At 47.2% G+C, this 57,671-nt stretch carries 42 protein-coding genes (1 of these 42 running past the window's edge); 20 read left to right on the top strand and 22 right to left on the bottom strand.

What is annotated here, in order from left to right; all coding sequences use genetic code 11:
• Positions 1-273 carry the 3' portion of an amino acid aminotransferase gene (locus tag BM082_RS05165; RefSeq protein ID WP_017017328.1) on the top strand. 912 nt of this gene lie to the left of the window's left edge, so 273 of the gene's 1,185 nt are visible here — the last part of the coding sequence; its start codon lies beyond the left edge, outside the window; the stop codon is at positions 271-273.
• Positions 274-1,073: 800 nt separating this feature from the next.
• Complete coding sequence (locus BM082_RS05155) at positions 1,074-3,851, top strand: immune inhibitor A domain-containing protein (RefSeq protein ID WP_074925600.1); 2,778 nt, start codon at positions 1,074-1,076, stop codon at positions 3,849-3,851.
• A 149-nt stretch (positions 3,852-4,000) separates the two neighbouring features.
• Here the strand turns inward: BM082_RS05155 and BM082_RS05150 are convergent, their stop codons facing one another.
• Positions 4,001-4,567: a YceI family protein gene (locus BM082_RS05150; RefSeq protein WP_017017331.1), complete on the bottom strand. Its 567-nt coding sequence runs from the start codon at positions 4,565-4,567 to the stop codon at positions 4,001-4,003.
• Between the two features lie 422 nt (positions 4,568-4,989).
• Here BM082_RS05150 and BM082_RS05145 point away from each other — a divergent pair, with 422 nt between their 5' ends.
• The 3 genes from BM082_RS05145 to BM082_RS05135 all read left to right on the top strand — a co-directional run bounded on the left by BM082_RS05145 (position 4,990) and on the right by BM082_RS05135 (position 6,509).
• Positions 4,990-5,352: a RidA family protein gene (locus BM082_RS05145; RefSeq protein ID WP_017017332.1), complete on the top strand. Its 363-nt coding sequence runs from the start codon at positions 4,990-4,992 to the stop codon at positions 5,350-5,352.
• A gap of 77 nt (positions 5,353-5,429) precedes the next feature.
• On the top strand, positions 5,430-5,894 hold the full coding sequence (locus tag BM082_RS05140) for an OsmC family protein (protein WP_017017333.1): 465 nt from the start codon (positions 5,430-5,432) through the stop codon (positions 5,892-5,894).
• A gap of 174 nt (positions 5,895-6,068) precedes the next feature.
• On the top strand, positions 6,069-6,509 hold the full coding sequence (locus BM082_RS05135) for a hypothetical protein (RefSeq protein WP_017012415.1): 441 nt from the start codon (positions 6,069-6,071) through the stop codon (positions 6,507-6,509).
• A 76-nt stretch (positions 6,510-6,585) separates the two neighbouring features.
• Here BM082_RS05135 and ylqF read toward each other — a convergent pair whose 3' ends face one another.
• The 9 genes from ylqF to BM082_RS05090 form a co-directional block, all read right to left on the bottom strand.
• A complete protein-coding gene (ylqF, locus tag BM082_RS05130) occupies positions 6,586-7,530 on the bottom strand; it encodes a ribosome biogenesis GTPase YlqF (RefSeq protein ID WP_017017334.1) in 945 nt (314 codons plus the stop codon).
• 251 nt (positions 7,531-7,781) lie between these two features.
• Positions 7,782-8,651 carry a universal stress protein gene (locus tag BM082_RS05125; RefSeq protein ID WP_017012417.1) on the bottom strand — a complete coding sequence of 290 codons (870 nt, stop codon included), beginning with the start codon at positions 8,649-8,651 and terminating at the stop codon, positions 7,782-7,784.
• Positions 8,652-8,664: 13 nt separating this feature from the next.
• Positions 8,665-10,662: a tripartite tricarboxylate transporter permease gene (locus tag BM082_RS05120; RefSeq protein WP_017012418.1), complete on the bottom strand. Its 1,998-nt coding sequence runs from the start codon at positions 10,660-10,662 to the stop codon at positions 8,665-8,667.
• Between the two features lie 71 nt (positions 10,663-10,733).
• Positions 10,734-11,861, bottom strand: a complete 1,128-nt coding sequence (locus BM082_RS05115; protein ID WP_017017335.1) for a Bug family tripartite tricarboxylate transporter substrate binding protein — start codon at positions 11,859-11,861, stop codon at positions 10,734-10,736.
• Positions 11,862-12,283: 422 nt separating this feature from the next.
• Positions 12,284-13,348 carry a 4-oxalomesaconate tautomerase gene (locus BM082_RS05110; protein ID WP_017012420.1) on the bottom strand — a complete coding sequence of 355 codons (1,065 nt, stop codon included), beginning with the start codon at positions 13,346-13,348 and terminating at the stop codon, positions 12,284-12,286.
• An 87-nt stretch (positions 13,349-13,435) separates the two neighbouring features.
• Positions 13,436-14,518, bottom strand: a complete 1,083-nt coding sequence (locus tag BM082_RS05105; protein ID WP_017012421.1) for an ABC transporter substrate-binding protein — start codon at positions 14,516-14,518, stop codon at positions 13,436-13,438.
• Positions 14,515-15,975, bottom strand: a complete 1,461-nt coding sequence (locus tag BM082_RS05100) for a sensor histidine kinase (protein WP_074925597.1) — start codon at positions 15,973-15,975, stop codon at positions 14,515-14,517. Before BM082_RS05100 ends, BM082_RS05105 begins: the two co-directional genes overlap by 4 nt.
• A 2-nt stretch (positions 15,976-15,977) precedes the next feature.
• Complete coding sequence (locus tag BM082_RS05095; RefSeq protein WP_017012423.1) at positions 15,978-16,643, bottom strand: response regulator transcription factor; 666 nt, start codon at positions 16,641-16,643, stop codon at positions 15,978-15,980.
• 341 nt (positions 16,644-16,984) lie between these two features.
• Positions 16,985-17,815, bottom strand: a complete 831-nt coding sequence (locus tag BM082_RS05090) for an EAL domain-containing protein (protein WP_017012424.1) — start codon at positions 17,813-17,815, stop codon at positions 16,985-16,987.
• Positions 17,816-18,118: 303 nt separating this feature from the next.
• Between BM082_RS05090 and phhA the strand changes: the two genes are divergently transcribed.
• The 3 genes from phhA to BM082_RS05075 all read left to right on the top strand — a co-directional run bounded on the left by phhA (position 18,119) and on the right by BM082_RS05075 (position 22,219).
• Entirely contained in the window at positions 18,119-18,910 is a 792-nt protein-coding gene (gene phhA, locus BM082_RS05085; RefSeq protein WP_017017337.1) for a phenylalanine 4-monooxygenase, read from the top strand.
• Positions 18,911-18,921: 11 nt separating this feature from the next.
• Positions 18,922-19,260, top strand: a complete 339-nt coding sequence (locus BM082_RS05080; RefSeq protein ID WP_017017338.1) for a 4a-hydroxytetrahydrobiopterin dehydratase — start codon at positions 18,922-18,924, stop codon at positions 19,258-19,260.
• Positions 19,261-19,453: 193 nt separating this feature from the next.
• Entirely contained in the window at positions 19,454-22,219 is a 2,766-nt protein-coding gene (locus BM082_RS05075; protein ID WP_074925594.1) for a M16 family metallopeptidase, read from the top strand.
• Positions 22,220-22,353: 134 nt separating this feature from the next.
• Here BM082_RS05075 and BM082_RS05070 read toward each other — a convergent pair whose 3' ends face one another.
• Positions 22,354-22,527, bottom strand: coding sequence for a restriction endonuclease subunit S domain-containing protein (locus BM082_RS05070; RefSeq protein ID WP_026024767.1), 174 nt, complete (start codon positions 22,525-22,527; stop codon positions 22,354-22,356).
• 267 nt (positions 22,528-22,794) lie between these two features.
• Here BM082_RS05070 and BM082_RS05065 point away from each other — a divergent pair, with 267 nt between their 5' ends.
• From BM082_RS05065 to BM082_RS05040, 6 genes are all read left to right on the top strand, one after another.
• Complete coding sequence (locus BM082_RS05065) at positions 22,795-23,676, top strand: PhzF family phenazine biosynthesis protein (RefSeq protein WP_017012429.1); 882 nt, start codon at positions 22,795-22,797, stop codon at positions 23,674-23,676.
• Between the two features lie 195 nt (positions 23,677-23,871).
• Entirely contained in the window at positions 23,872-25,080 is a 1,209-nt protein-coding gene (locus BM082_RS05060; protein ID WP_017012430.1) for an EAL and HDOD domain-containing protein, read from the top strand.
• A gap of 19 nt (positions 25,081-25,099) precedes the next feature.
• Complete coding sequence (locus tag BM082_RS05055; RefSeq protein ID WP_074925591.1) at positions 25,100-28,429, top strand: ATP-binding protein; 3,330 nt, start codon at positions 25,100-25,102, stop codon at positions 28,427-28,429.
• A gap of 374 nt (positions 28,430-28,803) precedes the next feature.
• Complete coding sequence (locus BM082_RS05050; protein WP_017015632.1) at positions 28,804-29,838, top strand: efflux RND transporter periplasmic adaptor subunit; 1,035 nt, start codon at positions 28,804-28,806, stop codon at positions 29,836-29,838.
• A gap of 2 nt (positions 29,839-29,840) precedes the next feature.
• Complete coding sequence (locus tag BM082_RS05045) at positions 29,841-30,950, top strand: efflux RND transporter periplasmic adaptor subunit (protein ID WP_017015631.1); 1,110 nt, start codon at positions 29,841-29,843, stop codon at positions 30,948-30,950.
• Positions 30,947-34,012 carry an efflux RND transporter permease subunit gene (locus BM082_RS05040; RefSeq protein ID WP_074925588.1) on the top strand — a complete coding sequence of 1,022 codons (3,066 nt, stop codon included), beginning with the start codon at positions 30,947-30,949 and terminating at the stop codon, positions 34,010-34,012. Before BM082_RS05045 ends, BM082_RS05040 begins: the two co-directional genes overlap by 4 nt.
• A 554-nt stretch (positions 34,013-34,566) precedes the next feature.
• Here BM082_RS05040 and nhaA read toward each other — a convergent pair.
• The 3 genes from nhaA to BM082_RS05025 form a co-directional block, all read right to left on the bottom strand.
• Positions 34,567-35,784, bottom strand: coding sequence for a Na+/H+ antiporter NhaA (nhaA, locus tag BM082_RS05035; protein ID WP_017015629.1), 1,218 nt, complete (start codon positions 35,782-35,784; stop codon positions 34,567-34,569).
• Between the two features lie 224 nt (positions 35,785-36,008).
• Positions 36,009-36,494, bottom strand: a complete 486-nt coding sequence (locus tag BM082_RS05030) for a DUF4442 domain-containing protein (protein WP_074925585.1) — start codon at positions 36,492-36,494, stop codon at positions 36,009-36,011.
• 85 nt (positions 36,495-36,579) lie between these two features.
• Positions 36,580-37,101 carry an NUDIX hydrolase gene (locus tag BM082_RS05025; protein ID WP_017012437.1) on the bottom strand — a complete coding sequence of 174 codons (522 nt, stop codon included), beginning with the start codon at positions 37,099-37,101 and terminating at the stop codon, positions 36,580-36,582.
• 239 nt (positions 37,102-37,340) lie between these two features.
• Here BM082_RS05025 and BM082_RS05020 point away from each other — a divergent pair, with 239 nt between their 5' ends.
• Positions 37,341-38,666, top strand: coding sequence for a DEAD/DEAH box helicase (locus BM082_RS05020; RefSeq protein ID WP_017012438.1), 1,326 nt, complete (start codon positions 37,341-37,343; stop codon positions 38,664-38,666).
• Positions 38,667-38,999: 333 nt separating this feature from the next.
• A complete protein-coding gene (locus BM082_RS05015; RefSeq protein WP_074925582.1) occupies positions 39,000-42,365 on the top strand; it encodes a glycosyl hydrolase in 3,366 nt (1,121 codons plus the stop codon).
• An 85-nt stretch (positions 42,366-42,450) separates the two neighbouring features.
• Here BM082_RS05015 and guaD read toward each other — a convergent pair whose 3' ends face one another.
• The 7 genes from guaD to aceB all read right to left on the bottom strand — a co-directional run bounded on the left by guaD (position 42,451) and on the right by aceB (position 52,348).
• A complete protein-coding gene (gene guaD, locus BM082_RS05010) occupies positions 42,451-43,773 on the bottom strand; it encodes a guanine deaminase (RefSeq protein WP_074925579.1) in 1,323 nt (440 codons plus the stop codon).
• Entirely contained in the window at positions 43,770-44,660 is an 891-nt protein-coding gene (gene xdhC / locus BM082_RS05005) for a xanthine dehydrogenase accessory protein XdhC (RefSeq protein WP_074925576.1), read from the bottom strand. The genes guaD and xdhC overlap by 4 nt, the downstream gene beginning before the upstream one ends.
• Positions 44,661-44,669: 9 nt before the next feature.
• Positions 44,670-47,075: a xanthine dehydrogenase molybdopterin binding subunit gene (xdhB, locus tag BM082_RS05000; protein ID WP_074925562.1), complete on the bottom strand. Its 2,406-nt coding sequence runs from the start codon at positions 47,073-47,075 to the stop codon at positions 44,670-44,672.
• Positions 47,065-48,552 (bottom strand): xanthine dehydrogenase small subunit, encoded by a 1,488-nt coding sequence (gene xdhA, locus BM082_RS04995; RefSeq protein ID WP_017015623.1) that lies wholly within the window; start codon positions 48,550-48,552, stop codon positions 47,065-47,067. Before xdhA ends, xdhB begins: the two co-directional genes overlap by 11 nt.
• Positions 48,553-49,031: 479 nt before the next feature.
• On the bottom strand, positions 49,032-49,766 hold the full coding sequence (locus BM082_RS04990; RefSeq protein ID WP_017015622.1) for a GntR family transcriptional regulator: 735 nt from the start codon (positions 49,764-49,766) through the stop codon (positions 49,032-49,034).
• Positions 49,767-50,148: 382 nt separating this feature from the next.
• Positions 50,149-50,589: a GlcG/HbpS family heme-binding protein gene (locus BM082_RS04985; RefSeq protein ID WP_017012445.1), complete on the bottom strand. Its 441-nt coding sequence runs from the start codon at positions 50,587-50,589 to the stop codon at positions 50,149-50,151.
• A gap of 121 nt (positions 50,590-50,710) precedes the next feature.
• Entirely contained in the window at positions 50,711-52,348 is a 1,638-nt protein-coding gene (aceB, locus tag BM082_RS04980) for a malate synthase A (RefSeq protein ID WP_371734710.1), read from the bottom strand.
• Between the two features lie 334 nt (positions 52,349-52,682).
• On the opposite strand from aceB, the gene gcl reads away from it, so the two are divergent.
• The 4 genes from gcl (at position 52,683) to BM082_RS04960 (ending at position 57,093) form a co-directional block, all read left to right on the top strand.
• Entirely contained in the window at positions 52,683-54,458 is a 1,776-nt protein-coding gene (gene gcl, locus BM082_RS04975; protein ID WP_074925559.1) for a glyoxylate carboligase, read from the top strand.
• Between the two features lie 84 nt (positions 54,459-54,542).
• Positions 54,543-55,334, top strand: coding sequence for a hydroxypyruvate isomerase (hyi, locus tag BM082_RS04970; protein ID WP_074925556.1), 792 nt, complete (start codon positions 54,543-54,545; stop codon positions 55,332-55,334).
• A 1-nt stretch (position 55,335) separates the two neighbouring features.
• On the top strand, positions 55,336-56,220 hold the full coding sequence (locus BM082_RS04965; RefSeq protein ID WP_074925553.1) for a 2-hydroxy-3-oxopropionate reductase: 885 nt from the start codon (positions 55,336-55,338) through the stop codon (positions 56,218-56,220).
• 258 nt (positions 56,221-56,478) lie between these two features.
• Positions 56,479-57,093: a TetR/AcrR family transcriptional regulator gene (locus BM082_RS04960; protein WP_074925550.1), complete on the top strand. Its 615-nt coding sequence runs from the start codon at positions 56,479-56,481 to the stop codon at positions 57,091-57,093.
• 284 nt (positions 57,094-57,377) lie between these two features.
• Here BM082_RS04960 and BM082_RS04955 read toward each other — a convergent pair.
• Positions 57,378-57,671, bottom strand: a 294-nt coding sequence (locus BM082_RS04955; protein ID WP_139218772.1) for an integrase core domain-containing protein, incomplete at its 5' end; no start/stop codon positions are given.

The following is a 57,671-nucleotide window of genomic DNA, read 5'->3' as shown; positions in this document are numbered from 1 at the left end:
CGTTCTGAACTCGACGCAATGCGTGGTCGAATTTTGTCGCTGCGTGAAGCGTTGTGTACGTCTTTGGTTGAGCGTTGTGGTGATAATCGTTTTGATTTCATCAAGCAGCACCAAGGCATGTTCTCTATGCTGGGTCTGTCTCCAGAGCAAATTGGCAAACTGCGTGATGAGTTTGGTATCTATGCGGTGGGTGATAGCCGCATTAATGTGGCGGGGCTGACTGAATCGCGCATTGATTACCTTGCAGATGCATTGGTGAAAGTGTCTTCGTAAACGTTTTTACTCATTGCCTCTTCGTGATGCTATTGCGTGTTTGAATGCACGCCATACCAATGTAAAAGCCAGCTTCGTGCTGGCTTTTTTGCCTTTGAAGGTTAAAAAAAGTGTGTGCCAAAACAAGGAATGTCAGCAAAGGCGGGGATTCTCATCATGCGATCACTGCTGATTTAACCGTGCACATATTTTGGTAAAAGATCCCAGTTCTCATTTTTGACCTACAACCCTGACAGTGCGTTGTGACTATATTTCCATATATCCTGTTAAGTAATCCATATGGTCACTATGTCAGCTCGCTCCTGCTGGTTTTCAGCTTCTTTCCTTTTTCGATGCATGCTTGTGGGCGTGTGTTACTTCTCTGTCCTGTTTAATATTTCTAATGCCCAGCTGACCGCGAATACAGAGCTTCACGAGACAAAACCACGTAACTCAATGGTAAAAAAAGAAAACGAAGAGACGGTTGTTCTTTCCACTGCCAATGAAGAAAAGGTGCTGATTTATTTAGAAAGTATCGGATTGATAACCCCTCAAATGAGTCTCCAAGAGAAACAACATATTCTCCAAGACTATCTACGTCCATCTCATGAGTTTGACCTTAGAAAGCACAAACCTCCGACGGTGAATGTGACGTCTCAATGAAAAGTACTAAAGGAACCATGACTTCGTTTCGACATATTTCAGTGAGGTTGGGTGTTTGCTGCTGAAATAGCTAAATGCCTAAGTTGGCAATGTGAATCGGTGGCGGTTACCGCGACCTATTCATGGCAACCGGTTCAGAAAAGAGGACGCCTTGGCATATGAACATTGTAAAAAGCCTCGCACTTGTTGTCTTATCCTGTGCATGTACGTTATCGGTAAACGCGCACACGCCGTTTGACCGCTCTATCGTTAACGAAGAAAAAGTGATCGCCTATCTTAAACGAAGTGGTGTGCTGCCGGACAATGCGTCGCCAGAAGACATTCGAAAAGCACTCGATGCCTATTTGAGTGGTGATCAGCCTTTCGATGACGGTGTGTTCACCAAGAAAAACTTAGAAAACCGTCAACAAATACTAAAACGAAAAACGCAGCTAGATGCCCCAAAAGAGAAGACAAAGCGGTTTTCGTTTCTCCGTTCAGTGCCGAATACACGGACCGACCGCGTGTTGGCCATCCTGATTGATTTCCCCGATCTGCCTTACGACGATAACCGCTTAGAACCGCAGCACACCGACATGTTCTATGACAGTTATCCAGCTGTTCATTATCAGGATCTCCTGTTTGGTGATGAATATGCAGGGCCGAACGGTGAAACCTTGATCACCATGCGTCAGTATTATGAACAAGAATCCGGTGGTAGCTACAGTGTTGCTGGGGCCGTTGCGGGTTGGTATCGCGCGAAGCATTCTTCTGCATATTATGGCGCGCATACTGACTCAGGCGCTAAAGATGCCAACGCCAGAGACTTGGTAAAAGAAGCGCTCGATGCGCTCGTTCAAGATGGCTCGATAAACCTTGCCGATTACGATAACGAAGATCGGTATGACGTTGATGGTGATGGAGACTATTTTGAACCTGACGGTATTATCGACCACTTAATGATTTTCCATTCCTCCGTCGGTGAAGAAGCGGGTGGGGGCGCGCTTGGTCAGGATGCCCTTTGGTCGCACCGTTGGAATCTTCCTGCCGTTTATGAGCTAGAAGGCACCGAAAGCGGTTTATCCCATTGGAACGGAAAATACGCCGCTTACGATTACACCATGCAGCCGATTGACGCGGCAGCGGGTGTTGCCGCGCATGAATATGGGCATGATTTGGGCTTGCCTGATGAATATGACACCCAATATTCGGGCGAGGGTGAGCCCGTGTCGTCTTGGTCGATCATGTCTTCTGGATCGTGGGCAGGGAAAATCCCAGGCTCGGAACCTGTTGCGTTTAGTGCGTGGGCGAAAGAGTTTCTGTATGCCCAAATGGGAGGGAATTGGCTAAACGCTGTGACTTATTCATTGGACGATTTGGCGGGCACAACCAAAACAGTTCGATTGGCTGAAACCGTTGAGAATGACGACGGCACAAACCATGTGCGCATCAATCTACCCAACAAAGAAATCGTTGAAATCCTGCCTTATGCAGGGGAGTACCAGTACTACTCTGGCAAAGGAGACGATTTACACAACAGCATGTCAGTAGAAGTGACGCTGCCAACCGCGGAAACCATTTCACTCTCCTTCGATACGCACTATGACGTCGAACCTGACTACGATTTCGCTCGTGTACTCATCGATGGTGAACCTATTTCGGGCAATATCACCACTTACGATGATCCGCTCGGCTCGGGCTTAGTGCCCGCCGTTCACAGCTATTCCAAAGATCACCCAGACAACGTGAATGGTTGGGTGCCTGCGGTGTTTGACTTGTCAGCGTATTCAGGGCAAACCGTGACTCTCACGTTTGAGTACATCACCGATGGGGGCTGGGTTGAACAGGGGTTTTACGCAGACAACATTTTGGTGGTCGCTGACGGAGACACAGTGCTGTCAGACGATGCCGAATCTGACAGCGATTTTGCCTTTAATGGTTACACCAAGAATGACGGTAATGGGTATTACGCTCATTACTACATGCTTCAATGGCGCAGTCATGCTGGCGTCGATGAAGGGTTAAAGAACCTTCAACGAAGCGGAGACCGCTGGCAGTATGAGCCGGGGTTGTTGGTGTGGTATGCCGACGATTCTCATTCTGATAACTGGGTAGGGCAACACCCCGGCAAAGGGTGGTTAGGGGTTGTTGATGCCGACCAATTTGCACTGACGTGGACAGATCTTGGCGAATCAGCGTCGACCAAATATCAGATTCGTGATGCGGTATTTAGTTTACAAGACCAAGCGCCTATTGATGTGAGTTTTGACGACATTGGTACATTGATTGACGACGCATTGAATGCAATCCCGACGTTTGATGATCGCAGTGACTATTCCAATCCTGATCAGCCTGATGCTGGGCGAATTATTCCCCAATATGGTCTTAGTATCACTGTGATTGAACAAGCGGAAGATAACCATTATGGCGTTGTAGAAATTACGCTTGATGATGATGCACCTGTTGCGGCATTCAGCTCAGACATTGATGGAAATCAAGTGATTTTTATCGATCAATCCAGTGACAGAGAAGGGGCAATAACGCAGTGGTCATGGGATTTTGGTGATGGGTATCGTTCGAGTGAACAACACCCTGTTCATGTGTATTCTCAAGGTGGTATCTATTCGGTGTCGCTGACAGTGACAGACGCATTTGGGCAGACAAACACAGAGACACAGCGTGTGACCTTGAATGTCGCACCTGAAGCCGATTTTGATGTCATTCAAGCAGGCAAATGGGCGCTATTCATATCAGCATCGACAGACAGTGATGGCGACATTAACAAATACCACTGGAATTTTGGTGATGGAAGGCAAGCGACATCCTCTGTCGGTATCGTATGGCATACCTATAGGAAACGCGGCAAATATGACGTTAGGCATACTGTGACTGATGATTTAGGTGGAACCGACTCTGAAATCAAAAAAATTAAGGTCAAGAAATGGAAGTGGTGGTAGTTGGGGTGGGTGAAATAATGAATCTCTCACTTTCGTTTTCCTAATAAAAAGCCAGCATGTTAATGCTGGCTTTTTTATTCTTATTTTTGTGCGTATTTCGGCTTTTGGAATAAATATCACGCGCTGTCTGTTTTGACAGCGAGTTGTGATTATTTATTAAAAACTAATACGAAGCTGACAGGCACAGTATCTGACAGTGGAATGCCACCGACGGTTTCAGCTAATTTATTCAAGTTCTCAACAGGAATACCAAAATCCGATGCTTTGACAATCAGAGGCTTTACAGTGTAAGCAATGATTTGGTCATCATTTTTTAATACAGTCACTGGTACCGTGAGTTCTTTGCTGTTGCCATTTAGGGAAACATTGACTGGAATGGACTGGTTTGCACCTTCGATGCCATCGAGTGAGACGTTGCCAGAGATTGAAACATCGGGGTTGCTTCCCGATTGGAAGAAAATCTCATTGAGACGGGTATTGCGAATCGAAATACCCGTGTTAATGCTCGATAGTGCGGCTTTCACGGAAAAGCTACCGTCTTCATTTAGCATGCCACTTATATTGGTGAACTCTGCTGGTTCAACGACATATTGCTTTTTGATCGTTGCAAAGTTGATGGTGGAATTTTCACTGTCTACTTTGTATTGATCGGCAGCACTGGCTTGAAAAGATAAAGTAAGAAGAGCAACAGAGATAAGAGAAGAGAATGCTTTCATTTTATATACCTATAATCGACATTGTTTAAACATGATTCTTTATATTCCACTCGCTGTATAGTGATATTATTCGATGATTCAGTTTGGAATTTTCGATTGAATCGTTTATTTATAGTTTGTTTTAAAAATGATTAAAATGAAACTGATTGCTTATTGTCGGTATGATTTTTTATGTGCAATAGCAATAGCAATAGCAATAGCAATAGCAATAGCAATAGCAATAGCAATAGCAAGATGCTTGCTCAGCATGTAATTTGGACGTTATAAATACGATACTGATAGGAACGTGGGGTGTGTATACGTTGAAATTTATTGCAGTGCATGGAAAGCGTGTGGAAGGCAACAAATCTCGCCTTTGAGGTGTTCTCATTGCCCGTAAAGCTCTGCTATGATCCCCCAACATTTACTTAGGTGTTAACTGCATGAAAATCCATCGAATTAACCCAACTGCTCGTTGGTCTGACGTTACTGTATTTAATGGCATCGCACATTTCGTCGAAGTGCCTGAAAGCGATCTTGATGCAGACGTTAAAGGACAGACAGCCCAAATCTTCGAACAAGCAGAAGAAATGTTGGCAAGTGTAGGTAGCGATAAATCTCGCATTCTTTCCGTGACCATTTACGTCACAGATTTTGCAAACCTCGACGCGCTAAACGGCGTATGGGATGCATGGTTTGATGAAGGCACGGCACCAAGCCGCGCTTGTGTGAAAGTCGAGCTGGCCAATCCAAAATACCTGGTAGAAATGGCCTTTGTTGCCGCTGCGGGTGAAGACTACCAATAAGTTCTTGTGAAAAACGCCTTGTAGCAAGGTGTTTTTATATCCTGTTTAACGCTACACAACACATAAATGGGTCATGGATGACAACGCACAGTGTTTTGGTTCAATGGGCGCATAGCAGCCAAGTTGATGCCGCAAACAACGTGGTATCGCTTGTACATCAATGGACATTTGATGGTGGTATCACGGTGGAGGCTTCGCCATCACCTTTTGTTATGCCTCTACGATCCCAAGATGCGGCGATCGATCCAGAAGAGGCCTTTATTGCCGCGCTTGCAAGTTGTCATATGATGACGTTTCTCACCGTGGCTGAGAAACAGCGATTTGTGGTCGAAAGCTACCAAGATGTGGCTATCGGTACTCTGGGTAAGAATGCACAAGGACGTACTGCTGTTACGGATGTTGTCCTAAAACCAAAAATCTGCTTTTTCGGAGATAACACACCATCGTCGGCCATGATCAATAAAATGCATAAACTTGCGCACAAGCACTGCTTCATTGCGAATTCGGTAAACACCCATATTTCCATTGAGCCGAATCATTGACCTCTATGCCTAAATCACTTCAAGGTGCAGAACGTAGAGCTTCTCATTACGCTTAATTCTCGCGCTTTAAAGTCTGGGTATTTGGTCATTTTAGTTAGATAAAGTTGGACATGTTCGAAGGCCGCCATTAGGATGAGCTTCACTTGCTAACATTCAGTTGCATATAGGGAAATCATGCTCTGGTACAAAGTTGCAGAACAACTGACCCTCCACGATATCACTTTGATCGTGGGTCCCAATCGAACAGAGAAAACGAAGTTTCTATACGAACAATACGAAGGGCAGCCTTTTACATTGGACGTTTCTAAAGCAAAGATTGCCTATTGCGGCGGCGATACTAGGATCACCGATGAAGAATGGACTGACATCTCTGAAAGGGACTGCCCGTTTATCGGCGTCGACGATGCCCACCTTCTTACTCCCCTTGATCTTGTTAAGTTGATCGATATGGCGGTTGAAACGAAGAAGCGTCTCTACATGACGTGCAACGAGACGTTTGTTGCTCAGCTGCCTGAGTTTCTTTCACATGCAAAATTACGTCGATGTTCACTCGTGAAGTTAGAACGTTTTTCTGACACTGATGTGTGCGCTTGGACACTTGCAGACGTTTCATAAACATTGACATTGCATGTGACAGAGACAAAAAAGCCCAGCGACCGCTGGGCTTTATCATTATAGGGCTTTTCGCGAATTAACGTTTGTTGCGAAGGTAGCGCTTACGACGCTCTTCTTTCGTTTTCGCTTTTTCTTCCGCTTTGCGAACCGCAGCTTCTTCAACTGCCACAAGCTCGCTATCAATCATGTCTGGGTGCTCAAGGGTGATTAAGCCCAATGCGCCGTTGCGAAGGTCGTTGATTAAAATCTCAGACGCTTTGTGCAAATCAATACGACCGCCAGCACGCAAACAACCGCGTTTCTCGCCGATCGCTTCCATCAATTCGACATCGTTCTCTGGCAATTCTTCAATGTTGTAGCGACTTTTCAGCAAGTCAGGGTAGGCTTTCGCCAAGTACTCAACAGTATAGAAAGCAACTTCATCGTATTCCATTGCTGTGTCTTTGATTGCACCGGTTGCCGCCAAGCGGAAACCACTGTGTGGGTTTTCTACTTTAGGCCACAAAATTCCTGGGGTATCAGACAGCACAACACCGTTTTGTAGGTTAATACGTTGCTGTTGACGCGTAACTGCAGGTTGGTTGCCGGTTTTTGCTACAACACGACCTGCTAGGGTATTGATAATGGTGGATTTACCCACGTTCGGAATACCCATGATCATGGTGCGAATGTGTTTGCCCATTTCTTCGCGGTGCGGTGCAAGCTTACGGCAAAGATCCATGATTTTATTGACTTCACTGATTTGCTCAGTGGTAATTGCCATCGCTTTTACACCCTGTTCTTTTTCAAGGTGCTCAAGCCAAAGGGCAGTCATCTCAGGGTCCGCAAGGTCACGTTTGTTGAGTACTTTGATCACTGGCTTATCTTTACGGATATGGCGAATAAGCGGGTTTTCACTACTAAACGGAATACGGGCATCCAGCACTTCAATGATGACATCGATCTTAGGAACGACTTCTTCAATTTCTTTGCGTGCTTTGTGCATGTGGCCCGGGAACCACTGAATCGAGTTGTTAATCATTGGAATGATTGCCTTTTGAATACTTGTCTATCGCCGTCGAAAGGGGACATGCCACCGTGTCGAACGCGAAAATGATGGCGGCGATTCTAGCATTTAATTGTATGCAACGGAAAACGTTAGCGTTGGTGGAGGGCTTTGTTGGACAGAGAGTGGGCGATCTACGGCTAAAAATAAGAGGGAGTACATCGCGCTGCGTTTCGCGAATGCCTCCCTCTATGTGTTTCTCCCGTTCCTGTATTTATAACGCGGCGTTAGCTCATCATAAATAGAGGAATGGTCGAACGTTTCAGCAAGCTCTTCGTGAAATCACCGAACATTTGCTGATGGATACGTTGGTGCGAATAAGCCCCGCACACGATCACATCGCTATTTAGCGCGGCGGCCTGTTCAAGCAATGCTTGAGGTGCGCGAAGTCGACCTGCACCAAAGACCTTACTTTCACTCTGAATCCCGTGCATGGCGAGGTAGTCTTGAAGCTCACTTTGCGTGGGTTTGTTATTGACGGAACGTTCGCTAGTAGCAATGGTGACAGTGTCTACCTTACGCAAAAGCGGCATTGCTGCTGTGACGGCTTTGGCGGCTTGTGTGTCGCCATTCCAAGCAATGGTTGCGTGTTTAGGCGCAAAAACATCTTGGGTTCTTGGCATGATCAACACAGGTTTACCGCTATGCAGGATCGCCGCTTCAAAACTGACGCTAGACTTGCCCCGTTTCGCCTGCGGGATGATCGTCATGTCTGACAATTTTCCCTTCTCCGCCACCACTTCGCCACGAAACCCGTATACATCTTGCCACATTGCCGTGGTTTCAGGCTGGGATGTGGCATAGCGAGGAATACGTGTTTGGGTGGAGATGTGAAGACGCTGGCACGCGTCTTCAAATAGGGCTTTGAGCGGTTCTGCATCTTCACTGACATAATCTGCCACAATTTGGTCAATGCGTTTGTAAAACTCATCAGAGATCAGCTGTCTTTCTTCCGGCAGCAATTGCTTTGGATTTATCTGTGCGTGCAGCACATCTAAATGCGCATCAAAGAATTGCGCGACGCTGAGCGCGCCCGAAATGCGCTGCTTGGCATTTGCATGTGAAGCAAAGGGCATGATGATGGTTCGAATGGTCATGGTTGCCTCCTAGTTATCCAATGGGCCACGGAAGTGCGATGGCTTCTTGTAATAGGCCGATGGGCAGATCAAGCACCATGGCTTGAGTGAGCGCCAATAGAAAACCAACCGCAATGGTGGTTAAGAATGTCGCCCGCCACATACTGACACTGGCTTTCACCACCAAGAAGGCGATGAAAAATACCGTGATAGAAATGACATAGCCGACGAAATAACAACCGATGATCAAGCCTGATAACCAGTAGAGGTAATGCATCATGCTGGTGGCATCTTTATCAAAGGCGTATCCCTGTATGTATTCCAAATCAAAATACACAGGATCATTCGAAGGATTCCGAAGCAGTTGGTACAGCGCAATGGCAGACAGCACCCACATCAAACTGCTGATCACTATGGTGAAGACACCGCCAAGGAAACTTTGCTGGAAGCCATCATAGATGCCGTACAAAAACGCGATGTTCACACAAGCAGCAAAGATGATTTGCGGTCGGCGATTGTAGTTCGCACCCGTTGAGTTTGATGACGCTTCATCGTTTGCCGCTTCTTCTTCACGCTTTTTCGCGCTTTGGCGATACATAAACACCAGTGAAAAGATAGTGATGGCACCAATGATCATCACGCCTGGGCGCAATAAGAAGCCGATACCGTCAAACTGTACGGCTTGATAGAGATACGTCTCCATGCCGCTGGCGAGTACAAAGCCGATCAGGAACGCAGGGCGCGGCCAATCAAAGCGCTTCATGAGCACGCCAAGGAAGCCGATGGCCAACAGCGTGACCAAGTCACCCAAATCGCGGGTAGCTTGATACGCGGCAAAGCAAATCACCATCACCATAAACGGGGCGAGCAGGGCGTAGCGAATGGTGGTTAAGCGGGCAACCCAAGGGGAAATCAGCATACACGCACCCGCACCAAACACGTTGGCAAGGGCTAAAGACCAAACGATGGTGTAGGTCACACTTAGTTCAGTACTGACCATTGCAGGCCCCGGTTCCAAGCCCACCAATACCATGCCGCCGAGAAATACCGCCATGCTGCCTGAGCCGGGAATACCGAACAGCAAGGTAGGCACCAGCCCACCGCCCTCTTTGGCGTTGTTTGATGATTCTGGTGCGATAACACCACGCACATCACCGTGGCCAAACTCTGGCTTATCTTTGGTTGTTTGAACGGCGTGTCCGTAAGCAATCCAATCCACCACGCTGCCGCCAAGACCGGGGAGGGCGCCGATGATACAGCCAATAACACTGCATCGAACCGCCAGCCACTTGTTCGCCAAGAAGTCTTTAATGCCTTCCATCCAACCGCTGCCTAATTTGCTGGCATTGGCGATAGGTTTGTTTTGACGGAGAAGGTCGATAATTTCAGGTAAAGCAAAGATGCCCAAACCCACGACGACGAGTGGCAGACCGTCCATCAAGTAGAAATTGTCGAACACCATACGGTTTTCGCCCGTTGCTGGGGCGCTGCCCACACTGCCGAGGAGAACACCCAATCCACACGCAGATAAGCCTTTCACAAAGCTATTACCTGCCAGCGCACCAACCATGCTCAAACCTAAAATCGTGAGCATGAAGAGTTCGCCCGAGCCAAACGCCAAAATGACAGGACGTGCGATCAACACAAATCCGGTCAGTATGACTGCGCCGAACAAGCCACCAAAAAGTGAAGATGTAAAGGCGGCAGACAAGGCGCGCGCGGCCTGGCCTTTTTTCGCCATTGGAAAGCCATCAAGCACCGTGGCTTGGGAGCCACTGGAGCCGGGGATGCCCATAAGCACCGAGGTGAAGGTGTCAGAAGTGGGGATGACAGCAACCAAGCCGATGAGCATGGCCAAGGCTGAAATCGGATCCATGCCATAGAGAAAAGGGAGAAGAAGGGATAAACCAGCAATGCCGCCGAGGCCGGGGAAAATGCCGATGGCTAGCCCGAGTGCTACACCGCCTAACATGTAGGAGATGTGCTGCAAACTCAAAATGGTCTGTAGAGATTCAAGTAATTCGTTGAACATGATGCAACGCCTTTGAGAAAAGAAAAAAGGCACAGTCATGACAAGGTATGACTGCGCCTTTTTTAGGGGAACTAGAACTTAGTGTTGTATTTTTCGGTGAGCCAATTGCGAACCCATTGCAGATTGCTTTCATCCAATTGCAACGCCGCTTGAAGGGCTTTTTGCGCCGCGTCACCGGTTAGCTGAGGGTAGTCGCCCAGCACTTTGTTGGATTTCTCTTTGAAACCTGGATCATTGACTAGATTGGTCGCAGATTCACGCCACGCGGTCACAATGTCTTCCGGTGTTGATTTAGGTAGGAAGACCATTTTCTGAGCCGCGAAACCGGCAACAAAGAACGAGCGCCAAACATCGAAGCCTTGCGTAGGTTCTTGGTTAGGATAAAACGTCTCATAGACTTCAGCGAAGTGCGGAATGTTAGGGAAGTTAGGGTCACGCTGTAACTTACCGTCTTTATCAAGCACACCAAAGCTGAACAATGGAATCGCTTTACCTTCTTCCACCAACGGCGTTACTTTCTTGAGGAACGATGAACTGGTTTGAGAGTCGATGTTGACCTCGCCACGCTCAAACGCAAGGCGGCCTGCGCCACGTCCCTTCATACCAAACACGGCTTGAACATCCAGACCTAATAGCTCCATGCCGAGTAAAGGCACGAGATCGATGGACGTTGCACCTTGGCTTGCGTATTTGAACTTCACCTCGCCTTTTTTGGCGAGAAGCTCTTCAACGTTAGTGATGCCCGTTGATGGAGAAACGTATACCACACCGCCTGTTGGGGAGGCGAGAACGACATCCCATTTGGTGTAGTCGTAACGAACGCGACCATCTTTAAGCAGGTAAGGATATTGAGTAGATGCCGAGCTTGCGAAGATGTTCAGCCCGTTGTCTCGCGCTTTGCGCGCAAACTGGTTTGCCCCTTTTGTAGAGCCACCACCGGGAATGTTTTTCACAACAACAACAGGGTTGCCGGGCAACGCTTCACTGAGCAGTGGCGCATAGAAGCGACCCCATGTGTCTGTGCCGCCGCCTTCTTTATACGGGATCGTGAATTCCACACGTTTCCCTTTGAAAGAAACATCATCCGCAAGCGCTGTGCTTGGCAGTGCAATCAATGCACTCATGGATAGCAGTGCCGCTTTTAAAGACATGTTCTTGCGTGTCTTGGCTTGATTCGTTTGTTTGTGAATAAACATCATTTCACCCTCGTTTCCATTCGATACCACGCAATTGCGAGGCTAACTATGTCGTATTTGTTTGTTCATTTTCGACATTAGATTTCGAACCTGTCACCAAGCTGACATCAAACATTCTGATAACAAAAATGTTACATAGATCTGTTTCCAAACGAGAAACGAAGGCGATTAAAACGTGGTGTAACGGGTAGGAATCTAAAAATGAGGCAAAAAAAAGCCATTCACATTGAATGGCAAATTATTGAGCTTCATGTTGCTTTTGTTATGGGTATTCTCATTTAACCGTTATTTCTGTAGGAACAAGGCTTCTTACTAGACTGCTCTTGTTGTTGGCAGTGTGATCCCGTCACGGTTTTTCTTTTGCTATTGGATTTTTATTATAGGTATTCAGTTGCTTGGGTACTGGTATGGCTGTTTGTAATGAATCAGTAGTACGCATCCCCTTTGAATAGAGGACGGGCAGTGCGTACGAGTGCGGCTTGCTTGATTTGAGGCTCACTTTCGCCCGCTTCAATGACCACACTCACTTGAATTTTTCCGCTTGGATGTTCAATGTCCACGGTGTTGCTTTGCACCTCTCTCACCGCATCTGCTGCGATCGTACCCGGCAAGAAACTGGCGATGGCAACGCAGATAGCACCAGTCACAGCATGACTCGCGTGGCAGTTATGCGGAACAAAGTAACGAGAGGTAATGTTGCCGCCATTGGCGGGGGACGAAAGCAAGGAGACTTTTGGGATGACACTGTTACTGACATCGCCCATGCCCATTCGAACACCCGCTTCAAGGCGAATCGCTTCCAATGTTTTGAGAAACGCTGAATCGGCATCCAATGCTGCTTTGGTTTCGTGGCCGGTTTTTCCAAGGGAAGCGGCCGCGATATGCACCATAGGCACAGAGGCATCAATGCAGCTGACCTCAACGCCTTGAATCATATCTTTGACATGACCCGTGGGAAACAATTTGCCGGTTTTTGCGCCACCGACATTCAAGAAATTCAAAAGAATCGGCGACCCTGTTTCAGGCACACCATCTATTTTAATGTCGCCATCAAGTTCAACGCGGCCATTTGGCGTCTGTGCGGTGACTTCGATGATGGTATTGGTGTTGATGTTTCGTACTCTGACCGTGGTTTCCGGTGAGGAAAGGGCGATCAGGTTTTTCTCGTGTGCAAACACCACCACACCAGAAAGAATGTTGCCGCAAGAAGGGTTGGTATCCACGGTTTTGTCTTCAACGCCAACCTGTGCAAAGAGGTAATCTAAGTCCACATTTTCCGCTGCGCTTGCAGAGACAATGGCGACTTTACTGGTGAGCGTTGTTCCACCGCCAATGCCGTTGATTTGTTGTGGGTCGCCTGAACCCATAACGTGAATCAGAAGGTCATTGCGCTGCTTTTCATCTTGGGGAAGATCGCTGGCGAGGAAATACGCCCCCTTGGATGTGCCACCGCGGATCAGCATGCAAGGAATGCTGGTTGATCGTTCCATGTTTCAACTCCTTTGCCGTGTTACCTATGGCCAAAGGTTAAAAAATGAAACTGTCAGCAAGCTGTCATCGGTGAGCGCGAGGGTCGATTATTCAAATTCCTTTAACGCGTTTTCCCATTCAGTAATGACAATCTCGCGTTTATTTTGGTCTGAATTGACCAGCAGGGTGACATCGAGGGGAATGGGTTTTAACTGATCAACCAAGACCTTACGCATAAAAGTTGCCGATTTGGGACTGTTTATATCCAAACGGATAGGTGGCATGTTGGTTTGCTCCGACATTAAGCGTTGTCCGCGGTTGGAGACCAGATAGCTTAGGAACTGTTTCGCGGCCTTAGGGTTTTGGGTTGTTTTGTTGATGAAGGCGGAACGAATCACCACGGGCGTGTAGTCCTCTGCTGCCACAATGATGACATCTTGATACTTCTCTTCCCACGACTTGGCATACGAACCCATGATGTTATACGCCAGCAGAATCTCTTCATCATGCAGTGCCGTTAACATGGAAGCAGAGCTTGGAAAGGTGCGCGCATAGTGGCTTTTGAAAAGCTCTAAAATCTGACCGTAGTTTGTGGCTTGAATCCGCTCAAAAGACCACAACAGATACCCAATGCCCACTTCTCGAATATCAAAGGTGCCGATCTTTCCGGTGAGTTCTGCGCTGTAGCGACGAATAAAACTCAACAATTCGACGCGATTTTTGGGGACGACTTTCCCTTCCATAAACGCTTTGTTCAGCACTATTACCGCGGGCTCATAGCTGAAGCCATATAGCTCTTCACGCCAAACCGCCCATGATGGCAAATGGTTAATTTGGTTAGGCAGACGCCCAGTAGGCGGGGCGTATTGCAGTGCAAACCCATCGTTAACGAGTCGGAACTGCAAATCCATCACTGAGCTAATCGTGATGTCGGGCTGGGGCGACGCTTGGGTGCGTATGTATCGGTCTAAGGTGTTACTGCTGATGGCTTTGTATTCGAGTGTGATGCGTGGATATTGCTGCTGAAAATCATCAAGCAAAGGCTGCATTTCTGACAAATAGGCCGCTGCATAAATACGAAGCGTCGTTTGGTCACTCTCTTTCGCCAAAGACGGTGACCCACACAACGAAAGCACCGTTACGCAAGATGCAAAGAAAGCCCGTTTGAACGTGATGGAATAATCCTTCATTGGTGGCTCCAATGTCCGTAAGGGAAAGCGACATTTACCGTCAGCCCTGAAGGGTCTGTGTCTTCTAAAGACAATACGGCATTAAAATTGTTGGCGACCTCCAACGCGATGGCCATGCCAAGCCCTGTCCCTTGGCTGGTGTTATTCGGGCTTCGGTAGAACCGCTCAAACACATGGGGCTTGTCTTTTTCATCAATCCCTTGGCCGTGGTCTCGAATGGTCAGCACCGCATTCCCGACATCTTGATGGATGAGAATATCAATGGTGCTGTTTTCTGGGCTGTACTTGATAGCGTTTTCAATCAGGTTGAGCAGCATCTGCGTTAGTGCGTAGTCATCGCCATTAACGTAAATGTGCATGGATTCTTCATAACTGAGCTCAACTTTCTGGGACAAGGCATGAATTGCTAGGTCTCGGCACACTTGTTTAACGTGTTGGTTGAGATCAATGCGCGCGGGCATCATGCTTCGGTGACGATGGGTGATCGTGGCTTGGTTAAGCAGCTGGGTGATGGTGCGGTCTAAATGGTTGCAAGCGTGGAGTACGTTTTCTAAATAGCGCTCTGTTTCAGGATCTTGGTTCGAATTGATGGCAAGTTCAGCTTGCGCTTTCAATCCTGATAAGGGCGTTTTCAATTGGTGTGCCGCTTCACCCGTGAAGTTCTTTAAATTACGCAGTGTGGTATCCAGCTGTGCCATAAATCGGTTGATGGTTGTGATGAGGTGATCGACTTCCAGCGGGCCTTGCAAACTAATGGGCGTGAGGTCGACAGTCGAACGTTTGGCTATTTTTCGGTTGATGCTTCGAATCGGACGAATGATTTTCCACGTGGAGAGCAAGACGAGAAACATCGCACTGAGGATCACCAATCCCACCAGATTTTGCGCTTGGAAGGTGATTTCCTTTTTCAAGGCTAAACGTGATTCGAGGGTTTGACCTACTAAGACCATCACGTCTTTCAACCCATTGGGGGTGTTGACAGAGTTACTGATGATGGTGAAGCGAAAGGCATCGCCTGAGTAGTGCACGTCAAAAAAATCGGCTTTTGGTTCCAACGAGGGCTGGTGGTTTTCGACGCGCGTTCGAACAATGTCATGAGTTAACAGTTCGCGATACCCCGTGACCACGAACAGATCTTCCGTGACCACCAAGTACAACACCCGATCCCGTGGAGATTGTGCGAGAACCTTAAACGAAGAAATCGGTATATCAACGTTCCAATTGAGGTTCACGTAACGGACGTTATCAAGAATTTGCACGGCGGAGCCGCTGAGTGAGCGATCGTAAGACAGTTGTGCGGTGTGGTGCGCGTAGCGGTTGGCTGCCCAGAGCGTTATAACACTGATTGCAAACAAAAGGGCGAAGGCCGATGTCAGCAATTGAAAGCGAAGGCTTTTGCTGGACCAGTATTCATCACTAAAGGGAAGGCGGGGAAATCGAGACAAAAATGAAGACATGGCTATGCCGTTTTGTCGATGACGTAACCTAAGCCACGAAGGGTTTTTATTTCCACGTCGCTGCCTGCGAGTGCTTTACGCAGGCGACCGACATAGGTTTCTATCGCATTGAGATTGGGCGTGTCATCAAAGCCGTAAAGGTGATCGATCAATTCTTCTTTGCTCATCACACGGTTTGTATGTCCGAGAAAAATCTCTAAAAGGCGCAGTTCTCGTTGTTTAAGAATCACTTCATGCCCTTTCACAAAGACCTTGCAACTCGCTGGGTCGAATTCGATGTCTCCAAACTGCAGGTTATTTTGGTCGGAGCCTTGTCGACGACGCACTATGGCGCGACACCTTGCTTCCAGCTCACCTAAATCAAAGGGTTTGGTGATATAGTCGTCCGCCCCTAAATCCAACAAAGAGATGCGATCTTGCACCTCGGTTCGCGCGGTCAAAATCAAAATAGGGCAGTCAGAGGCGCGACGGATTTTCTTGGTTATCTGCTCGCCGGATTTATGCGGAAGGTTGAGATCAAGAATAATAAGGTCGAATTCTGTTTGATTAACCATGGCATACGCCACATCGCCATCATACGCGCAATCCACAGCATGGCCTTGCTTGGAAAACCGTTGTTCAAGCGCTTCACTGATCAATCTGTCATCTTCAACAATGAGTACTCGCACCGTATTACCGACTCGGATAGTAGAGAGTTGAATGTTAAGTATTGGTTTCTAAATGGTTAATTACAATGGTTTGTTGCGTGCGCTGCGCACGTTTCTCAAGTTTAAAATAGTGGAAATGTTCGCTTGGTAGCGACGGCTATACAGGGATGCTAGAGAAAGGAGACAGGCTAGCCGTCAGAAAAAGGAGAAAGGAAAACCTAGGAAGTCGGCATTCAAATGAACATATACCCAAACAACCTGAAATCGAGCATCTTCAGGTTGTTTGGGTATAATGCTTGAGGTGCTAAGACGTTTTGATCGGTGCTTATTCAGAGAGCCCGGTGTGATGGGAGCGAAAAGATTCAGGCACTGCTTGGGCAACTCACGCCAACGGTGTTCGCTGGAAAATACTCGTTAATGGATTTCGGCATACCTAGGTAGAATCCTTGAAAGTAATCAATTTCAAGTGCCAACATCGCATCGTATTCTTGCTTGTCTTCTACACCTTCTACCAACACTTGCGCGTTGACTTGTTTAGCGAGGGCAATTGCGCGGTGTATCGGGTCTTGATCGCCTTCAATGTAGCTTCTCAGTAGTGAGCGATCGATCTTCATGATGCTTGGGTTCATCTGGCGAACACGTTCTTCTTGCGATCCATCCACGCCATAGTCATCAATGGCAATTTTGAACCCATTTTTGACAGACTGGTGCGTGGCAAAAGAGAGGCGTTTGCTGTCATCGTGTAGGTGTTCAACCACCTCAAGCACGACGTGAGCGCGAGGGATTGAGAGTTCAGCGAGACGTTCAACCATCAACTGTTGGCTGGAAAATTTTTCGATGGAGGCAACGGCCGATGAAGGTAGCATATTGAGGAAAATCCAATGCTGTCCTGCGTGTCTGGCGAAGTTTCTTAGATGAATAACGCGGGCGAGTTTATCGACGCTAATTTGGTCGGAAAATGCTTCATCGGTGGGTAAAAGGTAGCGAAAGAGTTCTGCGGGACAAAGGTTGTTTCCTTGTTCGTCTTGGACTCGAACAAGCGCTTCAAAACCGAGGATAGAATTGTCTCTACGAAAAATGGGCTGGTAAACGCTGCGAAGATGAAACCCATTGAAAATAGCAATGAGATCGCCGTTGTTTCCGGCTCTCAGACACTTTTCAAAATCACTTCTTGTCCTTAGGTGCTTTACCACGGATTTCCTACCTCTAAAATCGCTGCAAAGAATCTTACGTTAAAGAATCGATTTGCAAAAACAAACATTCATTTCGATATCGAATTATTGTGATCTCCTGCCATGATCGTCTCAATAATGGACAACTTAACTTGAAAGCATGAAACGGTAAATTGACATGAGAAAATCGCAAGTTCCCCGATGTTTACTGATTCGTAAATAAAAACTTACACTGTTTCATACCGTATCCTCGCCGTTTTTCTGACGAATGTAACGTGGCTGTCTATCGTAGATTTAGGCACGGAAACTCTTGGGAGGCGTGAAATGAAAACACGTCAATACGCGTCAAAACCCCTCGATGTATTCGGGAAGATACATTGGAGTGCAGAAGAAAACGGCGTTTGGGAACACTTGGTTTCTCGTCAGCTTGGCTGTATCAAAGACAAAGCATGCAGCGCATATTTTGATGGTCTAAATCTGTTAGATCTTCCTCATCATCATGCGCCACAAATCGCTGACATCAATACGGTGTTGGGGGATACCACAGGTTGGCATCTCGAGCCTGTACCCGCGTTGATTGATTTCGACCGTTTCTTTACTTTGCTGTCTGAAAAGAAATTCCCCGTCGCGACGTTTTTGCGCACGGAGAAAGACATGGATTACCTGCAAGAGCCAGACTTCTTCCACGAGGTGTTTGGGCATTGCGCGATGTTAACCAATCCCGCGTTTGCCGCATTTACGCAAACATACGGGCGTTTAGGTGCGACGGCGAGTCAAGAAGAGCGGGTGTATTTAGCACGGCTTTATTGGTTCACGGTGGAGTTCGGTTTGATTCAACACAAAGGGCAACGCTCCATTTATGGTGGAGGGATTTTGTCGTCACCCGCAGAAACGGACTATGCCTTTTCCAGTGAGCAAGCAATCTACAAACCGCTCGACATCGTAGATGTGATGAGAACACCTTATCGTATCGATATTTTACAACCCATCTATTTTTATCTCAGCGATCTCGAAACATTGTTTAGCTTTACGCATATGGATTTAATGGCCCGTGTGCATCAAGCCATGGCTTTGGGTCTACATTCACCATTACATCCCGTCAAAATGGCGCAATAGGGAAGGAAACCATGACAAATTTACATGAATTGCAATGTGAAGCTTGCCGAGCAGATGCTCCTCGTGTTGAGCAAGATGAAGCCTCGGCACTACAAGCCAGTATTCCTGATTGGGAAGTGATCACGGTTGACGGTATCGACCAGCTACACCGCGAATTCACATTTAAAAACTTCAAACTGGCGTGGGCGTTCTCGAACGAAGTTGCAACGCTTGCTGAGGCGGAAGGGCATCATCCCGCCATATTGTTGGAGTGGGGAAAGGTGTCTGTGACGTGGTGGACACATAAAATCAAAGGGCTTCACAAGAACGATTTCATTTGTGCCGCGAAAACAGATGCATTGCTGCGATAGCTCACTGACGTTTGACGAAGGCAGCGAGCAACGTGGTAAGAATCGACACCAGAAAACGGGCGACGTCTGTCGCCCGTTTTTCGTATTTGCTACCTAAAGCACCGGTTTTTACACGTAATCAGGCGTTTGCCGTTGCAATTATTCCTGCCTTGCCTATGTCTTAATGCATAGAAGAATTTATTTAGGAAACGCCATGCGCTTTCGCATTCCCTCTTTACTGATGGTTTTGCTACTGGTTGGTTGCTCGTCTCTTTCCATTTCACCACCGTTAACAACCGACCAGCATTGGATTTCTGAAACCTTACCCAATGGTTTTCGCTACCACCTGTATCCCATTGAAGGGCAAGACGTAGAGTTGCGCCTTATCGTCAATGTGGGAAGCCTTAACGAACGTGAAAATGAACGTGGCTATGCGCATTTTATCGAGCATATGGCGTTTAATGGCACGACACATTTTCCGAACAATTCGGTATTCAACGAATTTGCAGCTGTGGGCGTGCAATTCGGGCCAGACATCAACGCTGTGACGGATTACGGGCGGACTGTGTATCAACTGTCGTTGCCCGATGATGAGAAGCTTGATGAAGCGCTGCGCTGGTTTAGGGACATCGGTGACGGCATTTCGTTGGGTGAAAAAGGGGTGAAGAACGAAATTGCGGTGATCTTCGGCGAATGGCGGTTGGACAACAAAGCCCAATCGTCATGGCAGCTTCAAGTGTACGACGATGTGCTAAACGATACGCCTTATGTTGATAGAGACCCTATCGGCACTGAGCAAACGTTAACACAGGCAAATGCAACATCGCTCAGCCGTTTTTATAAAAAATGGTACAGCGCGAATCGGATGCAATTAGTGGTTGTGGGTGACATGAATGCATTGGCGTTGCAGCAAGTGATCCATCACGATTTTGCGTCATTGCCGACTGAAAGCAACATCCCCGAACGCCACGTATTGCCCGATGCCCAAGAAGGGTTTCAGTTTCCTCTGACAGTTTTAGGTCAGCAAGGGCAGTCACCCGCGATTGTTGTGAACATCAAAGAAGGACAGTACACGCCTGCCAGCACGCTGAAAGAACAGCGTGCGCGTTGGCTTGATTGGATGGTGACAGATGCGATTCAATTGCGACTCGAAGAACAACTAGACCGACGCGCTATCAACAATAATGGTGTGTATAGCAATGTGTCGTTTGTGCCTGGTTGGAATGTGTATGAATTCACCGTCGATCATAACCAACAAACCCGAGACGATGTGGTGGATGCGGTTGCGCGAGATTTCGCCTCGCTGAGGGATATAGGCATTGGAGAGAGTGAGTTCCAGCTTTTGTTTGAACAATATCAGAACATCGATTTTTCAATGGACAGCTATTCGTCTATTGATAACGCTGAAAACGCCGTGTCCAATCTGTATATCAATCGCTTGCCACAAGATGCCTTTGAAGAACATGACAACTTTCAACGCTTTCTCAATGAGCTATTGCGTGAAGACATTAATGCACGTTTACGCGAACTGTTATCCCCATCCACCATGTCGCTCACCATTGCTTATGGCAGAGGTGAATCATTGGCGAGCGCCGATGCGCTCAAACGTGATTTCTTTGACGCTGTTGCGCAAGCTGGCGAAGATGTAACGATAGAATATAAACAGGTTCAAATGCCGCAACCAACCCCTGTAGTCAGCCCAGATTTTCCTCCTAAGGCAGTCTCACGCGATCTTTATCAATGGATGCTACCCAATGACGTGCCGACCACTTTCTATCAGATGGATGATGGAACAGGGTATAGCCACGTTGTGTTGCAGGCGAAGGGCGGTTTGTCATCGCTAACGCGCCGAGAACGCGCTGCGGTTAACATGTTGTACGAAACTTATCGTCGAGGCAGTGTTGATGACATTGATCTCAACGATTTCTATCACTATGTTGATGGCCTCAGTGCTTCCATCGTCCCTTCTGTGTACGCCAACGTCCATAACATTGCGTTATCTACTAGCAGTGATACCTTGGCAGAGTCATTGAATGCGCTTCGATTCTTGATTGAACATATTGCGCCTGACGAACAGGCATTCTATCGAGAGAAATCGCGGTTGCTTGCCCGTTTAAACAGTGTGAAATCTTCATCGTACGATGAGTTTGAACGCGCGTCTTTGCAGCTTATGTATCCCGATGATTCCTTCGAATCTCAGCTCAACCTTGAAGACTATGAGCAGTTAACCTTTAACGATGTGGTTGCTGTTTATCAGCGACTTTTCGCTGACCTCGGTAACATGAAAGTCTATGTTGCATCGGATTTGCCGCCGAGCGTCATACAGCACCTAACGGGGACTTACCTGGGAAGTTTATCAACGCAAAGACCTCCATCGAAAATCTCTCCTGTTGTATTGCATGAGAAAGGCGGTCGCGTGGTGTTGGCCACTTCACCGGAATACCGCACCTACATTGAGAAGATCTTTGTATTGAAGGTTAAAAGGCGAGATGTGGAGCAATTTTTTGCAGAAGATATGCTCAATAGGGTCATTCAGGCACGATATAACGCCATTATGCGAGAGCGTTTTGGGTTTGACTACGACCCGTACTTTTATGCGTGGACTTGGGACGGAGAGAAAGTACTCGTCGCGATGTTTACCGCGTTAATTGATCCTGAGCGAGAAGAAGAGTTGCAAAGGCGATGGCCTGCTATACAAGCCGAGCTGATGCGACCTGTTTCACAGCAGGAGAGGAACAATGCCGGCGTTCAGTTAAGCCGTGAGATAAACAGCATCACCCGAGACAGTCACCAATTGATTGGTGCGCTTGCCCGTTATGATACTTGGGGGTATGGAGTGGAAGGTTTGCTGGCTCCGGAAGATGTGGTTAAGCGCATCGACCTGGAAAAATTGAACGCATTAGCAGCATCTATTTTTGCAGCGAAGACGCAGTTTGAGAATATTCTGAGACCAGCCTATGACGTTATATCGACGAAGTAAGACGTGTTCTGTATGTGCTGTCGCCGTTGTGATTCAGCTGCGACTATGGCGATCAACCAAAACAGAAAACGCGCCGAGGGCGCGTTTTATCAAAGCAGGTTAGCAATGCACACTTGGTGCCTAGTGCCTAGTGCCTAGTGCGTTTTCTTACCGCCGAAGTATTTTTCAAGAACTTCAGGCGTCAACTCACCTTTTTCTTCGAGCGCTTTCAATTCTGCAGCAATGCGTTTTTGTTCTTCCATCGAAGGCAAAGGAAGGTCAGGTTCGCGCTCAGGCGCATCCTTCATCATGTTTTCTAAATCGATCATAGCTATAAGACCCAATTTCAATGTGACGCCCATTTTAAGGAAAAAGTCTCACTGCTATCAAGCAAAGAGACACCGAGAAGGATGGTTAACACATATTTAGTTGTCGAAACGCAAACAAATTCGGGCTCATCAATGCGTTGAAAATGGGCTAGAGCACACGTAGAGACACGGTTTTCGTTCAATTTCTTGTGTTTTTCAACTTTTTGTAACACTGTAACAAAAGACAGTTGGCGAGCTGAAAATAAGAAAAAACAAAGGAAGGTATTTATGGCAGATGTAATTGAAGTCTACGTAGTCAACGCATTCGTCGCTGATAACCAAGGCGGAAACCCCGCAGGTGTTGTTCTAAATGCCCAATCGTTAGACGCTGCTCAAATGCAGACGATTGCTGCAGAGCTCGGTCATTCAGAAACCGCGTTCGTTCTTTCATCGAAAAAGGCGGATTTTCGCGTTCGCTTCTTTACCCCAACCGAAGAGGTCGACTTTTGTGGACATGCCACCGTCGCCACTTTCTCTACGTTGTTTAAAACTGAAAAAATAGCGGCGGGCCATTATTTTCAAGAAACCAAAGCGGGTGTGCTGAGCATTGAGATTGAACCCGATGGTCGTGTGACCATGGGACAAGCTCTGCCAACGTTTGGCGCTGAGTTTACACCTGAAGAGATAGCCCCTTTACTCGGTATTCATAGCGAAGACATTCTTGCGACGGGTTTGCCTGTTCAGGCGGTATCAACGGGTATGTCAGACATTATTGTGCCGCTGATTGATGAAGCCTTACTGAATAAGATTAAGCCAGATTTGGATGCCATTAAGGCGTTTAACTTAGCTTCTAACACAATAGCAATTCATGTGTTTGCTATCACGCCGACCGAGTCTGATATTTCAGCGCGATGCCGAAATTTTGCACCTGCGGTAGGTATTGATGAAGAATCAGCAACGGGCAGTGCAGCTGGGGCGCTAGCGTCCTACTTACATCGCTATCAAGGGGGTAAATACCGTTATCTGTTCGAACAGGGCGAGATTTTAAATAAACGATCGCTTTTGTGGGCGCAAGTTGATGGTGATGAAGAAATCATCGAAAATGTCACAGTGGGTGGCTTTAGTGATAAGCCTCAGCGGATTCCATTTCGAATAGAAGAACTTGCATAATTAAACCGTATAAATGTCGGTAACTAATTGAATCTAAAAAAAGGAAGCTAATTTGCTTCCTTTTTTTATGGGTGATGTCTTTACAGGTGGAATTTTAACTCTCTCCAGAAATGGCGCTATTTAACGGAAAAAGAAGGAAAAAAATCAACTTTGGTCTAACGTTAAAAGGTGTCTTACTAACGGGATAGAGAAAGCGTGGCTGAGATTTTTTTTTCATGTCAACCAATCTTTGACAACGAATTACAACATTGGGGAAGCGAGTTGCTTTTCCGAGAGGGGTTAGAAAACAAATTTCCTTCCATTGATGAAGACACGGCCACATCGCGGATCCTCAGTGCGAATTTCCTTGCGAGTAATGCTAAGCAAAAACTAACACGCTACATCGTGAGTTTTGGGGAATCTTCGCTGCTTGATGAAATCCCGCTTTCTATGCCGAGCCAGCATTTGATCATTGCGATCACTGACGAATGCTCACCAACCGCTGAACTCGTGAGTAAGTTGCGTGCCTATCGCAGAGAAGGGTATCGCATTCTTATGGATGGCAAGGTCATCAATAATGAATGGCGAAACTACTTAGAACTCATCGACATTTTAAGCATCAGCATGGAGCGAGATAACCCTGCTGATTGGGAATATACGATTTCTCAGTATCCGCAACAGGTATTCCTTGCCCGAAAGGTGGAAAAACAAGAAGAGCTTGAAGCTGCGCAATCATATGGTTTTGCGTTATTCCAAGGCTACTTCTTCGAAAAACCTCAGATTGTACGTTCAGAAGACGTGGCGCCATCCGTGATGTCTTTGCTCGATATTTGCATCATCATCAATAAAAACCCTGATGACATTGATACTTTAGCCAAAGTCATTTCGAAAGACGTGTCTCTGCTTTACAAGGTGATTGCCAGCGCAAACATTTTAGCGAAAACCAAGACAAGCAAAATCTCAAATCCTCGACAAGCTGTTGTTTATTTGGGGGTTCAGGCACTTAGGCGCTTGGTATCTTTGTTAATTATGTCTAACCTGAATCATCAGCATGCCGCACAACTTCAGAACGCGGCACTGTCACGGGCAACGTTTTACTCCATGCTGTCTATCGAAGACAAAGCCTTTAATGCCGATGAGGCGTTTATTGTGGGGGCGTTCTCTTTGCTCGATGTCATGTTAAGTAAACCTATGGCTGATATTGTGGCGCAGCTTGATCTCTCTAACGACGTTAAACGCGCTTTGGTAAACAAAGAAGGGATCTACGGACATCTATTGCAAATGAGCCACGACATAGACCAGGCAAACTGGAATGGATTGGTTCATTGGTGCAACCAGTTAAAACTCAGTGATAAATCCGTGTTGAAGGACTTTGAAGCAGCCCGAATCAGCACAGCAGATATAACCGCCAGTATGCAGGTTTAATACGAATATGACGGTAACAATGCGAACCAAACTAGCAGTCGTGCTGATCGTCAGCGGAACGCTGATTCTCAGCCTGTTTGGAATGTTTAACTATTACAAAACACATGATCGTTTATACGGTGAACTTGATAATGAACTGTCGTCCATTGCGATGCGTTTGTCTTATCGATTACCGAATCAATTGTGGAATTTTGATTTTGAAACCGTCATCAAAGACATTGAAAGTGAGTCTGCTTCACGCTTTGTGTATCGCATTGAAGTTGTGGCCAAAGATGACAACTTTCGTCATATCACGTCGCCAAAGGATGGCAGGGTAGACAACGAGTTTAAACTCCATGTGTACCCGCTAATCTACAATGATTTGGATAAGCCTCGCCCTGTGGGTGAGTTGATCATCTACGAAGACCCACGCCCCATTGAAAGCACCCTGACGTCAGAAATCGTATCGGGCATCGCACAGGTATTTTTGCTCGATTTGATGATCATGTTCCTGATTTGGAAATACGCGCGCGCCATTAAAGAAATTGAATCCAGTAAGAATTACCTTAATACGATCATCCATAGCTACAACGACGGCTTGGTGGTGCTTGCAGACGATCATCGCGTATCGACGTTAAATGAAGCAGCACGGCGGTTGTTTGAGGTCGATGACGTTAATGATGAGGATGTATCCCTCTCTGACATCATTTCTAAGGTTGTGCCAGACTCTCGCGCTTACTTCTCGCAAGCTTTGTATGGCTTTAATACCAAGAGCCTGAACTACGAATTGATGCGCGCGAATGACAAAGTGATCATTCAGGTGCGTTCAACCAAAATTACTGTCAATGATGAGCAGCTTCAAGTCGCGATCATTCGCGATATTACTGAGCAATATCTCGACAAGATTAAAGTGTCGAAAGGGGCGGAACTTTTCTCTGCTGTTAAAACGCTTCAAGACAAATTCCTCGCAAGTGAAGATTTTCATCATAGCTTCAAAGAAGTGCTCAAGATCCTGCTTAAAATCGGTGAAAGTAACCATGGTTTGATTGTTGAACTTGATCGCGATGCACCAGATAACTATCGAATCCTGTCGCAGACCCGTTTGATCGCCAATGGCTATGTATCAGAAGGCTTTGTGAAGAATGTCGTGACTGACGTTATTGAAACCAAAAAAGGCAGCCGCAGCCTTCAAGTGGCTGGCCTTGCCACCAATAACAATAAACTGATCATCAATGCCTTGAGTATGCCATTGTTCCTTTCCAATCAACTGGTCGGCGTGGTGTGTTTGTTCGATGAATCAACCAACTATGACGATGATTTGCAATCATGGATCGAGCCCGTACTGTCGAGCTTGAGTGCCATGGTTAACTTTGTGCGTCAGAAAAAACTCAATGATTTGATTTCGAGTGAGATGGTTAAAGCAAAAGAAGATGCTGAACGTGCGAATGAAGCCAAAACCAATTTCCTCGCCATGATGAGCCACGAAATTCGCACGCCAATGAATGGCATTGTGGGTATGTCGAACTTGCTGCGTGAAACTGCGTTGAACCAACAACAATCTTACTTTGTGGATACCTTGGTGCATTCTTCCAATGCGCTTCTTAACATCATTAATGATGTCCTCGATTTAACAAAAATCGAGGCCGGAAAAATGCAACTCATTGAAACGGAGAGTGAGCTACCTGATCTTGTGCATGAAGCGTTGGTGGTGTTTCACGCAAAAACCGTTGAGAAGAATTTACGCCTGCATTGTTTCATTGAACCTAACCTCCCGCGTTGGATGATGCTTGATCAGGTGCGGTATAAGCAGGTGATTTTAAATTTGGTCGGTAACGCGGTGAAGTTTACCAAGCAAGGCTCGATCATGGTGCACGTCAGCCAAATTGATGTGGACAAGACACCTTGGCTTCGGTTGGAAGTGATCGACACGGGTATTGGTATTCCTGCTGACAAGCTCGATACGATTTTCGAGAACTTCACACAGGTTGATAGTTCTTATAGTCGCTCATATCAAGGCACCGGATTAGGTTTGCCAGTGTGTCGTAAATTGGTTGATTTGATGGGCGGTGACATTCGCGTTTCGAGTCGTGATGCGCTGGGCACCACGTTCACGGTTGATGTGACCCTCAAAGGGTTGGAAAACCACCCTGAAACCTTATTCAGTAGCTTACCGCCACTTGCCGATACCCTTGAACAACACGCGCTGATTGCGACACGCGACGATCAATTAATGTTGGTGTTCAAATCTTACCTCACAGAGTTAGGGTTAACCGTAACGCAATATTCACCAGAATCAGAGTTGCCGACCGCAGTGGCGAGTAGCGCCATTTTGTTTGTTGATGAGGATGTTGCGGGTGAAATTCATACTGCTATCAGCGCTGCGTCCACGTCTATTTTGATCAGTCACGATGGCATGGTTGAGGGCCAAGGCATGCCGTGTTTGATTAACCCAATCAGCCCTGAAGTGCTTTATCACGTGTTGTGTGCCGATACCGAAATGCCCACGTTTGAAGAGAATGGGGCGAAAGGCGGTGTGGTGCGTTTTGATGGTTTGAACGTGCTGATTGCAGAAGACCATTTGGTTAACCAAGATTTGATGGTATTGGTGTTGCAAAGTTTAGGGTGCAATTCCACGTTGGCTGATAACGGCCGCGTCGCATTGGACAAACACAAAGCGGATCCGTATGACCTCATTCTTATGGATTGCCAAATGCCAGAAATGGACGGCTTTGAAGCCACGCAGCTCATTAGAAAGTTCGACCGTGAAACGCCTATCATTGCTGTGACCGCGAATGCGTTGTCTGGTGATGCTGAACGTTGTTTGGCGGCGGGCATGAATGCGCATTTGGCCAAGCCGTTTACCAAGGATCAATTGGTAAATTTAATGCTGCTGTATGTACCAAATGAAAAGATTCAACGTGAGATCCAACCTGATTTTGTGGGTATCGACATTAATCTCACCGAATTTGAAAATAAGTTTGTGCCACAAGCGGACATTGCTTCGATCGAGCAAGACGAGGAAGTGGTTGCTGGCGAATCAAAAATTAATCTCGAGCAAATTCGCGACCAGATAGGCGATAGCGAAGAAATGATTCAACGCATTCTGGGTAAGTACGTTAAGACGCAACTTAATGACATCGATGCGTTTGAGGTTGCACTGAACGACGAAGATTTCACCAGTGTAAGAAAGATTGCGCACCGCATGAAAGGTGCCGCTGCAATGATTGGTGCGTCTGAATTGTCTGCGCTCTGCTTAGAAATAGAAAAATACCCATCCGATGATATTGATGCGTTACGCGCGTATCTTCCTTTACTCAATCAAAACGCGAAAGCCATCATTCGTGAAGTGGAAGCGCTCGGGGCTGTTTAGCAGTGCCGTATAATTTTCAATCGCAACTTTCTACTCTGTCTCGTCTCATTGGCGAGTCGCCCGTCGGTTTCTTGTTTCCCTGTTTGTTACTTTTTCTGTTGCAATGTTGATGCGCCTCTATTTTTCCCAATCACATTTTCTCATTTCTCGGAATCATTGACAGATCGTCAAGCTGGGTTAACGAATATTCTTCATTTGTGTCCGGAATGTTGGTGTAGTTGGCTGGAGTGACTAAGTTTTAATAATCAAATTTATACCGTGAATGATGTGCGTAAACGATTCGCTTGGAATTGAATGAACCGAAGAGCCTTGAATTCGATCATCTTCTGATTGTTTGCGCATAGGACAAATATTTCGCGAAAAGGAGAGTCCAAATGCAACGAACGCTTACGATAGCGTTTATTTCGTTATCACTCATCGCATGCAGTGAAGAGCCCCCCGTACCAGAGCCCAAAGCAAGACCTGCTAAAATGATGACCGTCTCGATTGGAGATGGTGACATAAACCGTACTTTCTCTGGCACCGTGGAAGCGGACGATCAGGCCGTGCTTGCGTTTCGAGTATCTGGTGAAATTACATCTATGCCCGCGCTTGCAGGCATAGATGTGGTCGCAGGCGATGTGCTTGCAGAGTTAGACAAAGATGAATACGGGTTGCTGCTTGCGAAAGCGAAGGCAAGTTATCGTCTCTCTAAGGTGCAATATGACCGTGCGGTTAAGTTAAAGAAAACCAATGTTATTTCAGAGCAAGACTTTGATAGCGCCAAATCGAGCTTGAGTGAAGCCAAAGCAGGATTAGATCTTGCACAGTCTAACTTTGATTACACCACACTGAAGGCACCGTATAGCGGTACGATTTCACTGAGAGTAAAAGAGCGGAATGAATTCGTTGGTGCGATGGAGCCCGTCATGCATATCCAAACGAAGGATGTGATTAACGTGAGCTTTCAACTTCCAGAGCGTCTTTTCCAATTTTTCAATTCAGAATCTGAACTGCATAGCCACCAACCGTTGATTTCTTTTGATACTTACCCGGGCAACAGCTTTCCTGCAACGTTAAAAGAAGTCGATACCGAAGCAGATACCACCACGGCGTCTTATCGCATTACAGTGACATTGCCTCGTCCGGATAATGTGAACGTGTTACCGGGCATGGCTGCACAAGTGACGGCGACCTTGCCAGGCGCAAGCCAGAATATTATTCCCGACACTGCCATTGAAAACGATGGTGACAGCACCTTGGTGTGGCGAGTGGGTGAGGATGGCAAAGTGTCGAAAGTGTCAGTGTCTTTAGAAAATAACAAGCTGGTCGGCGGACTAGAAAGTGGCGATACGATTGTTATTAACGGAATTAACAGCCTTGATGAAGGCATGGTGGTTTATCCGTGGATCAAGGAACGAGGGTTGTGAAAATGATGAAGCGTATCAATCAATTTGCCATCAAATCCTTGGTGCCAGCGATCGCGATTGCTCTTGTTGGGTGCAATGAAGCGCCTTCGGCGACGGATAAAGCGCCGCAAAACGTGGATGTTTTAGTGATTGGCGATGGCCAAAATGACGCACGTTTGCATTTTCCGGCCATTGCAGCAGCTGCCGACAGGGCGGAATTATCTTTCTTGGTTGCTGGTGAGATTAACGCCATCAACGTGAAGCCGGGGGATATCGTTAAGAAAGGTGATGTGCTCGCATCGCTCGACCCAACGAGTTATCAGCTTGAAGTGGATAATACCCAAGCGCGTTTTAACGTATCAGACAGCCAATACCGCCGTTCTAAGCCGTTGGTTGAAAAAGGCCTGTTAGCGAAATCTCAATTTGATGAGTTGGCTGCTCAGCGACAGATCGCGAAAGCGGATCTAGATTTGGCAAAACTCAAGTTGTCTTATACCAAAATGACCGCACCTGTGGATGGCGTAATCAGTCGTGTGCCAACCCAAGCCTTTGAAAACGTGTCAATTGGTCAAACCATTTTGAATATTCACGATGCAAGTCAGGTGGATGTGCGCATTCAGGTGCCTGATGTGCTGTTTGCGCGTAATGGCGGGAAAAGCCGTGAAGAGAACACGCAACACATTCGCCCTAAAGTGCAAACCGACGATGGCATGGAATATCGTGCAACGGTGAAGGAGTTTACTGCCCAGCCTGATCCTGAAACAGGGGCGTTCATGGTGACGCTGACCATGCCGATGCCAAAAGACAAGTTCATTCTCGACGGCATGACGGTCGAAGTGCTGGTGGATGAAATCAATCTGTATGACGACAGGGCACAACTCATCGAAGTACCGATTGAAACCGTGTTTAACGAAGACGGTGATGGTTTAGACAAGAGCAATAAGTTTGTTTGGAAATTGAAAGATGACAACACGCTAGAGAAGCGAAAAGTCACGGTGGGTAATTTAACGCCTTCTGGCATTTTAATTATCGAAGGTGTGACGTCGGGCGATCGTATTGTTTCGACGGGTGTGAATCGCCTCCGTGCTGATCAGTTAGTAAACGTCATCGAGAAAAAGGACATTGACCAATGAAACAGACGATTGCCAGTTACTTTATAAACAATAAGGTAATCAGTTGGATGTTGACGCTGATCTTCCTTATTGGCGGTACCCAAGCCTTTTTCGGATTGGGTCGGTTAGAAGATCCTGCGTTCACGATCAAAGATGCATTGATTGTTACCAGCTACCCAGGTGCAACACCTCAGCAAGTAGAAGAAGAAGTTACTTACCCTATTGAGAAGGCGGTACAGCAACTTGTCTATGTGGATGAAGTGACCTCGATTTCGAGTCGCGGCTTATCTCAAATTACCGTGACCATGAAGAACAACTTTGGCCCTGATGATTTGCCGCAAATTTGGGATGAATTACGCCGAAAAGTGAATGACTTGCGTGGCAGCTTGCCTCCCGGCGTTAACACGCCACAAGTTATAGATGACTTCGGTGATGTGTTCGGCGTGCTTTTAGCGGTCTCTGGTGAGGGATATTCTTATCAAGAGCTCGAAGACTATGTCGACTTTCTACGACGAGACCTCGAGCTTGTTGAAGGCGTGGGCAAGGTTCAAGTCACGGGTACGCAGCAAGAACAAGTCTTTATCGAAATCTCGATGCGCAGGTTGTCAAACCTCGGCTTATCGCCCGATACCATCGATAACCTTCTCGCGACGCAAAACTTAGTTGGTAGCGCGGGCGCATTGCGCATTGGTGATGAATACATCCGTATCCACCCAACAGGTGAATTTACCAGTGTGGAAGAACTGGGCAATTTGATCATTAACGAAGCTGGGCAAGAAGGGCTTATCTACCTGAAAGATGTCGCGGACATTAAACGTGGCTATCAGGAAGTGCCGAGTAACTTGCTGAGTTATAACGGCAGCGAAGCGTTGCACCTTGGAGTGTCTTTTTCCCAAGGCGTCAATGTGGTCGAAGTGGGTGAACGGGTCGATCGTCGACTCGCTGAGCTAAAGGAAAACCAACCGATTGGTATCGACATTGGTGTGGTATATGCCCAGCCAACAGAAGTTGATACCTCGGTGAAAGGCTTTGTGGTGAGCTTGGGTCAAGCGGTCGCCATCGTGATTATCGTGCTGCTTTGCTTTATGGGGCTGCGTTCTGGCTTATTAATAGGTCTGATTCTGCTGCTTACTGTGCTCGGCACCTTTATCTTCATGCAGTACTTCGCCATCGATCTGCAACGTATTTCTTTGGGGGCATTGGTTATCGCGTTGGGGATGTTGGTGGATAACGCCATTGTGGTGGTCGAGGGGATACTTATCGGCCTCAAGAAGGGAAGAACCCGGACGGAGGCCGCCTCAGACATTGTTACCCAAACCAAGTGGCCGTTGCTGGGGGCAACAGTCATTTCAGTGACCGCGTTTGCTCCTATTGGTTTGTCTGCTGATGCAACCGGCGAATATTGTGGCACCTTGTTCCAAGTGCTGCTTATTTCACTGATGCTGAGCTGGTTCACTGCCATCACGCTGACGCCATTTTTTGCCAGCATGTTCTTTAAAGAAGAATTGCAAGCCGAAGGTGAAGAAGAAGCTGATCCCTACAATGGTATGTTGTTCGTGCTGTACCGTAAGTTCTTAGGTATGTGTATGCACCGCACGGGTGTCACCATTGTTGTGTTGGTTGCAGCTCTCGCAGGAAGCCTTTATGGGTTCACCTTGCTGAAGCAGTCTTTCTTCCCGTCATCAACAACGCCAATGTACATGGTGGATATCTGGATGCCCGAAGGTACTGATATTCGTGCAACGGAAGAAAATCTGATTGAGATTGGCGCTTGGGTTCAAAATCAGCCAAATGTCGAACATGTTTCTACCAGTGCGGGTAAAGGGATTCAACGCTTTATGTTGACGTATGCACCGGAGAAAAGTTATTCGGCTTACGGTGAAATCATCATTCGCGTGAAGGACTATGAATCTGTGTTGCCTTCGATGGCAGTAGTGCGTGATCACTTAGACCAAGGCTTCCCTGGCCTTCAATACAAAATGAAACGCATTGAACTAGGGCCAGCATCTGGTTCGAAGATTGAAACACGTATCCTTGGTTCTGATCCGACGGTACTTCGCTCGATTGCGGCAGAAGTGACTGACATTTTGAACAGCGACCCAGATGCGGTGAACATTCGTCATGATTGGCGTGAACGCACGAAGATTCTCGAGCCGCAATTCAATGAAAGTCAGGCACGTCGATATGGGATCACCAAAGCGGACGTTGATGAACTCCTGATGATGGCGTTCACCGGTCTCAACGTGGGTATTTATCGAGATGGCACGACTTTAATGCCAATCGTGACCCGCTTGCCTGAACAAGAACGTGTGGATGTGAAAACCATCGAAGGCATGAAAATCTGGAGCCCTGTGCTCAAAGATTACATTCCTTTGCAACAAGTGATTCTGGGCTACGAAGTGATTTGGGAAGATCCGCTCGTGGTTCGAGAGAACCGTAAGCGCACATTAACCGTGTTTGCTGACCCTGATCCATTGAAAGATGTCACGGCAGCGACATTGCAAAAGCGCATTCAACCTTTGGTTGAAGCCATTGAATTGCCAAAGGGCTACAGCATAGAGTGGGGTGGAGAATATGAATCATCCGGTGATGCACAGGAAAGTTTGTTCACCACCATGCCGATGGGCTACCTCTTCATGTTCTTGGTGACGGTATTCCTGTTCAACTCAGTGAAAGATTCTATGATTGTTTGGCTGACGGTGCCACTTGCCATTATCGGTGTGACAACAGGTTTACTCTTGTTGGACACGCCATTTGGCTTTATGGCACTTCTGGGCTTCTTAAGCCTGTCAGGTATGCTGATTAAAAACGGTATTGTTTTGATTGACCAAATCAACATTGAGATGGAAAGCGGGAAAGATGAACTCAATGCGATAGTTGATGCGGCTGTCAGTCGCGTGCGGCCTGTCTGCATGGCGGCAATCACGACCGTATTGGGGATGATTCCATTGCTGCCTGATGTTTTCTTTAAACCAATGGCGGTCACTATCATGTTTGGTTTGGGCTTTGCGACAGTACTGACGTTGATCGTCGTGCCTGTGCTCTATCGTCTCTTTTATCGGATAAAATATCATCCTGTATGATCCGTCTTTTAACGGGAAAATAGCCTGCATCATGCAGGCTATTTTCATTTTAAAAGGGTGCTCGTCGTCACATCCAAAAAAACAGCTAAAAAAACAACGAAATGTCACTAAAAAACAAACCCACAATATCAACAAGATAGGAGCGTGCGGGTGGTGTGGATAACTAAATTTTTATCCACAGAAATGGTTGATAACTCGGTAGATTAATCACGCAAAGGCTTACCCAGCGCGGCTTACAAAAAAGTCAAGCGATGACATTTCGATGAAATTTTAATGTGACTCTACCTTGACAGGATTTTTGTCTTAACCATCTAAGAATGAACGCAATTTAGGGGACATCGATCCATATAATTGAAGTTGCATGATCAATTAAATGCATGAAAAAGGATCGTTAAATGCTGTCAATTCCCTATTTAAATGTGCTCAAAAGTTGCACACATGGTAACGGGTCAAACGCTAAGCGATTTCCAAAGTAGGGAAGGTAAAAAAAAACGCCAAGCACTGTGCTTGGCGTTGTTAGTTTCGGCGGGCCTTATTCTGCGCGTTAAAGCTCGTTAAGTTGATTCATCAGCAGTGCCTTCTTTCTCTGAGCTTGAACGCGAGCTTTGCTCAAAGGTGTATTTTAATGCCAAGTAGCCAATCACCGCAGCGAGTATAGAGCCGATAAATATAGCTATGCGTGATAGATCCACCAATGCGTGGTTGTCAGCGCCCGGGAAGGCCAATGTCGTGATGAATATCGACATGGTAAATCCAATACCACAGAGAATGGATGCGGCAACCACATGCATGAAATGCACGCCCTTGGGCAAGCTTGCCACCCCAGTCTTGATGGCGAGGTAACAGGCGGCGCTGATCCCTAATGGTTTACCAAGTAGGAGCCCTAGTGTAATTCCCAACGGGAGTGGTTCTAACAACATATCAGCGCTGAAGTCACCGAGCGGTACGCCAGAGTTCGCAAACGCAAACAGTGGCAGAATCGCAAAGCTGCTCCAAGGATGGATTCCGTTTTCCAAATAGCGGAGTGGGCTTCTCACACGGTGGTGCTTGATACGAAGCGGCACAGCGAAGCCAAGAATAACCCCTGCTACTGTGGCATGAACGCCGGATTTTAGAACAGCAACCCAAAGTATCGCCCCCACGAGTAAATACCCCGTCAAACGGGCCACCCCTTTCGCGTTCATATAGAACAATGCAGCACTTGCCAACACAGCGATAGAAAGTGCAATCACGGACAGGTCGCTGCTAAAGAACAGCGCAATAATGATAACCGCGCCTAAATCATCAATCACGGCCAATGCGAGTAAAAAGACTTTGAGGCTAACAGGTGTTTGCTTACCGAAAAGGGCCAGTACACCAAGGGTAAAGGCAATATCGGTGGCGGCAGGAATGGCCCATCCATCCAACGATTTGGGCTCATTGATGTTCAGTAGAACGAAAATGAGAACCGGAACCACCATTCCACCGATCGCCGCAATAACAGGGAACATAGCGCGGGAGCGGGTTCGCAATGCGCCTTGAATCAATTCTCGCTTTACTTCTAAGCCGATCAACAGAAAGAAAATGGCCATTAAGCCGTCGTTAATCCAAAGGAGTAAATTCTTTTCTATATCGAGGGAACCAATCTTTATGTGGATGGGTGTATCCAGTAACGCTAGGTAGTATGGAGCAAGTGGTGAGTTCGCAATAATAAGGGCCGCGAAAGCCGTGGCAATTAAGAGGATCCCGGGGGCCGTGTCGAGCTTGAAAAAGTCGCCCAGTTTTTTAATCAAAACGCGCTCCTATCCTTAGTCGCATAATACTTAAGTCTAATAAGTAAAAGGAAAAAAAGGCAAAAACTTGTCTAAACATTAATTCAAATGCATGACATTGAATAACGTTTTGCCAAAGCTTCCATGTGTTCCATCACAGGATGTCAGGTTAAGCGTAGGTGTCGAAGAGGGAGTGCACTGCAGCCATCTTGAGACAACTGCAATGTTCGGCTGGATATTTAGGCCTATTTTTTCGAAGGGATCATTTTCAGTGAGAGTGTAAGGTGAAAGATTGCCATGGGCTCATCGCCACTGATTGAGGGGCAGGTTGCCGTGATTTTCACGGGACGATTAACGCGCTCACCGGTTGAAATCGTTTTATCGAGCATTTCATCAATGGCGTGTCCGTCTACACAGGTAAATAAGACATCTGCTTCGGGCCTCTTAAGAAACTCTCCGGTAACCGCTTTGAACGCCAGCGAGATTTTTTCGCCCCGTGCTTCGGCCTTGCTCATTGCCATATAACCACCAGCGACATCAGCACCAATGGCGAGGGTGCCAAAGTACATGCTGTTGAGATGGTTTTTGGTTCGGCGTCGGGTACGGATTTTTATTTGAACTTGTTCTTCATTCAACACAAGAATCTTAGGGCGGCAATACCAGATCAATGGCACTTTAAAAAAGCCAAACAGTGCCAGCATACGGTTTGCGTGTTGCAGTGATTGTTTCATCCTTCGTCCTTGAGGCGGTTGAATACAATTCACTCTATAAACTCAACTGGTCGGATGTCAATGTGATGGTTGTTTTGACCCTAGGCTATGTGATCAAGCCAAGCAATTGTGCACGACAGAACGCCACAATGGTTTTGCTATCTTGGATTTTATTATTGGCAATCATGCTCGTAACCTCTTCTACTGAGAAATGCACAACCTCAATGACTTCGTCTTCATCCATTTCTGCTTCGCAGGGGGATAACAGCTTTGCGACGAAGAGATATTGTGTTTCATTGCAAAACCCCGGGGCAGGTAATGACTCGCCAATCGCATGCCATTCTTCTGCTTGTAAACTGGCTTCTTCTGCAAGTTCTCTCACTGCACAAACCGAGGGGGATTCTGAAGACTCTAAGGTGCCTGCGGGAAATTCATAAATCCAACGGCGAATGGAAGGGCGATACTGCTTGAGTAACACCAGTTTTCCATCGTTTGCGACGGGCAGAATCAGCACAGCACCGGGGTGTTCAAGGGTAATGTGGTTAGTGATGACACCGTTAGGCAGGGTGTGTGTTGATTCTTCGAGCGTGAAGCGCTTCCACGCGTAGAGTTGTTTAGGGTCAGACATGAGTATTAACTTACTGGCTTAAAAACAGATAATACGCTCACGCTACCCCCGAAAGATGTATTTCCTGAAGAATGTTTCGTGATATGGCAATAAAAGTGTGATCACGAACAATAAAAAATGCGGGATATTGCAGAAATATGGTAGTATTCGCGCCTAATTTCCATGGGAGTCGCCTTGGGTTGACGGGTATAGATAACTCAATAACTCCCTGTATAAAAAGAAATCATTGGAGTACTACCTTGCAATTTGAAGACCTAGGTTTAGACAAACGCCTTATCAAGACAATTGAGCATTGGGGTTTTAGTGAAGCTACTGAAATTCAAGCAGCTGCAATTCCTGTTGTTACAGCAGGAAAAGATCTGCTCGCGTCGTCTAAAACTGGCTCCGGCAAAACTCTCGCATTCTTGTTGCCAGCACTTCAGCGCGTAATGCGCGTGAAATCCCTAAGCCGCCGCGATCCCCGTGTTGTTATTCTTGCACCAACCCGTGAATTAGCGAAACAAGTGTTTGGCGAATTACGCAAACTGCTTGCAGGCACGCAATATAAAGGCGTGTTGATCCTGGGTGGCGAGAACTTCAACGATCAAGCAAAAGAATTCCGTAAAGACCCAATGTTCGTGGTGGCAACACCAGGCCGTCTTGCCGATCACCTAGAGCACCGCCACCTCAGCATTGAAGGGTTGGAACTGCTGATTCTAGATGAAGCTGACCGCATGCTTGATCTGGGTTTTGCACCACAGCTTAAAGCGATCAATGACGCTGCATCTCACCGTCGTCGTCAAACACTGATGTTCTCAGCAACGCTTAACCACCAACAAGTGAATGACATCGCAGCAGACATGCTGAACGAGCCACGTCGTGTTGCGATTGGTTATGTGAACGAAGAACATAAAGACATCGAACAACGTTTCTACCTGTGTGATCACCTCGATCACAAGCAAGCATTGCTTGACCGTGTTTTCGAGGAAGAAGAATACCAACAGTTGATGATATTCACGGCCACCCGCGCAGACACCGAGCGTCTTGCCACTGTGTTTGCGGACCGTGGCATTAAAGCCGTTGCGCTAAGTGGCGACATGAACCAAGCCGCGCGCAACCGTATCATGAACGAATTTGAGCGTGGTTTGCACAAAGTGTTGGTAACGACAGACGTTGCTTCTCGTGGTTTGGACATTTCAAACGTGTCTCACGTGATCAACTTCGACATGCCTAAACATGCTGAAGAATATGTACACCGCATCGGCCGTACGGGTCGTGCTGGTAATAAAGGTACTGCGATTTCATTTGTTGGTCCTAAAGACTGGATGAGCTTCAAGAGCATTGAAGGCTTCCTCGATAAGAAGATGACCTTCGCAACGTTTGAAGGCTTGAAAGGTAAATTCACCGGTCTTGCACCAAAACGTAAGAAGACCTTCGCCAAGAAACCGACGAAAGCGAAGAAAGTGCAGAAAACCAATGCGAAGAAAGATGCGCCGAAGCAACGTAACAAGAGCTTCTACAAAGGTGTATCTGTGGGTGACCAAGTCTTTGCGGTTAAGAAGAAAAAAGCGCCAGACACCGAATAAGGTTTCTGCTCTAGCAAAATATCTAAGCGCACAACTCTGTGCGCTTTTTTTATGTCTTTTTCTTGAGCCTGTTGCCTGACTAAATGCCTTTACGCTCGTTGGGTATTCTCATTGAACACTCGCCGTTCCAGTTCTTAACTTTTACATGACTCATAAAAGAGACATTTAGAAAATAACCAATGAAAAATCGGCAAGAATGTGACCCGGGTTACGTTCATATCAATTAAGGGCTGTTTTGCTTTTGCCAATATTCATAAACTCCGACCAGTTAAGAAAGCGCTTTCTTAACGCCATCATTCCTCTAAAGCCAATGACGTAAGGACACTTCATTAGATGAATACGCTAAAACTTCTCACACTGCTCGGCATCTCGTTCTTTTTGTACGGCTGTGGTGGAGGAGGTGATGATGGCGACTCCAACTCTTCAAAATATGCGCTGACCGTATCGGTTACCAATAGCCTAACGGGTCAGCCAATAGAAAATGCAGATGTCTCTGTCGATAACGTAAGTCAAATAACAAACAGTGCAGGTACGGCGACACATAGCGTGCCCAATGGCAACCTTTCCATTGTCGTTTCACACGACGATTATGCCTCTAAGCGTTTAAATTTCTCTGTGGGTAACGCTGACCGCAGCCTTTCTATCACGTTGTTGAAAACCGCGAACGATTCAGATAATCAAAACATTGATGGTGGCACCGACAACGGCGGCACAGATGGCGGCACCGACAGTGGCGGCACAGATTCAGGTACTGATGGTGGCACAGATGGTGGCACTGACAATGGCGGCACTGATGGTGGTGATAATGCGTCCGAAGAAACCCGCGGTTACGTGTTCCACTCCGAAATGGAAGATTCGTTCAAGTTTGATAGCAACGGTAACCCTTGGACATCCGGTGCGACAGTCAATGAAGTCGTAGGTGGTGATTATGATCGCCAATACAGCGTCACCAGTGGAAATGGCTGGGGAGGCGACTGGGCTGTTGTTGCATGGGGGCATGAGAACAATGAGACATCTGATGCGGGTATTTACGATGTGCTGCGCTTCAAATTCAAATCTGCTCAAGCAACCACAGTAGAAGTGTCTATTCAAAGTAAAACCGAAGAAGAATCAAAAATTACTTATGCACTCTCGTCGGCGACCGATTTAGGTAACGGCTGGAAAGAGATGGAAGTGGCGTTCCCGCATTTTGAAGAGCTGACTTGGATAGGGCTGATGTTCCCTGTTAACGGTACCGTGGATGTCGCAGATGTGTATCTTGTAGATACGGGCGAGAATTCTGATGCCTATCAAGGTGATTACACCATCACGCAATATGGCGCAGGGAATATTTCTGACACGTTTAATCCTGAAGGCTACGGCTGCACTGTGGATCATGGATTCTGGATTTCAAATGCGGGCGTTGTAAGACCCGAAGCGGGCTCGTGCGATAACATCGCCACGCCAGTACCGTTATTCCCGCACCTTGCTGATGACATAAAAGAACAACCCGTACCGACGCATAAATGGTGGGGCTCTGTTTCCTTCCTGGGTGAAATGACGATTGGTGATGCTGACTCAGCGGCCTACATTACGCCTGATCCTCTAACGGCACGTGTATCGAACAAAGGCTTCCGTGTCATGGGTATTCCAAACGGTTTAGCTGCTGGAGAAAGCACTTTCTTTTATACCGTGCCTGCGCCGTTTGATGAGGTGTTTGATGGTATTGCAATTACAAATTCGCAATTCACTGAGCTAGAAGGTTACCTCAAAGACCACAGTGACGGTTCTGTCACGGTTGAGTGGAGTTCAAACAACACGCCAGTGATGGAAGCAACGTTTGTTCATGGCTCCCCGTATGTGTATGTGAAGGCCTATCAAGGCAATATCGTTATTAAAACACTGCGTTCTGACGGGGTGGAGAAAGGTACTTTCTACAACAAAAATAACAGCTTGGGTATTTGGACCAGCGTTGCTGGCAATCGAAACGATTTCTTGATTGTGGGTGAAGGTGATACGCAATTTACCGGCGCATCGGGTTCATCTATTACCGTTATCAATGACACTAATGAAGTGACGGTGTCACTACTTCCTTCGACGAATGGCACACCGTCAGACACGGTAAGTGCTTTCTTTGAAGGGCCTGCAAGGAATGTGGTTCGTCATGTGAATGTTGATTACTCTGTAGATCGTGCAACCAATGACGTGACTGTATCTCATGCGTATGTCGATAGCGAAGGGACGCCTGTAGAAACCATCGCCGGCTTGCACCCGATGCATTGGAAAAACAGCACCACTGCCACGAGTGAACACAAAGTACGAAGCGCCCGTGGTGTGGTGAAATTCGCTGAAGTATCAGAATTTAGCTACACCATCCCGTTTGTGGGCGTATTGCCATACCTGCCATCACTAGAAGAAAACTATGACCTTCCATTGCTAAAAGGCCTTGTGACTGAGTACATGAACAAAGGCACAAGCGGTTGGAACCCATATACTGATACCTACTGGTCAGGTAAGAGTTACGGTAAAGCGGCTGAAATAATCGCCATTGCACGTTCGATTGGGATGGACGCTGAAGCGAACACACTAACGGCATGGTTAAAATTTGAACTCGAAGATTGGTTTACTGCTGATACCTCTGGCGGTCTCGATACGGTTAAATATTTTGTGTATGACGAGACATGGACAACACTGCTCGGTGTTGAGGAATCTTTTGGTGCGCACCAACAGCTAAATGATCACCATTTCCACTATGGGTATTTTGTGCGTGCTGCTGCTGAAATTTGTCGAACCGATAAAGCTTGGTGTGGTGCTGATCAGTATGGACCGATGATTGAACTATTGATCCGTGATTACGCTGCGAGCAAGGGGGATGACATGTTCCCTTATCTGCGCAACTTTGACCCTGCGAACGGTTTCTCATGGGCATCAGGTCATGCGAACTTTGCGTTGGGTAATAACAATGAGTCTACCTCTGAAGCAGCAAACTCTTACGGCGCAATTGTGTTGTATGGTTTGATCACAGGGAATGATGAGTTAACGGAAAAAGGCATGTATTTGCATGCATCATCCAGTGCCGCGTATTGGGAATACTGGAACAACATCGACGGTTACCGCAATGATTCGCCAAATTACGCCGATAAAGGGGATGACTACGATAACTTCCCATCAGGGTATAACCGTATTACCACATCGATCATTTGGGGGCATGGAACGTCTTTCTCTACATGGTTCAGTGGCGCTTACGCGCACATTTTGGGTATCCAAGGTCTTCCACTGAACCCATTGGTGTTTCATGTCGGCCAGCATGCGGATTACATGGAAGATTACGTGTCGCTTGGGTTGGAAGAATCAAGCAACGGCAAGCCTTCGGGCTTGGTTGATGGCCAATGGCGTGATATCTGGTGGAACCTTTGGGCAATGACCGATGCTGAGGCATCGATTACTGATTACGAAACCGTGGGTTCGAACTATGTAACCGAAGAAGGTGAGTCGAAAGCCCATACCTATCATTGGATCCATACATGGAAGGCGCTTGGGCAATTAGAAACCGGGACGGGCGAGCTTACTGCAGATTCTCCGACAGCGGTCGCATTCAAGAACGGTAATACCATGACTTACGTGGTTTATAACTTCTCGGATTCAGCGCAAACTGTTCGGTTCAGTGATGGGCAAACAGTGAATGCCGTGGCGAATGACTTTACGGTGGTTGAGCGTTAAACATCATATAGTGATAAACCAAAACGGGGTGCCTGAATGGCACCCCGTTTTCAGTTTCAGGCAGCGTGTAGCAGAGATCAAAACATCAAGACGTTTTGCTGTATACACAATGCCCGTATGAATAGGTGTGCGCGACGGCCCGATCATCCCCGAGGGTCATCAAGACAAACAGCTGATCTTCGAGTGATTGCGTGTGTTCCATACGGAATTTCATCAACTGCGTTGCATGGAGATCCAACACAACAAAATCGGCTTCTTTCCCTGCTTCAAAGTTTCCTACGTGTTCATCAATCGACAATGCTTTCGCACCGCCTAACGTGGCTTGATAAAGGGATTTGAGTGGGTGAAGTTTTTCGCCTTGTAGCTGCATCACCTTGTAGGCTTCGCTCATGGTTTGCAGTAACGAAAAGCTTGTACCCGCGCCGACATCTGTGCCCATGCCCACTTTAATGCCTCTGGCTTCCATATCATTTAAAGGAAACAACCCAGAGCCGAGAAAGAGGTTTGAGGTAGGGCAGAATGCAATTGCTGATCCTGTATCTGAAAGGCGCTGACATTCGCTATCACACAGGTGAACACCGTGAGCGAAAATGGAACGAGAGGAGAGCAATCCGTGCTGATCGTACACATCAAGATAGTTGTCGCTGTCTGGGAATAATTCCTGAACCCATGCAATTTCCGACGGATTTTCTGACAGATGCGTGTGCAGGTAAACATCGGGATATTCTTGCAGTAGCTTTCCTGCCAAGGTTAATTGTTCCGATGTACTGGTGGGTGCAAAACGGGGAGTCACCGCGTAGTGAAGTCGTCCTTTGTTGTGCCATTTCTCAATCAATGCTTTGCTGTCCGCATAGCCTGATTTGGGGGTGTCGGTGAGATCTTCGGGGGCATTTCTGTCCATCAACACTTTTCCTGCAATCATGCGCAGGTTGCGTTTCTCGGCTTCTTGGAAAAACACATCGACAGATTCTTTGTGCACGGTGCCAAACACCAGTGCGGATGTGGTGCCATTCCGCGCCAGCTCATCCAAAAATTGCACCGCGACGTTGCGGGCATACTCGACATCTTTAAAGCGTTTTTCTTCGGGAAAGGTGTAGTTGTTTAACCAATCCAACAGTTGTTCGCCATAGGCGGCGATCATGCCTGTCTGCGGGTAGTGGATATGGGTATCAATAAAACCGGGTGTGATCAGCTTGTTTTCAAATGTGGTCAGCGAGACAGCGTCGTCCAGCGTGGGAAGAATATCTTTGGCATATCCAACCCGAATAACATGCCCATCGGCAACAACTAAAATCCCATCGTCGAAATATGCATACGAGTCTTCCAAACCTCGCTCTGTTGGGTTTCCCAAACTATGGAGAATGGCGGCGCGAAAGGCATAGGTAGAGCTTGCTTTGGGATCTTTCATTCTGGATGACTTCCTTGTTGCGCCTTGAGCTTAAGCGGTTCGATTGCTGGTCGAGTTACGTCGTTTTCTTGGCTGTCATTGTTAGTGCTGGTAGTTGGACGTTTACTGCCGATAGTTTCACCTTGGTAGCAAGCGATAAGTTCCCCTGCCACAGACACAGCAATTTCGGCAGGGTGCTTACCCTTGACCGAGGCAATACCAATGGGGCAAATCATGGTATTGACGGCGTCTTGAGAAAAACCACGTTCAAGCAATCTGTAATCGAAGCGTTTGCGCTTAGAGAGTGAACCTATCATGCCGAAATACCGGCTATCGCCCCGTTTAAGAATGGCGCGTGCGAGATCGAAATCAAGCTGATGGTTATGTGTAAGTACAAGATACATGGCGTTTTCAGGTAAAGAAGAGACCTCTGCGACAGGATCGTCGGTTACCCATTTTTCTATATTACTGGGTATGTGGTTGGGAAATTGCGCTTCACGCTCGTCTATCCAATACACCTTAAAAGGTAGAGTGGCGAGAATGGGAATGAGTGCTTTGGCGACATGCCCAGCACCAAAGACGGCGAGTACATGCCGAGGCTGCCCTATGGGTTCAAAGCTGAGCGTTACCATGCCGCCACAACATTGCCCAAGTCGAGCACCAAGGTTAAATTGTTCTACCTTCATGTCGGTGTCGGCGTTGATGAGCATCTCGCGTGCTGTCTTCATCGCAATGTGCTCTAAGTGTCCGCCGCCAATGGTTGCAATCACATCTTCCTCAGTGACGAGCATCTTGGTGCCAGCACCGCGCGGCACTGAGCCTTTGTCTTCTAACACTGTCACCATGACGCAAGGGATACCTTGGGTTTCAAATTGGGCGAGTGCTTGGATCCAGTTGTCCTTAAACATGCGGCCTCCTTATTTTGTTGCCAAGGTGTCTTCGAAAAGCGGAAATTCTGTCGGGCGCTTTCCTTTGCGAACACGCTTTATCGCGTTATAGACCTGCTCGGGGGTCGCGGGCGCAGCGAGGTAGGGAACTTCTCCGTTTTCGGAAACGTTATTTACAGCATCGCGAATGGCGCTCCAGACAGAAATAGCGAGCATAAACGGCGGCTCACCTACCGCCTTGGAGTGGAACACCGTGTCTTCGGGATTGGTGCGATTTTCTACCAAATGCACGTTAAAGATGTCGGGTGTGTCAGCAACCGCAGGGATCTTGTAACTAGCGGGGCCACTTGTCATGAGTTGGCCGGCATCATTCCACACTAATTCTTCGGTGGTGAGCCATCCCATGCCTTGAATAAAGCCGCCTTCAACTTGGCCTATATCAATGGCGGGGTTGAGGGAAGCGCCGACATCATGAAGGACATCAACACGCAGCACTTTGTATTCACCAGTGAGGGTGTCAATCAGCACTTCTGAACAGGAAACGCCCCACGCGAAATAGTAGAAGGGGCGTCCACGCGCCGCGTCATGATCGTAGTAAATTTTCGGCGTGCGGTAGAAACCAGTAGAAGCCAATGAAATCTGATTAAACCAACACAACTCAACGAAGTCTGCAAATGTCATGGTGGCTTGGTCGCCGCACGAAACGATGCCGTTACTAAAAAGAATCGTGTCTGGTGAAACCTTGAAATGGCTGCTGGCAAAATCCACCATGCGCTGTTTGATTGTCAGTGCGGCGTTTTGTGCTGCTTTACCATTGAGGTCAGTGCCTGATGATGCCGCCGTGGGCGATGTGTTCGGGACTTTTTCAGTATTGGTTGCCGTGCACTGAATGGTGTCGATATCCACGCTGAAGGTTTCCGCCACAATCTGTGCGACCTTGGTGTTTAAACCTTGGCCCATCTCTGTCCCGCCGTGGTTGAGCGAAATGCTTCCATCGGTATACACAGTGACAAGTGCGCCTGCTTGATTAAGAAAGGTTGCAGTAAACGAGATGCCGAACTTCACCGGGGTGAGGGCGATGCCTTTCTTCAACAACGGATTTTCAGCGTTGAACTTCGCGATTTCTATGCGACGTGCTTGATACTCACAGGACGCTTCAAGTTCTTCCGTCATGTCTTGAATGAAGTTGTCTTCGACCTTTTGGAAGTAATGCGTTTCGTCCCGTTCGTTGTCGGCGTAGTAATTGATCTTGCGGACGTCGAGCGGGTCCTTCTTAAGGTGGTAAGCGATGGTATCCATCACATGCTCAATGGTCATCATGCCTTGTGGGCCACCAAAGCCGCGATAGGCGGTGTTGGACGCTGTGTTGGTTTTCACGCAATGGCCAGTGACGGTGGCATTGTTCAGGAAATACGCATTATCCGAATGAAACATCGCGCGGTCGACGATAGAACGCGACAAGTCGGGGGAATGTCCTGCGTTGCCCGATACAATAATCTCAATGCCTTGGATCAGACCGTCATCATTGAAGCCGACCTTGTATTGGTTGTAGAAAGGGTGACGCTTGCCCGTCATCATCATGTCTTCACGACGTGGCAGGCGGAACTTCACAGGGCGACCTGTTTGCACCGCGATGACGGCGGCGATACAAGCGGGCCCCGCAGCTTGGGTTTCTTTGCCCCCAAAACCACCACCCATTCGACGCATGTCGATCAGCACCTTGTGCATGGGAATGCCCAAGACTGAACCCACCAACTTTTGCACTTCTGTCGGATTCTGGGTGGAGCAATACACGATCACGCCGCCATCTTCGGTGGGAACCACACTCGACACTTGGGTTTCAAGGTAGAAGTGCTCCTGACCGCCGATGTGCAACGCGCCTTCGAGCTGATGTGGTGCGTTCGCGATGGCGTTTTCCGAATCGCCCCGTTTTTGCTGGTGACTGTCTGTCACGAATAATTCTTGCGCCAGTGCTTGTTCAACATCCAGCGCGGCGGGCAGTTCGCTGTATTCGATAATGGCTGCTTGTGCGCCTTTGCGGGCGTTTTCTAAGCTGTCTGCGGCAACGGCGATAACAGGTTGGCCCACGTACATGACTTTTCCATCTGCAAGCAAAGGATCACCAGGAAGAATCGGACCGATATCGAGCTCGCCGGGAATATCTTCCGCGGTAAGCACGGTATGAACCCCGTCAATCCCATAGCAGGGCGATACGTCGAGGTGTGTAATGGTGGCGTGCGCGAGCGGGCTCATCAAAGCGTAAACATGCAACTGATTAGGAAACTCGCCATGATCATCAATGTATAGCGCTTCACCAGATACTTGTTTCTCAGCACTCTCATGCTTCACAGATTTACCCACACCCGTTGCGAGATCTTGTTTCGCCTGTGCTGACATTTCTTCTAATGTCATTGATGGTGATGTTTTACGAGACATGATGAATAACCCTCGTTGCTATTGTGTTGCCCGATGCTGCGTCTTTGCCATAACTCGCTAAACGTTGTTCGATATACATGCGATACAGAAGGTTGGCTGCCGTTTCTAATCGATATTCTTTGCTGGCGCGAAAATCAGTGATAGGCGCAAAATCATGCTCAAGGGCTAACATTGCCGCTTGAATGCTTTCCGTTGAAAGTGGTTTTCCGAGTAAAGCTTGTTCACTGTTTGTCGCTCTGGCAGGTGTTGCAGCCATGCCGCCGAAGGCTATACGCACACATGTGACAATGTCACTTCCATTGGCATCATTTCCAAATGTTAAGCGAAAGGCACCGCACACGGCAGAGATATCGTCATCGAAGCGCTTAGATATTTTGTAGGCTTTGAACATCTGTTCTGTTTGGGGTTTTGGGATGCGAATCGTTTGAATAAACTCAGACGGTTGGAGCGCGGTGACTTTGTAATCTTTGAAGAAATCCTCGATTGGGATTTCTCGTACCGCGTCGCCACGACGAAGCTCGATAGAAGCACCAAGTGCGATTAACAATGGAGGTGCATCTCCGATGGGAGAGGCATTGGCTATATTGCCACCGACAGTGCCTTGATTGCGGATCTGCAAAGACGCAAAGCGCTGGATCAAGGTACCGAAATCCGGATAGTGTGGCGTGAGCGCAGAGTAGACATCGGTTAAAGGCACATTTGCTCCGATCTCAATGTGTGTATCCGTCTCTTTCACCACTTTGATGTCATTGACCTGACCGACGTAAATGAGTTCATCAATGTCACGATAAAACTGCGTTACCTCAAGCGCCAAATCCGTGCCGCCTGCTAATAACCTGGCGTTAGGGTGGGCAAGTAATACATCCGCTAATTCATCACTGCTTTGCGGGGTAAATGCAGATTTCCCGTCAAATTGATGCTCCAAGTTAGGTGGAGCAATGCTGGAAAGACGTGCAATGGTCTCTTTCTCTAATTCAGCAAACTGATCGCGAATAGGCTGGCTCTGGCTAAGAGACAATGCTGCCTCGACGATGGGTCGGTAACCCGTGCATCGACAAAGGTTTCCAGCGAGTGCTTCGTAGGTTTCTTCTTTGTCTGCGTTTGGCTTATTTTTGGTTAGCGCGAACATCGACATGATAAAGCCGGGTGTGCAAAAACCACATTGACTGCCATGGTGTTCGACCATTGCCTGTTGAACAGGATGAAGTGACGTTTTATCTCTTAGATCTTCAACGGTGATGAGTTGCTTGCCATGAAGCGCAGAGACAAAGGTCAAACAAGCGTTAACACTTCGGTAGGACAAGCTTCCGTCGACCACCTCTCCCAACACCACAGTACAAGCGCCGCAATCGCCTGAACCACACCCTTCCTTGGTGCCGGTTTTCGCTATGTGTTCACGAAGGTAATTTAAGACCGTCATATTCGGTGAGATGGACGATTCTTCACGTAATGTTTGATTGAGTAGAAAACGGATCACGTTGCCTCCAGCAAGTTTTGGCTATCCATTGATTCAAACTTAATGAAACCTGACTGATTGGTCAACTTTTAGTTAACAACTCCGTAACCTTGATGATTTGCGATAAAATCAATTAATAACAGGCAGATAGTTGTATTGTCGGGGTCGTATATAAGAATAAACATGAAAAATTGTATACAATATGTGAGATTGATCGTTTTCAATAACAGTTGAAAAACCCGAAAATGACTACGTTATCCGCTTAGAGAAGTTTTTCAGTCACCCTCATGAGGAAGAACGGCTTACGTGATAAGGGAACTTAGTTGATAGACGATAAGGGAACTTTGTAGTGGTTTAATGAACCCGGACACCATTTAAGGTGCTAACGGAATTGGAAGGAAAACGAGAAAACGGGAAAACTGGGAAAGGGAATTCTTAAAATAGCCACTGTTGACTCGATGACAAAGAGCAGACAGTGGCTTAGAAAACGTGAATAATTGTTAGGCTTTTTTCTTCACAACGTTAGAGAAAACTGCATGAAGATCATTCACTGGATTATCATCATCCAACTTCAATTTAGATTTGATGTGTTCCAAGTGTGATTTCATCATCGCTACAGCCCGAACCTTGTCACCGGCTTCTATTGCATCCAGCAATTGGGTGTGTTCATCAAAAGAACAGTTAGTGTGCTTGCTGGATTCGTACAGAGCGATGATCAGAGAAGATTGCGACACTAAACTGCGCTGAAAACTAGCCAACGGAATGTTGTTCGCCATTACCGCTAGCTCGATATGAAATTCACCTGAAAGGCGGATGCTTCGACCCGTGTCGCCTTGAGCAATAGCCTCGTGCTCTTCAGAAACCAACGCGCGACACTTAGCGATTTGCTCTTTTGTCGCATGCACGGCTGCTAACTCAATGATTGCCAATTCCATCACTTCTCGGGCTTTTAGGATTTGCAGTGCTTCCTGAACGGTTGGTGACGCGACGATTGACCCTCTGTTAGGGCGTGTGCTCACCACCTGCTCTACCGACAAACGTAATAGGGCACGACGGATGATGGTACGACTGACACCGAAAATTTCGCCCATGGCTTCTTCGCTGAGTTTGGTGCCAGGGGGAAGACGCTGCTCTAAAATAGCATCAAAGATATGCCCATAAACGATGTCATCTTGCGTTTGCTTTGGCCCTAACATCTTGTCTTTTTTCGTATTTTTTTTCATGAGTCCTGTCATACGGCCTCTTTTTCCTCTCTGTCACGCAATAATTCGAACCGAGAACGTGTCGTTCTACCTTAAACGGTGCACCATAAATGCAATTGCATGAATATTTTGTATGGAATCAGATAAGCAGATTGTACAGCATGCATTAGCTAATTGTACTTTAGAGTCGAGGAATTAGCGCATTGCCCGCGAAAATAGGGCGAGAGGTGGATTGAAAAGGTTCGAATCACAAGAGTAGACGGAAAAGACCAAGAATAGAAAGTTCTAGGTTCTTTTGGCCGCGGCAGCGGCCAAATACATTAAACAGCAGATCTTCCATTGGTTCTGCTTCGGAAAACATTCACACACCGTCTCGACGTTGTATTCATGCTTGAAAGCTAAACACAAAAGAAATCTACGCAAACACCAAGCTGTCGGTCAGCATGTGTGCTGCAAGTATCCCTGATATTGCGACGGCTTCATCCGTGTCCGATGTGTCACCAGACACACCAACCGCACCAACAAGTTCTTTGCTTTCATCTCTGATTAAAATCCCGCCGGGTACAGGTACCAAATTACCTTGTGCGAGTGTTGAAACGGAAGAAATAAAGCAAGGTCTTTGCTGTGCATCATCGGCAATTTTTCGCGATGAACAGCCGAGCGCGAGTGCGCCCCAAGCTTTTGCAATGGCGATGTCTGGTCGTAACATGCTTGAGCCATCTTGCCGTTGAAGTGCGATGAGTGCGCCGCCTTTATCAAGTACCGCAACCGTGAGTGGTTGGGTGTTTAATTTTGATGCAGCGTGAAACACTTCATCGGCAATTTCTAGTGCTTTTGGCAATGTTAGGATTTCCATTTGCTTTCTCCTCATTCCCTTGCGGGAGCTTAGTGATGGCTTTCTGCACGCGAATCGTTTTGAGCAGCGATAAATCACGCTCTAACGAAGCATACGTGCAGTGAATAGCCATCAATTTCAGTTATTCGAGCATCTCGTAGCATGGAAGGGTTAAGAAATCCGCAAAGTCATCGTCAGTGGACAGTTGATAGAAAACAGCTGATGCTTCATCGAATTTACGTACGTGATCTTGCGTGGCTTCTGAATGCATTGCTTCCACTTTCATGGCGACAGTTTCTTCCTGTAACCATTGCTTGAAAAGGCTGTCTGTGAAAAGCCGTCCATCATCAAGTTGAACTTGGTGTTTCAGCCATTGCCAGATATTCGCGCGGGAAATTTCTGCCGTCGCCGCATCTTCCATGAGGCCAAAAATGGGTACACAACCCACACCTCGAAGCCATGCTTCCATGTAGAGCACGGCGATACGAATATTCTTTCGAACGCCCGCTTCATTTTTTGGCCCTTCACAGGGTGAAAGCAGAGTGGAAGCGTCAAAATTGCCCTCGGGCATGACATCGAGTTGGTTGGGTCGACTTTTCAGTTTCTGATCGAAAATCTCGCGCGCTAACGTTACCAAGTGTGGATGCGCAACCCAGGTTCCGTCGTGACCGTTGGCGGATTCTCGTTGTTTGTCTTCAATCACTTTCTGCGTCACGAACGCCATTTGGGTGGGATCTTTCGATGGAATGAATGCCGACATACCGCCAATGGCCAATGCACCGCGTCGATGGCAGGTTTGAATAAGGCGCTTACTGTATGCATCAAGAAAAGGGGTGTCCATACCCACGGCGTGGCGATCAGGAAGCACTCTGTCTTTGTGATGTTTTAGCGTTTTAATGTAGCTAAAAATGTAATCCCAGCGACCACAGTTCATGCCCACAATATGCTCTTTCATCGCATATAAGATTTCTTCCATTTGGAAAACGGCAGGTAAGGTTTCAATCAGTACTGTGGCGCGAATGGTGCCAATGGGAACATTGAAGTGGTTTTCCATAAAGGTAAACACATCGTTCCACCATGCCGCTTCTTCCATGGATTCAAGCTTAGGAATATAAAAATACACCCCTTGTTCTTGTTTGGCGCGAGAGGCGTAGTTATGGAAAAAATACAGCCCTACATCCATCAAACACCCGGGAATAGCTTGGTTATTTAATTGAATGTGAGTTTCTTTTAAATGCAAACCTCTCGGACGCATTATCAGCGTTGCTGGGTTGTCGCCAAGTGCATAGGATTTTCCGTTTTTAGGGTCAAGGTGTGTGATAGAGCCATCGTTCGCGGCTCTCATATTGATTTGACCATTCACCATGTTTTCCCATGTGGGAGATGTTGCGTCTTCAAAGCAACACATGAACACATTTGCGCCGGAATTTAGTGCATTAATCACCATTTTTCGATCAATTGGCCCTGTGATTTCGACTCTACGATCCAGTAAATCATTTGGAATCGGTGAGACGCGCCAAGCGGTACTATCTCGGATGGCTTTTGTGTCTTTTCGAAAGTCAGGGAGCTGTCCTTGGTCAAACGATACTTGTGTTTCTAGGCGTTTTTCGAGAAGCGCTTCAAGGCGAAGCCCAAATGTCTCGACCAACAATTCCACAAACGAAAGTGCTTCGTCCGAAAGAACCGACTCTGCCTCTTTATTGAAGGCTGAACCTGTCACGATCATGCGTTGCTCTATGTGAGAGGGAGAGTGTTTTGCTGAAGGTGGTGTAGAGCACATGTCTTTTTCTGATGTTGTTTCATGATCCATTTGTAAGCCTCATATTGTTTTTATATTTGTATACATTTAAACAAGTGTAACGATACGGTTATATCGGATAACACGTAAACAATCAAAACAAATTGATAACATTTATCACGTTGCATGGTGTGAAAAATTTATGGTTTATAGAGGTTAAATAGGTGGTTATCTCAATAAATCCGAGACTTAGTGGTTCACGATGAAATGCAGTGCGAGTGAAAAGTTAAGATTGCGTTAAAAAACACTTGATGATCATCGCTAATCGATCTAAGAATACAATGTAAATTGATATTGTATACAATTGGAGTGTGTGATGACGAAGATGAGAGCCATTGATGCTGCTATCGCGGTGCTGAAAAAGGAAGGTGTTACCAAGGCGTTTGGTGTTCCTGGTGCTGCTATTAACCCGTTTTACTCGGCGTTAAAGCTGGGTGGGGGTATTGAGCATATCCTAGCGCGTCATGTCGAGGGGGCTTCACACATGGCGGAGGGCTACACCCGTGCAAACCCCGGCAATATTGGTGTGTGTATTGGCACCTCTGGACCTGCGGGCACTGACATGATCACCGGGCTCTATTCTGCTCAAGCTGATTCTATTCCTATTTTGTGTATTACAGGCCAAGCGCCACGCGCACGTTTACATAAAGAGGATTTTCAAGCGGTTGATATCGAATCCATTGCGCAGCCTGTCACCAAGTGGTGCTCGACTGTACTTGAACCAGCGCAGGTGCCACGTGCAATTCAGCATGCGTTTCACGTTATGCGTTCAGGCCGACCTGGGCCTGTTCTGATTGATTTGCCGATTGATGTGCAATTGGCTGAAATTGAATTTGATATTGATAGTTACGAGCCATTACCTGCTTACAAACCCTCAGCAACACGTCGACAAATCGAAAAAGCGCTTGAGATGTTAAATGCGTCTGAGAAACCGCTGTTGGTCTCTGGCGGCGGAGTGATAAACGCGGATGCCGCTGAACTGCTGCAAGAGTTTGCAGAAATTACAGGTGTGCCTGTTATTCCAACCTTAATGGGATGGGGAACCATTCCTGACGATCATGAATTGATGGTGGGCATGGTGGGTCTCCAAACAGCCCATCGTTATGGGAATGCGACGTTACTTGAATCTGACTTGGTGTTTGGTATCGGCAACCGCTGGGCGAACCGGCATACAGGGTCGGTGGATGTGTATACCCAAGGTCGACAATTTATTCATATCGACATTGAACCGACACAAATTGGCCGCGTATTTTGCCCTGATCTTGGCATTGTTTCAGATGCTGGCCGTGCACTAGAACTGTTAGTCGAAGTGGCCAAAGAATGGCGTGCAGCAGGCAAGCTTGAAGATCGCACCGCTTGGGTATCAGCTTGTCAGCAACGTAAAGCAACGATGCTGCGAAAAACCCACTATACAGAGCAACCCGTAAAACCCATGCGCGTTTATGAAGAAATGAATCGCGTGTTTGATCGTGATACTTGCTACGTCAGCACCATTGGCCTCTCACAAATCGCGGCGGCCCAGTTTCTTCATGTGTACAAGCCTCGACATTGGATCAATTGTGGCCAAGCTGGCCCATTAGGTTGGACAGTTCCCGCCGCTCTGGGTGTGAGAGCTGCGGATCCAGAACGCGATATTGTGGCGATATCCGGTGATTATGATTTCCAATTCATGATTGAAGAGCTGGCGGTGGGTGCGCAGTTTAACCTCCCGTACATCCATGTGTTGGTCAATAACTCCTACCTTGGCTTAATCAGACAAGCCCAGCGTCAATTTGATATCGATTACTGCGTGCAACTGGCGTTTGAAAACCAAAACGTCGATGAACATGCTGATTACGGTGTCGATCATGTCACTGTGGTGGAAGGTTTGGGCTGTAAAGCGCTTCGTGTAACAAACCCGGAAGACATTGCTTCCGCGCTAGAAGAAGCAAAACGGCTGATGAAGACACACCGTGTGCCCGTGGTGGTGGAGATCATGCTTGAGAAGGTCACCAACATCGCCATGGGAACGGAAATCGATGCGATTAATGAGTTTGAATCTCTGGCTGAATCGCTGGCGGATGCACCGACCGCACTTGCCGCCAGCAAATAGAACGCATCTTTTCGTTTCAGGATAAATCGGACTGTGTGGCACCGCGTTTCAGTGTTATCGCAGCCACAGAATAAGGACATCGCAATGCCAAAATTGACCGCAAATCTCTCGATGTTATTTACAGAGTTACCTTTCATGGCGCGTTTTAGTGCCGCCGCCCAAGCGGGTTTTCGAGGTGTCGAGTATCTCTTCCCTTATGAGGAAAATGCCTTAGACATCGCATCAGAACTGGAGAAGCATCAGTTACAACAAGTCTTGTTTAATCTCCCCGCAGGAGATTGGGGGAAAGGTGATCGAGGTATTGCCGTCGACCCAGCCCGTGTTGAGGAGTTTCGACAAGGCATCCCTGTCGCCATTGCGTACGCCAAGGTGCTGGGGTGTCATCAATTGAATTGTCTTGCGGGCATTGTTCCATCTGGCGTCACGCATGAAGCGGCGGAAGCGACCTTTATTGCAAACCTTCAGTTCGCCGCTGATGCATTGGAAGCTGAGGGCATCACTCTCTTGATTGAAGCCATAAACACGCGTGACATACCGGGGTTTTTCCTCACAACCACCACGCAAGCGCAGCATATTCGCAAGGCGGTTGGCAGTCCAAATCTCTTCATTCAATACGACATCTATCACATGCAAATCATGGAAGGTGATATCGCCAGAACCATGCAGGAAAACGTAAAGGATATTCGTCATATCCAACTTGCAGATAACCCAGGCCGCCACGAACCAGGAACAGGGGAAATCAATTATCACTACTTGTTTACATGCATTGATGACATGGAATACGACGGCTGGGTAGGGTGTGAATACAAACCCAAAAGATCGACACAAGTGGGCCTAACGTGGCTTAACGACTACGACGTGAATAAGGAGCAGTAAGATGAGCACAATTGCATTTATTGGTACAGGCATCATGGGTAAGCCGATGGCGAAAAACCTGCAAAAATCGGGCTATCAATTGCATCTCTCTGAAGCACGCTCACCGGCTCCAACATCCCTTGTTGACGGCGGTGCAAAACGTTTTCCAAGTAATAGACTTGCCGTTGAGCATGCGGATTTCGTCATTATCATGGTGCCAGACACGCCTCAAGTTAAAGACGTGCTGTTCGGGGATGATGGCATCGATGCCATGTTAGCTGCAGGCAAAACCGTGATTGATATGAGTTCGATTTCGCCCATAGAGACTCGACAATTTGCAGAACGCGTTAAAGCATTGGGTGCAGACTACCTTGATGCGCCAGTTTCTGGCGGTGAGGTTGGCGCAATCAATGCCGCGTTGACCATCATGGTGGGCGGCGCTCCTGACACCTTCGACAGCGCATTGCCTTTGTTCGGCGCGATGGGGAAAAACATTAATCTTGTAGGCGACTGTGGTGCGGGACAAGTGTGTAAGGTTGCCAATCAAATCATCGTGGCACTGAACATTGAAGCAGTATCGGAAGCCTTGGTGTTTGCCTCCAAAGCAGGCGCTGATCCGGCGCGCATCCGTGAAGCCTTGCTCGGTGGGTTCGCCAATTCTAAGGTGTTGGAAGTGCACGGTGAACGTATGGTCCAAGGTACATTCGATCCAGGTTTTAGAATCGCACTTCATCAAAAAGATCTGAACCTCGCTCTAACTGGTGCTGCTTCCTTAGGTGTGGCATTACCTAATACGCAAAAAGCCCAAGAGCTTTTTGAGATATGTGCAGAACAAGGTGGCGCGAGTTGGGATCACTCCGCCATGGTAAAAGCCATAGAAACCTTATCTAACCACAGTATTCGCTAAATACCCTTCTGAAACATGATCTTTACCGAGACCCATGTAAGCTTTGCCCGGTACTGATAGGTCCGGGCCTTTTTCTGGCAAGATGCAACACACGCCAAATCATGCTTCTTGGATGAGGCAAACGCATACAATTCGTTATCAACCAGTGAAAACAACGATGAATGCCGCGAATCTGTTGGGGTATTAACGCCTTAGGCTGGATGAATCTTCCGTGATTCATTACAGTTGAAGCATGGCTTACTCACCCATGCAGGGATAATGTCTCGGATCAGAGCGAAGAATCAGGAAAAAATCATTGAAGTCGCTAGCCTCTTGTTTGCAGAAAAAGGCTATGCCGCCACCACGACAGCAGAGATCGCGCTGCGAGCCGAGATTCCAAAGCCCAACCTCTATTACTATTTCAGTAGCAAAGACAAGCTTTATCGCGCCGTGTTAGAAAGCGTGACACAGCCTTTGCTTCAAGCTTCTTTGCCCATCGAACAACTGGAAGACCCACAAGAAGCACTCACCCAATATATTCGCACCAAGTTGCGAATATCGCGCGACCATGCTGCGGCATCAAAAACTTTCGCTGCAGAAGTCATGGCCGGTGCGCCACATCTACCCAGCGATATCGCTGAAGCCTTGATGGATCAATCCAAAATGATGCTGTCCAAATTCGACCGTTGGATAGAACAAGGCAGGATTGATCCCGTGCCTGTAAAACACCTGATGTTTATGCTCTGGTCATCCACTCAAACCTATGCCGACTTCAACTGGCAAATCTGCCAAGTCAGCGGAAAATATGCACTCGAAGACGATGACTTCAAAGATGCCGAAACCTTTTTAGTTGGGCTGGTGTTGAAAGGGTGTGGTGTGAAGGAACGTCAGTAGGTTTATGTTTTTATTCGTTGAGGTGCCTGTCCCACTAGATTTATGAAGTATTGAATTCGGCATTGCATTACAAAAGGACTATTGAGGCTTAATGAGCGGTAGGTACATAGTAGATGAAGTGAGTAACAATTCACTCTTTGATATTGATGTTTCGCATATTAAAACCATCCCAGACAAAGTGACAGACCCCAACTATCATATTTTTGAATTTTCAGTTGGAGCTTCAACGCATGCGCTACCTAATATTGGATTAATGTTTGGAAGTGGTACTGTCCACTTCCCCTTTAGCGAGACAATGCATAGCTAGAGGTTTCCAATTTCCTCCGGTATTCGGTCGGAGGGATGTTTCCTAAGCTTTCGTGGGTACGTTCTTCGTTATAATCACACATCCACACCCATGCCATATCTCTAACCTGTTCTATGGATTCAAACAAATAGGCATTGAGGAACTCCCGGCGGAATGAGCCATTAAAGCGCTCTACAAATCCATTTTGTTGAGGTTTGCCAGGCTGGATATATATAAGCTCGATATCATGAGCTTTACACCAGTCGGTTAATTGTTCAGATATAAGCTCGGG

It is taken from the genome of Enterovibrio norvegicus DSM 15893 (genome assembly GCF_900115495.1).
Classification (GTDB): Bacteria; Pseudomonadota; Gammaproteobacteria; order Enterobacterales; family Vibrionaceae; genus Enterovibrio; species Enterovibrio norvegicus.
This window is presented reverse-complemented; position numbering and strand designations above follow the sequence as displayed.

What these genes read in the sequence shown, in the direction of transcription:
- BM082_RS05080 (WP_017017338.1), top strand. Translation starts at nt 18,922, where the DNA reads ATGACAAATTTACATGAATTGCAATGTGAAGCTTGCCGAGCAGATGCT.
- xdhB (WP_074925562.1), bottom strand. Translation starts at nt 47,075, where the DNA reads ATGTCTCGTAAAACATCACCATCAATGACATTAGAAGAAATGTCAGCA.
- BM082_RS05065 (WP_017012429.1), top strand. Translation starts at nt 22,795, where the DNA reads ATGGCAGATGTAATTGAAGTCTACGTAGTCAACGCATTCGTCGCTGAT.
- BM082_RS05100 (WP_074925597.1), bottom strand. Translation starts at nt 15,975, where the DNA reads ATGTCTTCATTTTTGTCTCGATTTCCCCGCCTTCCCTTTAGTGATGAA.
- BM082_RS04990 (WP_017015622.1), bottom strand. Translation starts at nt 49,766, where the DNA reads ATGACAGGACTCATGAAAAAAAATACGAAAAAAGACAAGATGTTAGGG.
- BM082_RS04960 (WP_074925550.1), top strand. Translation starts at nt 56,479, where the DNA reads ATGTCTCGGATCAGAGCGAAGAATCAGGAAAAAATCATTGAAGTCGCT.
- BM082_RS04985 (WP_017012445.1), bottom strand. Translation starts at nt 50,589, where the DNA reads ATGGAAATCCTAACATTGCCAAAAGCACTAGAAATTGCCGATGAAGTG.
- BM082_RS04965 (WP_074925553.1), top strand. Translation starts at nt 55,336, where the DNA reads ATGAGCACAATTGCATTTATTGGTACAGGCATCATGGGTAAGCCGATG.
- ylqF (WP_017017334.1), bottom strand. Translation starts at nt 7,530, where the DNA reads ATGATTAACAACTCGATTCAGTGGTTCCCGGGCCACATGCACAAAGCA.
- BM082_RS05070 (WP_026024767.1), bottom strand. Translation starts at nt 22,527, where the DNA reads ATGATCGATTTAGAAAACATGATGAAGGATGCGCCTGAGCGCGAACCT.
- BM082_RS05150 (WP_017017331.1), bottom strand. Translation starts at nt 4,567, where the DNA reads ATGAAAGCATTCTCTTCTCTTATCTCTGTTGCTCTTCTTACTTTATCT.
- BM082_RS05110 (WP_017012420.1), bottom strand. Translation starts at nt 13,348, where the DNA reads ATGGAACGATCAACCAGCATTCCTTGCATGCTGATCCGCGGTGGCACA.
- phhA (WP_017017337.1), top strand. Translation starts at nt 18,119, where the DNA reads ATGAAAACACGTCAATACGCGTCAAAACCCCTCGATGTATTCGGGAAG.
- aceB (WP_371734710.1), bottom strand. Translation starts at nt 52,348, where the DNA reads ATGTGCTCTACACCACCTTCAGCAAAACACTCTCCCTCTCACATAGAG.
- BM082_RS05025 (WP_017012437.1), bottom strand. Translation starts at nt 37,101, where the DNA reads ATGTCTGACCCTAAACAACTCTACGCGTGGAAGCGCTTCACGCTCGAA.
- BM082_RS05105 (WP_017012421.1), bottom strand. Translation starts at nt 14,518, where the DNA reads ATGAAGGATTATTCCATCACGTTCAAACGGGCTTTCTTTGCATCTTGC.
- gcl (WP_074925559.1), top strand. Translation starts at nt 52,683, where the DNA reads ATGACGAAGATGAGAGCCATTGATGCTGCTATCGCGGTGCTGAAAAAG.
- BM082_RS05045 (WP_017015631.1), top strand. Translation starts at nt 29,841, where the DNA reads ATGATGAAGCGTATCAATCAATTTGCCATCAAATCCTTGGTGCCAGCG.
- BM082_RS05120 (WP_017012418.1), bottom strand. Translation starts at nt 10,662, where the DNA reads ATGTTCAACGAATTACTTGAATCTCTACAGACCATTTTGAGTTTGCAG.
- BM082_RS05115 (WP_017017335.1), bottom strand. Translation starts at nt 11,861, where the DNA reads ATGATGTTTATTCACAAACAAACGAATCAAGCCAAGACACGCAAGAAC.
- BM082_RS05040 (WP_074925588.1), top strand. Translation starts at nt 30,947, where the DNA reads ATGAAACAGACGATTGCCAGTTACTTTATAAACAATAAGGTAATCAGT.
- BM082_RS05015 (WP_074925582.1), top strand. Translation starts at nt 39,000, where the DNA reads ATGAATACGCTAAAACTTCTCACACTGCTCGGCATCTCGTTCTTTTTG.
- hyi (WP_074925556.1), top strand. Translation starts at nt 54,543, where the DNA reads ATGCCAAAATTGACCGCAAATCTCTCGATGTTATTTACAGAGTTACCT.
- guaD (WP_074925579.1), bottom strand. Translation starts at nt 43,773, where the DNA reads ATGAAAGATCCCAAAGCAAGCTCTACCTATGCCTTTCGCGCCGCCATT.
- BM082_RS05075 (WP_074925594.1), top strand. Translation starts at nt 19,454, where the DNA reads ATGCGCTTTCGCATTCCCTCTTTACTGATGGTTTTGCTACTGGTTGGT.
- BM082_RS05155 (WP_074925600.1), top strand. Translation starts at nt 1,074, where the DNA reads ATGAACATTGTAAAAAGCCTCGCACTTGTTGTCTTATCCTGTGCATGT.
- xdhC (WP_074925576.1), bottom strand. Translation starts at nt 44,660, where the DNA reads ATGTTTAAGGACAACTGGATCCAAGCACTCGCCCAATTTGAAACCCAA.
- BM082_RS05140 (WP_017017333.1), top strand. Translation starts at nt 5,430, where the DNA reads ATGACAACGCACAGTGTTTTGGTTCAATGGGCGCATAGCAGCCAAGTT.
- BM082_RS05050 (WP_017015632.1), top strand. Translation starts at nt 28,804, where the DNA reads ATGCAACGAACGCTTACGATAGCGTTTATTTCGTTATCACTCATCGCA.
- BM082_RS05055 (WP_074925591.1), top strand. Translation starts at nt 25,100, where the DNA reads ATGCGAACCAAACTAGCAGTCGTGCTGATCGTCAGCGGAACGCTGATT.
- BM082_RS05125 (WP_017012417.1), bottom strand. Translation starts at nt 8,651, where the DNA reads ATGACCATTCGAACCATCATCATGCCCTTTGCTTCACATGCAAATGCC.
- BM082_RS05030 (WP_074925585.1), bottom strand. Translation starts at nt 36,494, where the DNA reads ATGAAACAATCACTGCAACACGCAAACCGTATGCTGGCACTGTTTGGC.
- BM082_RS05145 (WP_017017332.1), top strand. Translation starts at nt 4,990, where the DNA reads ATGAAAATCCATCGAATTAACCCAACTGCTCGTTGGTCTGACGTTACT.
- BM082_RS05135 (WP_017012415.1), top strand. Translation starts at nt 6,069, where the DNA reads ATGCTCTGGTACAAAGTTGCAGAACAACTGACCCTCCACGATATCACT.